Origin of the sequence: Streptomyces sp. NPDC018693, assembly GCF_044391385.1 — a bacterium.
In the GTDB taxonomy this organism is placed as follows: domain Bacteria; phylum Actinomycetota; class Actinomycetes; order Streptomycetales; family Streptomycetaceae; genus Streptomyces.
Genome location: NZ_JBIRZZ010000010.1, coordinates 219940 through 276588, shown reverse-complemented (window position 1 = coordinate 276588; position 56649 = coordinate 219940). Strand labels below are relative to the sequence as shown.

General features: G+C 71.2%; 50 protein-coding genes, 1 tRNA gene and 1 pseudogene (1 of these 52 only partly in view). 26 read left to right on the top strand and 26 right to left on the bottom strand.

From position 1 onward, the window contains the following. On the bottom strand, positions 1 to 2681 hold the 5' portion of the coding sequence (locus tag ACH5AC_RS26015; protein WP_398864581.1) for a S41 family peptidase. The gene continues 592 nt to the left of window position 1, outside the view; the window shows 2681 of its 3273 coding nt (coding positions 1-2681); its start codon is at positions 2679 to 2681; the stop codon falls past the left edge of the window. A 187-nt stretch (positions 2682 to 2868) separates the two neighbouring features. Here ACH5AC_RS26015 and ACH5AC_RS26010 point away from each other — a divergent pair, with 187 nt between their 5' ends. The 4 genes from ACH5AC_RS26010 (at position 2869) to ACH5AC_RS25995 (ending at position 7387) form a co-directional block, all read left to right on the top strand. Continuing rightward, positions 2869 to 3477 (top strand): TetR/AcrR family transcriptional regulator, encoded by a 609-nt coding sequence (locus tag ACH5AC_RS26010; RefSeq protein WP_398864580.1) that lies wholly within the window; start codon positions 2869 to 2871, stop codon positions 3475 to 3477. A gap of 114 nt (positions 3478 to 3591) precedes the next feature. Next, entirely contained in the window at positions 3592 to 5829 is a 2238-nt protein-coding gene (locus tag ACH5AC_RS26005; RefSeq protein ID WP_398864579.1) for an MMPL family transporter, read from the top strand. A gap of 224 nt (positions 5830 to 6053) precedes the next feature. After that, the gene (locus ACH5AC_RS26000; RefSeq protein WP_398864578.1) at positions 6054 to 6545 is read left to right on the top strand and encodes a YbaK/EbsC family protein; all 492 of its coding nucleotides are present in this window, start codon (positions 6054 to 6056) and stop codon (positions 6543 to 6545) included. Beyond that, complete coding sequence (locus tag ACH5AC_RS25995; RefSeq protein ID WP_398864577.1) at positions 6542 to 7387, top strand: EamA family transporter; 846 nt, start codon at positions 6542 to 6544, stop codon at positions 7385 to 7387. The genes ACH5AC_RS26000 and ACH5AC_RS25995 overlap by 4 nt, the downstream gene beginning before the upstream one ends. Here the strand turns inward: ACH5AC_RS25995 and ACH5AC_RS25990 are convergent, their stop codons facing one another. Both ACH5AC_RS25990 and ACH5AC_RS25985 read right to left on the bottom strand, forming a co-directional pair. Continuing rightward, positions 7388 to 8194: a TIGR03943 family putative permease subunit gene (locus ACH5AC_RS25990; protein WP_398864576.1), complete on the bottom strand. Its 807-nt coding sequence runs from the start codon at positions 8192 to 8194 to the stop codon at positions 7388 to 7390. It lies immediately after the preceding gene. Continuing rightward, the gene (locus tag ACH5AC_RS25985) at positions 8191 to 9198 is read right to left on the bottom strand and encodes a permease (protein WP_398864575.1); all 1008 of its coding nucleotides are present in this window, start codon (positions 9196 to 9198) and stop codon (positions 8191 to 8193) included. Before ACH5AC_RS25985 ends, ACH5AC_RS25990 begins: the two co-directional genes overlap by 4 nt. Positions 9199 to 9289: 91 nt before the next feature. Here ACH5AC_RS25985 and ACH5AC_RS25980 point away from each other — a divergent pair, with 91 nt between their 5' ends. Further along, complete coding sequence (locus ACH5AC_RS25980) at positions 9290 to 9565, top strand: DUF1876 domain-containing protein (protein WP_398864574.1); 276 nt, start codon at positions 9290 to 9292, stop codon at positions 9563 to 9565. 166 nt (positions 9566 to 9731) lie between these two features. On the opposite strand, the gene ACH5AC_RS25975 is transcribed toward ACH5AC_RS25980, so the two are convergent. The 4 genes from ACH5AC_RS25975 to ACH5AC_RS25960 all read right to left on the bottom strand — a co-directional run bounded on the left by ACH5AC_RS25975 (position 9732) and on the right by ACH5AC_RS25960 (position 13656). Beyond that, the gene (locus ACH5AC_RS25975; RefSeq protein WP_398864573.1) at positions 9732 to 10898 is read right to left on the bottom strand and encodes a serine hydrolase domain-containing protein; all 1167 of its coding nucleotides are present in this window, start codon (positions 10896 to 10898) and stop codon (positions 9732 to 9734) included. A gap of 112 nt (positions 10899 to 11010) precedes the next feature. Further along, positions 11011 to 11805 (bottom strand): energy-coupling factor ABC transporter ATP-binding protein, encoded by a 795-nt coding sequence (locus tag ACH5AC_RS25970; protein WP_398864572.1) that lies wholly within the window; start codon positions 11803 to 11805, stop codon positions 11011 to 11013. Further along, entirely contained in the window at positions 11805 to 12566 is a 762-nt protein-coding gene (gene cbiQ / locus ACH5AC_RS25965) for a cobalt ECF transporter T component CbiQ (protein ID WP_398864571.1), read from the bottom strand. The genes ACH5AC_RS25970 and cbiQ overlap by 1 nt, the downstream gene beginning before the upstream one ends. Position 12567: 1 nt before the next feature. After that, positions 12568 to 13656, bottom strand: coding sequence for an energy-coupling factor ABC transporter permease (locus ACH5AC_RS25960; protein ID WP_398864570.1), 1089 nt, complete (start codon positions 13654 to 13656; stop codon positions 12568 to 12570). A gap of 142 nt (positions 13657 to 13798) precedes the next feature. Here ACH5AC_RS25960 and ACH5AC_RS25955 point away from each other — a divergent pair, with 142 nt between their 5' ends. Continuing rightward, positions 13799 to 14149 carry an SsgA family sporulation/cell division regulator gene (locus ACH5AC_RS25955; RefSeq protein ID WP_398864569.1) on the top strand — a complete coding sequence of 117 codons (351 nt, stop codon included), beginning with the start codon at positions 13799 to 13801 and terminating at the stop codon, positions 14147 to 14149. A gap of 9 nt (positions 14150 to 14158) precedes the next feature. Here the strand turns inward: ACH5AC_RS25955 and ACH5AC_RS25950 are convergent, their stop codons facing one another. The 3 genes from ACH5AC_RS25950 to ACH5AC_RS25940 form a co-directional block, all read right to left on the bottom strand. Further along, entirely contained in the window at positions 14159 to 15832 is a 1674-nt protein-coding gene (locus ACH5AC_RS25950) for a penicillin-binding transpeptidase domain-containing protein (RefSeq protein ID WP_398864568.1), read from the bottom strand. A gap of 177 nt (positions 15833 to 16009) precedes the next feature. Continuing rightward, positions 16010 to 17644 (bottom strand): penicillin-binding transpeptidase domain-containing protein, encoded by a 1635-nt coding sequence (locus ACH5AC_RS25945; RefSeq protein ID WP_398864567.1) that lies wholly within the window; start codon positions 17642 to 17644, stop codon positions 16010 to 16012. 150 nt (positions 17645 to 17794) lie between these two features. After that, complete coding sequence (locus ACH5AC_RS25940; RefSeq protein ID WP_398864566.1) at positions 17795 to 19552, bottom strand: dolichyl-phosphate-mannose--protein mannosyltransferase; 1758 nt, start codon at positions 19550 to 19552, stop codon at positions 17795 to 17797. Between the two features lie 62 nt (positions 19553 to 19614). On the opposite strand from ACH5AC_RS25940, the gene rsmI reads away from it, so the two are divergent. The 11 genes from rsmI (at position 19615) to ACH5AC_RS25885 (ending at position 33645) form a co-directional block, all read left to right on the top strand. Then, positions 19615 to 20466, top strand: a complete 852-nt coding sequence (rsmI, locus tag ACH5AC_RS25935; protein ID WP_398864565.1) for a 16S rRNA (cytidine(1402)-2'-O)-methyltransferase — start codon at positions 19615 to 19617, stop codon at positions 20464 to 20466. 221 nt (positions 20467 to 20687) lie between these two features. Then, positions 20688 to 21092: a hypothetical protein gene (locus ACH5AC_RS25930; RefSeq protein WP_398864564.1), complete on the top strand. Its 405-nt coding sequence runs from the start codon at positions 20688 to 20690 to the stop codon at positions 21090 to 21092. A gap of 58 nt (positions 21093 to 21150) precedes the next feature. Beyond that, positions 21151 to 22029, top strand: coding sequence for a TatD family hydrolase (locus ACH5AC_RS25925; RefSeq protein ID WP_398864563.1), 879 nt, complete (start codon positions 21151 to 21153; stop codon positions 22027 to 22029). A gap of 131 nt (positions 22030 to 22160) precedes the next feature. After that, positions 22161 to 23576 (top strand): ubiquitin-like domain-containing protein, encoded by a 1416-nt coding sequence (locus tag ACH5AC_RS25920; protein ID WP_398864562.1) that lies wholly within the window; start codon positions 22161 to 22163, stop codon positions 23574 to 23576. Positions 23577 to 23684: 108 nt separating this feature from the next. Continuing rightward, the gene (gene rsmA / locus ACH5AC_RS25915) at positions 23685 to 24587 is read left to right on the top strand and encodes a 16S rRNA (adenine(1518)-N(6)/adenine(1519)-N(6))-dimethyltransferase RsmA (protein ID WP_398864561.1); all 903 of its coding nucleotides are present in this window, start codon (positions 23685 to 23687) and stop codon (positions 24585 to 24587) included. After that, positions 24584 to 25492: a 4-(cytidine 5'-diphospho)-2-C-methyl-D-erythritol kinase gene (locus ACH5AC_RS25910; RefSeq protein ID WP_398864560.1), complete on the top strand. Its 909-nt coding sequence runs from the start codon at positions 24584 to 24586 to the stop codon at positions 25490 to 25492. The genes rsmA and ACH5AC_RS25910 overlap by 4 nt, the downstream gene beginning before the upstream one ends. A 144-nt stretch (positions 25493 to 25636) precedes the next feature. Then, positions 25637 to 26782, top strand: a complete 1146-nt coding sequence (locus tag ACH5AC_RS25905; RefSeq protein ID WP_398864559.1) for a peptidoglycan recognition family protein — start codon at positions 25637 to 25639, stop codon at positions 26780 to 26782. A gap of 112 nt (positions 26783 to 26894) precedes the next feature. Then, complete coding sequence (locus tag ACH5AC_RS25900; protein ID WP_398864558.1) at positions 26895 to 28706, top strand: ABC-F family ATP-binding cassette domain-containing protein; 1812 nt, start codon at positions 26895 to 26897, stop codon at positions 28704 to 28706. 312 nt (positions 28707 to 29018) lie between these two features. Then, the gene (locus tag ACH5AC_RS25895; RefSeq protein WP_398864557.1) at positions 29019 to 30896 is read left to right on the top strand and encodes a PQQ-binding-like beta-propeller repeat protein; all 1878 of its coding nucleotides are present in this window, start codon (positions 29019 to 29021) and stop codon (positions 30894 to 30896) included. Positions 30897 to 30985: 89 nt separating this feature from the next. After that, positions 30986 to 32764 (top strand): PQQ-binding-like beta-propeller repeat protein, encoded by a 1779-nt coding sequence (locus tag ACH5AC_RS25890; protein WP_398864556.1) that lies wholly within the window; start codon positions 30986 to 30988, stop codon positions 32762 to 32764. A 191-nt stretch (positions 32765 to 32955) separates the two neighbouring features. Beyond that, positions 32956 to 33645 carry a LuxR C-terminal-related transcriptional regulator gene (locus tag ACH5AC_RS25885; RefSeq protein ID WP_398864555.1) on the top strand — a complete coding sequence of 230 codons (690 nt, stop codon included), beginning with the start codon at positions 32956 to 32958 and terminating at the stop codon, positions 33643 to 33645. 40 nt (positions 33646 to 33685) lie between these two features. On the opposite strand, the gene ACH5AC_RS25880 is transcribed toward ACH5AC_RS25885, so the two are convergent. Then, positions 33686 to 34015, bottom strand: coding sequence for a hypothetical protein (locus tag ACH5AC_RS25880; RefSeq protein ID WP_398864554.1), 330 nt, complete (start codon positions 34013 to 34015; stop codon positions 33686 to 33688). 96 nt (positions 34016 to 34111) lie between these two features. Further along, on the bottom strand, positions 34112 to 35767 hold the full coding sequence (locus ACH5AC_RS25875; RefSeq protein WP_398864553.1) for a sodium:solute symporter family protein: 1656 nt from the start codon (positions 35765 to 35767) through the stop codon (positions 34112 to 34114). A gap of 134 nt (positions 35768 to 35901) precedes the next feature. Here ACH5AC_RS25875 and galT point away from each other — a divergent pair, with 134 nt between their 5' ends. The 3 genes from galT to galK are packed head-to-tail and all read left to right on the top strand — an operon-like array spanning position 35902 to position 39076. Further along, positions 35902 to 36963, top strand: coding sequence for a galactose-1-phosphate uridylyltransferase (gene galT, locus ACH5AC_RS25870; protein ID WP_398864552.1), 1062 nt, complete (start codon positions 35902 to 35904; stop codon positions 36961 to 36963). Next, positions 36960 to 37922, top strand: a complete 963-nt coding sequence (galE, locus tag ACH5AC_RS25865) for a UDP-glucose 4-epimerase GalE (RefSeq protein ID WP_398864551.1) — start codon at positions 36960 to 36962, stop codon at positions 37920 to 37922. Before galT ends, galE begins: the two co-directional genes overlap by 4 nt. Next, a complete protein-coding gene (gene galK, locus ACH5AC_RS25860; RefSeq protein WP_398864550.1) occupies positions 37922 to 39076 on the top strand; it encodes a galactokinase in 1155 nt (384 codons plus the stop codon). The genes galE and galK overlap by 1 nt, the downstream gene beginning before the upstream one ends. Positions 39077 to 39091: 15 nt before the next feature. On the opposite strand, the gene ACH5AC_RS25855 is transcribed toward galK, so the two are convergent. After that, a complete protein-coding gene (locus ACH5AC_RS25855) occupies positions 39092 to 39535 on the bottom strand; it encodes a GNAT family N-acetyltransferase (protein WP_398864549.1) in 444 nt (147 codons plus the stop codon). Between the two features lie 277 nt (positions 39536 to 39812). On the opposite strand from ACH5AC_RS25855, the gene ACH5AC_RS25850 reads away from it, so the two are divergent. After that, positions 39813 to 40580, top strand: a complete 768-nt coding sequence (locus ACH5AC_RS25850) for a LuxR C-terminal-related transcriptional regulator (protein ID WP_398864548.1) — start codon at positions 39813 to 39815, stop codon at positions 40578 to 40580. Here ACH5AC_RS25850 and tamR read toward each other — a convergent pair. Then, the gene (tamR, locus tag ACH5AC_RS25845; RefSeq protein ID WP_398864547.1) at positions 40539 to 41036 is read right to left on the bottom strand and encodes a MarR family transcriptional regulator TamR; all 498 of its coding nucleotides are present in this window, start codon (positions 41034 to 41036) and stop codon (positions 40539 to 40541) included. The two genes, ACH5AC_RS25850 and tamR, sit on opposite strands and share 42 nt — an antisense overlap. A 102-nt stretch (positions 41037 to 41138) precedes the next feature. On the opposite strand from tamR, the gene ACH5AC_RS25840 reads away from it, so the two are divergent. The 3 genes from ACH5AC_RS25840 (at position 41139) to ACH5AC_RS25830 (ending at position 42550) form a co-directional block, all read left to right on the top strand. Next, entirely contained in the window at positions 41139 to 41939 is an 801-nt protein-coding gene (locus ACH5AC_RS25840) for a trans-aconitate 2-methyltransferase (RefSeq protein WP_398864546.1), read from the top strand. Positions 41940 to 41942: 3 nt separating this feature from the next. Beyond that, entirely contained in the window at positions 41943 to 42311 is a 369-nt protein-coding gene (locus ACH5AC_RS25835) for a glyoxalase (RefSeq protein WP_398864545.1), read from the top strand. A 65-nt stretch (positions 42312 to 42376) separates the two neighbouring features. Continuing rightward, a complete protein-coding gene (locus ACH5AC_RS25830; protein ID WP_398864544.1) occupies positions 42377 to 42550 on the top strand; it encodes a CsbD family protein in 174 nt (57 codons plus the stop codon). 19 nt (positions 42551 to 42569) lie between these two features. On the opposite strand, the gene ACH5AC_RS25825 is transcribed toward ACH5AC_RS25830, so the two are convergent. Next, a complete protein-coding gene (locus ACH5AC_RS25825; protein WP_398864543.1) occupies positions 42570 to 43244 on the bottom strand; it encodes a TetR family transcriptional regulator in 675 nt (224 codons plus the stop codon). Then, complete coding sequence (locus ACH5AC_RS25820) at positions 43241 to 44251, bottom strand: acyl-CoA desaturase (protein WP_398864542.1); 1011 nt, start codon at positions 44249 to 44251, stop codon at positions 43241 to 43243. Before ACH5AC_RS25820 ends, ACH5AC_RS25825 begins: the two co-directional genes overlap by 4 nt. Positions 44252 to 44537: 286 nt before the next feature. On the opposite strand from ACH5AC_RS25820, the gene ppc reads away from it, so the two are divergent. After that, positions 44538 to 47267: a phosphoenolpyruvate carboxylase gene (gene ppc, locus ACH5AC_RS25815; RefSeq protein WP_398864541.1), complete on the top strand. Its 2730-nt coding sequence runs from the start codon at positions 44538 to 44540 to the stop codon at positions 47265 to 47267. A gap of 84 nt (positions 47268 to 47351) precedes the next feature. Here the strand turns inward: ppc and ACH5AC_RS25810 are convergent, their stop codons facing one another. The 8 genes and pseudogenes from ACH5AC_RS25810 to ACH5AC_RS25775 all read right to left on the bottom strand — a co-directional run bounded on the left by ACH5AC_RS25810 (position 47352) and on the right by ACH5AC_RS25775 (position 53873). After that, complete coding sequence (locus ACH5AC_RS25810; protein ID WP_398864540.1) at positions 47352 to 48065, bottom strand: LPXTG cell wall anchor domain-containing protein; 714 nt, start codon at positions 48063 to 48065, stop codon at positions 47352 to 47354. A 169-nt stretch (positions 48066 to 48234) separates the two neighbouring features. Further along, complete coding sequence (locus tag ACH5AC_RS25805) at positions 48235 to 48753, bottom strand: hypothetical protein (protein WP_398864539.1); 519 nt, start codon at positions 48751 to 48753, stop codon at positions 48235 to 48237. 64 nt (positions 48754 to 48817) lie between these two features. Further along, positions 48818 to 49420 (bottom strand): aminoacyl-tRNA hydrolase, encoded by a 603-nt coding sequence (gene pth / locus ACH5AC_RS25800; RefSeq protein WP_398864538.1) that lies wholly within the window; start codon positions 49418 to 49420, stop codon positions 48818 to 48820. Positions 49421 to 49503: 83 nt separating this feature from the next. After that, positions 49504 to 50100 carry a 50S ribosomal protein L25/general stress protein Ctc gene (locus ACH5AC_RS25795; protein ID WP_398864537.1) on the bottom strand — a complete coding sequence of 199 codons (597 nt, stop codon included), beginning with the start codon at positions 50098 to 50100 and terminating at the stop codon, positions 49504 to 49506. 189 nt (positions 50101 to 50289) lie between these two features. Next, positions 50290 to 51270 carry a ribose-phosphate diphosphokinase gene (locus ACH5AC_RS25790; protein ID WP_398864536.1) on the bottom strand — a complete coding sequence of 327 codons (981 nt, stop codon included), beginning with the start codon at positions 51268 to 51270 and terminating at the stop codon, positions 50290 to 50292. A gap of 77 nt (positions 51271 to 51347) precedes the next feature. Continuing rightward, a complete protein-coding gene (glmU, locus tag ACH5AC_RS25785; protein WP_398864535.1) occupies positions 51348 to 52796 on the bottom strand; it encodes a bifunctional UDP-N-acetylglucosamine diphosphorylase/glucosamine-1-phosphate N-acetyltransferase GlmU in 1449 nt (482 codons plus the stop codon). Positions 52797 to 52926: 130 nt separating this feature from the next. Next, positions 52927 to 52999 (bottom strand) — tRNA-Gln (locus ACH5AC_RS25780). Between the two features lie 14 nt (positions 53000 to 53013). Further along, positions 53014 to 53873: pseudogene (locus ACH5AC_RS25775) on the bottom strand (hypothetical protein). 166 nt (positions 53874 to 54039) lie between these two features. Between ACH5AC_RS25775 and ACH5AC_RS25770 the strand changes: the two are divergent. After that, positions 54040 to 55365 (top strand): sensor histidine kinase, encoded by a 1326-nt coding sequence (locus ACH5AC_RS25770; RefSeq protein WP_398864534.1) that lies wholly within the window; start codon positions 54040 to 54042, stop codon positions 55363 to 55365. A gap of 12 nt (positions 55366 to 55377) precedes the next feature. Here the strand turns inward: ACH5AC_RS25770 and ACH5AC_RS25765 are convergent, their stop codons facing one another. Both ACH5AC_RS25765 and ACH5AC_RS25760 read right to left on the bottom strand, forming a co-directional pair. Continuing rightward, entirely contained in the window at positions 55378 to 55872 is a 495-nt protein-coding gene (locus ACH5AC_RS25765; RefSeq protein ID WP_398864533.1) for an SUKH-3 domain-containing protein, read from the bottom strand. Between the two features lie 65 nt (positions 55873 to 55937). Next, positions 55938 to 56576 (bottom strand): YwqJ-related putative deaminase, encoded by a 639-nt coding sequence (locus tag ACH5AC_RS25760; RefSeq protein WP_398864532.1) that lies wholly within the window; start codon positions 56574 to 56576, stop codon positions 55938 to 55940. Positions 56577 to 56649: the final 73 nt, after the last annotated feature.

Sequence of the window (56649 nt, the reverse complement as noted above, 5' to 3'; positions counted from 1 at the left end):
CACCCCGAGCCGCCCATGTCCGGGATGTGCAGGTAGCCGCACCGGCCGCCGCTCAACTCCCGTACCACTTCGCGGCGTTTGGCCACCCAGTCCTGGTAGCGCAGGGGGCGCTCGTCGATCAGCGGGACGACCGCGACCCGGCGGGACCTGTCGCCGCCGTCCGCCCCCGCGAACGTCAGCTCCACCGTCGTACCCCCCGATCCCGCCAGCAGCGGATACGGTCCGCTGAGCGGATCCACCGGCCGGCCGTCCACATGGGTCAGGACGGCGCCCTCGCGGATTCCGGTGCCCGCCAGCGGCGAGCGCGCCTTGGAGTCGGAGGAGTCGCCGGGCAGGATGCGTCTGATCAGCCAGCGGCCGTCGCGGCAGACGAAGTTGGCGCCGAGCAGGCCCTGCCAGCGCTGGTAGTGGGCCGGGCCCTCGTTGCGGCGCGCGGCGCTGACGTACGCGTGGGAGGTGCCCAGCTCGCCCAGCACCTCGCGGAGCAGATCGGCGAACTCGTCCGGCGAGGCGACCCGTTCGACCAGCGGCCGGTACTGCTCCAGCACCGCGTCCCAGTCGATGCCGCACATCCCCGGGTCCCAGAAGTACGCCCGGATCAGCCGCCCGGCCTCCGCGTACGCCTGGCGCCACTCCGCGCCCGGGTCCACCTCGTGCAGGATGCGCCGCAGGTCGATCCAGACGGTGCTGTCGCTGTCCCCGGCCTCCGTCGCCGGTACGGCGCGCAGCTCGCCCTCGTCGACGACGACCAGCCGGGTGCCGTCGCCGCTCACCCCGAACCAGTCCAGATCGCCCACCAGTTCGGACTTCTTCGCCTTGGTGAGGCTGAAGTGCTCCAGGGTGGGCTTCCCGCTGGTGTCGTCCGGGTTGGCGAAGGTCTCGCCGAGCGCGCCGGAGATCGGCCAGCGCAGCCACACCAGCCCGCCGCCGGCGACCGGGGACAGCGCGGAGTACTTGGAGGCGGCCACCGGGAAGGGCGTCACCCGGCTCTCCAGCCCCTCGACCTCGACGGTGACCGTGCCGTCCCCGCCCTCGCCCTCCTCCTCCACCGGATCCAGGCCCCCGGCGGCGGGCCGGCCCTCCGGGTTCAGCGCGAACGGGGAGGGCGTCGCGGACGACAGCGGCACCAGGTAGGGGCGGCAGCCGAGCGGGAAGGACAGATCGCCGGTGTGCACGTCGTACACCGGGTCGAATCCGCGCCAGGACAGGAACGCCAGATAGCGGCCGTCGCGGGTGAACACCGGGTTCTCGTCCTCGAAGCGGCCGTTGGTGACGTCGACGACGAACGGGCCGCCCCCCTCCGCCGTTCCGGCGATCCTCGCCATCTTGATCTGCCGCAGCGACCGCCCGATCCCCGGGTGCGACCATGTCAGCCACGCCCCGTCCGGCGAGAAGGCCAGGTCGCGCACGGGCCCGTTGACGGAGTGGATCAGCTCGGTGACCTCGCCGTCCGCCTCCTCGCCCACCTCGACGAGCAGCAGCCGCCCGTCGTGCGAGGCGATCGCCAGCCGCTCCCCGTCCGGATCGCACACCATCTCCAGCACCCGCCCCAGCTTCCCGGAGGCCAGCCGACGCGGCGCCCGGTCGCCGGTGGCGCGGGGCAGGTAGGAGATCTCGACGGCGTCCTCGCCCTCGGCGTCCGTGACGTAGGCGACCTGGCCGCCGGCGCCGAGCATCTCCGGGAGCCGCACCCGGATGCCGGGAGTGTCGGTGAGGGTGCGCGCCGGGCCGTCCCGGTGGGTCAGCCAGTACAGGCTGCCGCGCACGACGACGGCGCTGGCCCGCCCCGTCTCGTCCACCGACAGCCCGTCCACGTGCTGCGCGGCGGGGATCTGGTACGACCGCCGCCCCGCGCGCGGGCCGCTCAGCCGTACGTCGAGCCGGCGCGGCTTGGAGTCGGCGGCGAGGTCGTCGACGATCCACAGGTCGCCCGCGCACTGGTAGACCACCCGGGTGCCGTCGCCGGCCGCGTGCCGGGCGTAGAAGGCGTCGTGGTCGGTGTGACGGCGCAGGTCGGTGCCGTCGTAGGCGCAGGAGTAGAGGTTGCCGACGCCCTCGTGATCGGAGAGGAAGGCGATCCGGCCGCCGACGAACAGGGGCGAGTCGAGGTGTCCGTCGAGGTCCGGCAGGAGCCGTTGGCCGTGCAGCCAGAGCCGGCCGGTGGCGCCGCCGCGGTAGCGCTTCCAGGCGGCGGGTTCGTGCGGCGGGGTGCCGGTGAGCAGCAGGGTGCGGCGCTCATCCGCGAGATCGGCGACCTGGATGTCGGCGACCGGGCCCCAGGGCAGCTTGCGGCCCGGGTCGCCCTCGGTGCCCACCTTGTAGGCCCAGGTGAAGTGGGAGAAGGGCTCGCCGTGGGAGGCGACGGCGAGGATGTTGCTCTGCCCGTCCTCGTCGGGCGGGGTCCATCCGCACACGCGCGTGTCGGCGTTTCCCCAGTACGTCAGCCGCCGGGCCGGCCCGCCGTCCACCGGCACGACGTGGATCTCCGGGACGAGGCTGCGCCAGCTCGTGTACGCGATCGTGCGGCCGTCGGGCGAGAAGCGCGGGTGGCCGAGCTTGGTGCGGTCCACGGTGAGCCGCCAGGCGCGGCCGGGGCCGTCGAGCGGGGCCAGCCAGAGGTCGTCCTCGGTCACGAAGCACAGCAGGTCGCCGCTGAGGTGCGGCAGGCGCAGATAGCTCACCTCACCATGCTTTTCCGGCTGGGAGGGCCGGGCAACTCGTGGGCCCGTCCGGTGCGGCGTCCCGGACGCCTCTTATGCGGTCTTCACAGACGTGACCCACCACACGTACGAAACGGTTTCGTTTCGTTGGCGCGGGGGGTATCTTCATCTACGTACCAACCACCGGGAAGCGGAAGAGGGTGAGCGGATGGCCGAGGTCGTGACAGCGCGCCGCAGTCGGCTCACCCCCGAGCGTGAGGCCGAGCTGTACGAGGCCGTGCTCGACCTGCTCCGCGAGGTCGGCTACGACACCCTCACCATGGATGCCGTCGCCGCCCGCACCCGATCCAGCAAGGCCACGCTCTACCGCCAGTGGGGCGGCAAGGCCGAGCTGGTGGCCAAGGCCGTACGGCACGACAAGTCGAGCGGTATGGCTGCCGTCGACGAGGTCGACACCGGATCGCTCAGGGGCGACCTGCACGCCCTGACGCTGCGTTCGGACGACTGCGAGATGGAGCAGAACTTCGCGCTCATGCGAGGTCTGGCCATGGCGGTGCACGCCAACCCGGACCTCCAGCGGGCGTTCCAGGAGCATCTCATCGACCCGGAGTTCGCGGCCCTCCGCCGCGTGCTGCAACGGGCGGTCGACCGGGGCGAGGTCCGTGCGGACAACCCGGCGATCGAGTTCCTGATGCACATGATGATGGGCGGCTTCGTCGCCCGCGCCCTGATCGAGGAACAGCCGCCGACGCAGTCGTTCCTCCTCGCGTACATCGACGCCGTGGTTCTCCCCGCCCTCGGCGTCACCACCCCCTGAGCCGCACGGCTCACCGCACCTGACACGACCGCTCACGTCGTCGGGCCGATCATCCCTGCCCCGAGGGCCGATCACCCCTGCCCTGAAGAAAACACGACCTGACCGGGAGCCCTCGTGGCCACGTTTCTCTACAAACTCGGCAGACTCTCCTTCCGGCGACGACACTTCGTCGCCCTGATATGGATCGCGCTGCTCACGCTCGCAGGCGTCGGCGCGGCCAGCGCCCCCAGCGCGGGCTCCGGCTCCTTCTCCATCCCCGGCACCGAGGCCCAGAAGGCGTTCGACCTGCTGGACGAGCGCTTCCCCGGCCTGACCGCCGACGGAGGGACCGGGCGCGTCGTCTTCAAGGCGCCCGCCGGCGAGAAGATGACCGACGCCGACAACAAGGCGATCGTCGAGAAGACCGTGCAGGAGCTGAAGGGCGGCTCCGAGGTCGCCTCCGTCGCCGATCCGTACACGGCCAACGCCGTCAGCGCGGACGGCACGGTCGCGTACGCCTCCGTGTCGTACAAGCTCCCCGGCTACGAGCTGGAGGAGTCCACCAGGGACGCCCTGAAGGACGCCGCGCAGAACGCGCGGGACGCCGGGCTGACCGTCGAGGTCGGCGGTGACGCGCTGCAGGCCCCGGCCGAGAGCGCCGCCTCGGAGATCATCGGCTTCGCGGTCGCCGCGCTGGTCCTCGTCGTCACTCTCGGTTCGCTGCTCGCGGCGGGTCTGCCGCTGCTGACCGCGATCATCGGCGTGGGCATCGGCGTCTCGACGATCACCGCGCTCGCGAGCGCGCTCGACCTCGGCGACACGACGTCCACCCTGGCGCTGATGATCGGCCTGGCGGTCGGCATCGACTACGCGCTGTTCATCGTCTCCCGGTACCGCGGCGAGCTGGCCGAGGGCCGGGACCGCGAGGAGGCGGCGGGACGGGCCGTCGGCACGGCGGGCTCGGCGGTGGTCTTCGCCGGCCTCACGGTCGTCATCGCCCTGGCCGGTCTGTCGGTCGTCAACGTCCCGATGCTCACGAAGATGGGCATCGCGGCGGCGGGCACGGTCGCCATCGCCGTCCTGATCGCGCTGACCATGGTCCCGGCCCTGCTCGGCTACGCGGGCCGCAGGCTGCGCCCGGCGGGCGAGAAGAGCAAGCTGCTCGGCGGCGGCCGCGCGGCCAGGAAGGCGGCCGAGGAGCCGGACCGCCCGAACATGGGCACCCGCTGGGCGAACTTCGTCGTACGCCGTCCCGTGGCCGTCCTCCTGACGGGCGTGATCGGCCTGGGCGCCGCGGCCATCCCGGCGGCCTCGCTCGAACTGGGCCTGCCCGACGACGGCTCCCAGCCCACCTCAACGACCCAGCGCCGCGCCTACGACCTGCTCTCGGAGGGCTTCGGCCCCGGCTTCAACGGTCCCCTGATGATCGTGGTCGACGCCAAGAACAGCGACGACGCGCAGGCGGCCTTCACCGAGGTCGGCAACAGGATCAAGGGCCTGGACAACGTCGTCTCGGTGACTCCGGCAGCGCCCAACCAGGCCGGCGACACCGCGATGATCACCGTCATCCCCGACGCCAAGCCGGCCTCGACGACCACCGAGGACCTGGTGCACGGCATCCGCGACACGGGTGCGCAGGTCGCCGCCGACACCGACGCGACCGTCTACGTCACCGGTACGACCGCGATGAACATCGACATGTCGCAGAAGATGAACGACGCGCTTGTCCCGTACCTGATCCTGGTCGTGGGCCTGGCCTTCCTGCTCCTGATCGTGGTCTTCCGCTCGATCCTGGTGCCGCTGAAGGCGGCCCTGGGCTTCCTGCTGAGCGTGCTGGCGGCACTCGGCGCCGTGGTCGCGGTCTTCCAGTGGGGCTGGCTGGCTGGCCTGCTGGGCGTCGAGGAGACCGGTCCGGTCATGTCGATGATGCCGATCTTCATGGTGGGCATCGTCTTCGGACTGGCGATGGACTACGAGGTGTTCCTCGTGACCCGGATGCGCGAGGCGTACGTCCACGGCGAGCAGCCGACCCAGGCCGTCGTGACGGGCTTCAAGTACGGCGCGAGGGTCGTCACCGCGGCGGCGATCATCATGATGGCGGTCTTCGGCGGATTCATCGGCGCCAGCGAGTCGATGGTGAAGATGATCGGCTTCGGCCTCGCCATCGCCGTCTTCTTCGACGCGTTCATCGTCCGCATGGCCATCGTCCCGGCCGTCCTCGCGCTCCTCGGCAGGCGCGCCTGGTGGCTGCCCGAGTGGCTCGACCGGGCCCTGCCCAACGTCGACGTCGAGGGCGAGGGCCTGCGCACCGACACGGACCGCGCCCCGCACGACGCCGACAACGACGGGGACAAGGAGCTGGTACGCGCCTGACGCACCGCCTGTGAAGAACGGCCGGTGAGGGCTGCGTGGGGACGGGGCGCCCTCACCGGCTTCTTCGTGCCCGGCTCCGTCGGGAAGCCCTGGGAACGGGAAGCCCTGGGAACGGGAAGCCCTGGGAACGGCAAGCCCTGGGAACGGCAAGCCCTGGGAATGGGAAGCCTTGCGAAGGTGAAACCCGTTCGCTCGCCTCCCGCGCACCCCGCTAGCGTGCGGGCATGACGTCGACCGGAGCGCACCCTCGATTCGCCGAAGCCCTGCACGCGATGGAGCTGGGGGAGGTGGCGGCGCGGGTGCGCCGCTTCCCGGCCGCCAGCCGCACCGCCGCCGAGGCCGCCGCCGCGATCGGGTGCGAGCTGAGCCAGATCTGCAAGTCGCTGGTCTTCGCCGCCGACGGGGTGCCCGTGCTGGTCCTCATGGACGGCGCATCCCGCGTGGACGTCGAACTGGTCCGCAGGGAACTCGCCGCGGCCGCGGTCACCCGGGCCGACGCCGCCGTCGTACGGGAGACCACCGGGTACGCCATCGGCGGCGTACCGCCCTTCGGGCACCGCGCACGCACGCGCGTGCTCGCCGACCGCGGGCTGCTCGCCCACGACGTCGTGTGGGCCGCCGCCGGCGATCCGCACGCCGTCTTCCCCATGGCCCTCGCCGCGCTGGTCGAACACGCCGGCGCCACCGTGGTGGACGTCCGCGAGCACACCGCGTGACGCCGCTGGTCGTCTCGGCCGTCCTGCTCGCCGCCGTCGCCCACGCCAGCTGGAACGCGGTCGCCCACCGCATCGACGACAAGCTCGTCGGCTTCACCCTCATCGCCGGCGGCGGCATGCTCATCGGGCTCGCGCTGGCTCCGTTCGCGGCGTTCCCGGCGGCCGGCGCCTGGCCGTACCTGCTCGCCTCCGCCGCGATCCACATGGCGTACTACGCGCTGCTGATGCGCTCCTTCCGGCTCGGCGACTTCGGCCAGGCGTACCCCATCGCGCGCGGCTCCGCGCCCCTCGTCGTCACCGTCCTCGCCGCGCTCTTCGCCCACGAGGTCCCCGACGGCTGGGCCGCCGCCGGCGTCGCCCTGTCCTGCGCGGGGCTGACCGGCGTGGCGCTGTGGGGCCTGCGCGGGCGCCGGCCCGACTGGGCGGCGATCGGGGCCGCGCTCGCCACCGGCCTGACCATCGCCGCGTACACCGTCGTGGACGGCCTCGGCGTGCGCGCCTCCGGCTCCTCCCTCGGCTACATCGCCTGGCTGATGGCCGTCCAGGGCGGCCTCGTCCCGGCCTACGCCTGGTACCGCTGGCGGGGCGGGACGATCGCGCGGATCCGGCCGTTCGCCCGCCTCGGCCTGCTGGGCGCCGCGCTGTCCGTGGCCGCGTACGCGCTGGTGCTGTGGGCGCAGACCCGCGCCGAACTCGCGCCCGTCGCCGCCCTGCGGGAGTCCTCCATCCTGGTCGGCGCGGCGATCGGCGCGGTGTTCTTCAAGGAGCGGTTCGGGGCGCCGCGGATCGCCGCGGCGGGGCTGCTCGTCGTGGGCATCGGGCTGCTGCTGCACGGGGGTTGATCAGGGCGCCCGCAATGGTACGGCGTCCGTGTAGGCGTTGGCGGGCTTGTCGATCCCCTCGACGGTACGGGCGTCCAGCGCGACCTCCGCCGAGTCGGTGCCCAGCGTGCCCGCGGGGTGCCAGGTGCCCGTCACCGCCACCCAGGTGTCGGTCTTCGGCGCCGGGACGCCGTACACCCGCACCTTCACCGACTGGGCGTCCGCCGCACAGCAGTTGAGGAGCAGCCGGGTCAGGTACCAGCCCTCCTTGCCCTTGCCGGCCGGTGTGACGAACCCGGTCAGCAGGATCGTCCGCCCCTCGACGGCCCGCTCCTCGTCCTGCCGCACGCGGCGCGTGAAGTCGCCGAGGGTGAGGGGCAGGGGCGAGGTGGTGGGCAGCGGGTCGAACTCCTCCTGCGTGCCCAGCGGCTTCGGCGCCTCCCGGGCCGCGGTGTAGGCGCCGAGGGCGGGCGGGGCGTAGAGGAGAAGGCTGAGCGCGGGGAGGAAGAGGAGCCAGGCGGCGCGGGGCGGGCGGGAGTGGTCGTGGCTGTGGCCGGCCTCGGGGCCGTGGTCTTGGTCTTCGTCCTGGTCTTCGCCTTGGTCTTCGTTCTCGTCCTGGTCTTGCCCGTCGGTGTCGCTTGCCGCTTTCGCGCGGTACGACGACCAGCCCTCCGTCAGCCCCAGGAGCAGCAGCACGATCCCGGAGGCCACCAGCAGCGGGCGCATGCCCTCCTTGACGTACCGCAGGTACACGTCGGTGACCAGCGTCGCCCGCAGCAGTCCCAGGCCGCTGAGGACCAGCAACAGTGCCTGTACGGGACGTCTCACAGCAGGATCCCTCCCACGACCGCGCTGCACAGGACGGCCACGACGGCCGTCGCGGCGGAGAAGCGGACGGCGAACGCCCGCCCGAACGTGCCCGCCTGCAAGGCGATCAGCTTCAGATCGACCATCGGCCCGACCACCATGAACGTCAGCCGCGCGGTCGGCGAGAAACCGGACAGCGAGGCCGCGAGGAACGCGTCCGCCTCCGAGCACACCGCGAGCAGCACCGCCAGCGCGGCCAGGAACAGCACCGACAGCCAGGGCGAGTCGGCGAACGTGTCGAGGACCGAGCGCGGCACGGCCACGTTGAAGCTGGCCGCCGCCATCGCGCCGACCACCAGGAAGCCGCCCGCGTGCAGGAAGTCGTGCCGGAAGGCGTCGCGGAACTCCGCCCAGCGGCTGCCGCCCGGCCGGTGCCCGGTGTGCCGCACCGCCGGGCGCAGCCACTCCTCCCGGCCCCGCCACAGCCACAGCCAGCCCATGAGGGAGGCGGCGGCGAGGGAGGCGAGCAGCCGGGCCAGCACCATCTCGGGGCTGCCGGGGAAGGCGACCGCCGTGGCCGTGAGCACGATCGGGTTGACCGCGGGCGCCGACAGCAGGAAGGCGAACGCGGCGGCCGGGGTGACCCCGCGCCCGATCAGGCTGTTCGCCACCGGCACCGACGCGCACTCGCACCCCGGCAGCACCACCCCCGCCGCCCCGGCGACCGGCACGGCCAGCGCGGGCCGCTTCGGCAGCAGCCGGTTGAACACGGACGCCGGCACGAACGCGTTGATCGCGCCCGACAGGGCCGTGCCCAGGAGCAGGAACGGCAGCGCCTGCACGGTCACCGCGAGCGCCACCGTCTGCCACGCCCGCACCGCCGGCTCGTCCGTCCACCGCCCCGCCACGACCAGCAGGGCGCCGGGCAGGACGGCCGACGCCAGGAGCAGCAGGGGCCAGTGCCGGGGCCATGCGCGCGCCGAGGCGCCGCGCACGTCGTCTTGCGCCACCTCTGTCTCGTACATGGTCGGATCAACATATCGGTCATGACCTCTGTGTGTGCGTCCGCCCGTCGGGAGGAGCACCCTGGAAGCAGAGGTTCCGGAGGTGATCGTCATGTTGCACACAGCAGTGGGATGGCACGTCGAGCTGGAGTTCAAGGAGGACGACCAGCACACGAGCGCGGTGGCGCTGGTGCGGCTGCCCGATGGCACCGAGGTACGGGCCCGCGGACACGCCAGCCGCCACCACTCCGACGCGAATCAGCCGAGGGTCGGCGAGGAGATAGCGGGCGCCCGCGCGCTCAACGAACTCGCCATGCAGCTGCTGACGAAGGCGCACGGTGAGATCGACGCGGCGTCGGGCCGGACGTCGCATCCGATCAACGTGTGAGGCGCGCGCCGCGCGCCGCGCGGCAGGTTGGTGAGCGGCGCGCGCGTCTTCGGGTTGCGCGCGCCGTCCGCCAAGTCGTGCGCGCGGCGTGCGCGTTGTTCGGCAGGTCCTGCGCGCCGCTCATCGGGGTGCGTGCGCCCTCCGCCCAGCGCGTGGGCGCGTTCGGTCAGTTGGTGAGCGCCGTGCGCAGCGCGCGCAGCAGCGCCTGGGCTCGGGGGTCCGCCGTCACGCTCTTGCGGAAGCCGTTGGTGACGTAGCCGAAGGCGACCCCCGACTCGGGGTCGGCGAGGCCGAGCGCGCCACCGCGGCCCGGGTGGCCGAAGGAGGTGGGGAACAGCAGCGGGGATGCGGCACCGTGCAGCATGTAGCCGAGGCCGAAGCGCGTGTGGACGACGAGGACGCGGTCCGCGCCCGCCGACCGCTCGCCGCGTGCCAGCTCCACCGTCTCCGGAGTGAACAGCCGGGTGGTGCCGCCGTCGACGGGGCCGATCAGTGCGGCGTAGAAGCGGGCGAGTCCGTCCGCGGTGGCGATGCCGTTGGAGGCGGGCAGGACCGCTGCCCGGTAGGCGGGGTCGTTCTCGTCGGGCAGCGGGGTGATGGCGGCGAAGGCGCGGCGGGTGAGGGAGGCGGGGTCGGCGTAGGCGTCGGAGACGGACTGCTTGGGGCGGGTGCGCAGGGCGCCCGTCTGCGCCGGCGCGTCGATCTGGCCCACACGCCCGACTCGGTGTGCGTGCGCCGGCGGAAGGCCCAGCCACAGGTCGGCGCCGGCGGGCCCGGCGATCTCGTCGGCGATCCACGCGCCGATCGACCGCCCGGTGACCCGGCGCACCAGTTCGCCCGTGAGCCAGCTGTACGTCTGCGCGTGGTAGCCGTGCGCCGTCCCCGGTTCCCAGGCGGGCGCCTGTGCGGCGACCGCCGCCGCGCCGAGCTCCGGGTCGGCGGCCTCGGCGGGCGTGAGCGGACGGTCGAGCGCGGGCACGCCGGCCCGGTGTGCGAGCAGGTCCCGCACCGGCGTGCGCTCCTTGCCCGCCGTCTTGTACTCCGGCCAGTACGCCCCCACCGGCGCGTCGAGGTCCAGCTCCCCGCGCTGGTGCAGCAGCAGGAGTACGGCGGCGGCGACGCCCTTGGTCGCCGAGCGCACGATCTGCGCGGTGCCGGGCTCCCAGGGCGCCGTGCCGTCCACGTCCCTGGTGCCGCCCCACAGGTCGACGACCTTGTGCCCGTCCCGGTAGACGGTCACCGCCGCGCCCCGCTCCCCGAGCGTCTCGAAGTTCCGTACGAACGCTTCCCTGACCGGCTCGAAGCCCCCGGCCACCGCGCCGTGCACCTCCACGTCCGTCCGTCCTCTCGGCTCGCCTTCGCCCTTGGTCCCTGGTCCTTCGACCGTGGGGGTAACACCCTGGCCGAGCCTGCGATTCCTTCGTTCCGCCGACGGAGAAGGATCGTTACCTTGACGTGTCACCGCTCATGGTCGCGGAGCGCGGGTCGAAGCCGAACGGCAGCTCCAGGCGGTGCGCGCGCATCAGCTCGTCGTCGGCGAGGAGGTCGGCCGTGCGGCCGTCGGCCGCGATCACGCCGTCGCTCAGGATGAGGGAGCGCGGGCACAGCTCCAGGGCGTACGGCAGGTCGTGGGTCACCATGAGGACGGTGACGTCCAGGGCGCGCAGGATGTCGGCGAGTTCGCGGCGGGAGGCCGGGTCGAGGTTGGAGGACGGCTCGTCCAGGACGAGGATCTCCGGTTCCATCGCGAGGACGGTCGCCACGGCGACCCGGCGCCGCTGGCCGAACGACAGATGGTGCGGCGGGCGGTCCTTGAAGCCTTCCATTCCGACCTGGCCCAGCGCGCGGTCCACGCGCTCCTCCAGTTCGGCGCCCTTGATGCCGGCCGCCGCCGGACCGAACGCCACGTCCTCACGCACGGTCGGCATGAACAACTGGTCGTCGGGGTCCTGGAAGACGATGCCGACCTTGCGCCGGATCTCCGCCATGTGCCGCTTGCCGACGGGCAACCCGGCGACCGTCACCGTGCCGGTGCCGCCGGTGAGGATGCCGTTGAGGTGCAGCACCAGGGTGGTCTTGCCGGCGCCGTTCGGTCCGAGCAGCGCGACGCGCTCCCCGCGCGCCAGGGTGAAGTCCACACCGAACAGGGCCTGGTGGCCGTCCGGGTAGGCGAAGGCCAGCCCGGCCACGGCCAGCGAAGGGGCCTCGGCGGAGGGTGCCGCGGCGGTCACAGAGTCCATCACAGGGCCCATCCCAGCAGACAGACGACGAGAGCGGCGAACGGGAGGGTGAGGGCGTAGGACCACTGCGCCCGGGACGCGGTCACCTCGTCGATCACCGGCATGGATCCGGCGTACCCGCGGCTGATCATCGCGAGGTGCACACGCTCCCCGCGCTCGTAGGAGCGGATGAACAGGGCGCCCGCCGACTTCGCGAGCACCCCCCAGTGCCGCACGCCCCGCGCCTCGAAACCGCGCGACTCGCGGGCGATCCGCATGCGCCGCATCTCGTCGGTGATGACGTCGCCGTAGCGGATCATGAAGGACGCGATCTGCACCAGCAACGGCGGGAGCTTGAGGCGCTGCAGGCCGAGCAGCAGCTCACGCAGCTCCGTGGTGGCCGCCAGCAGCACCGAGGCGGCGACACCGAGGGTGCCCTTGGCGAGCACGTTCCACGCGCCCCACAGTCCGCCGGCGCTGAGCGACATCCCGAGGACGTCCACGCGCTCGCCCTCCGCCACGAAGGGCAGCAGCACGGCGAACGCGAGGAACGGCACCTCGATCAGCATGCGCCGGACCATGAACCCGGCCGGCACGCGCGCGTGGTACGCGACGAGCGCCAGCAGCGCGGCGTAGAGGCCGAACGCCCACATCGCCTCCCGCGGCGTCGACACCACGACCAGCACGAAGGCGAACATGGCGGCGAGCTTGGTGTGGGGCGGGAGCCGGTGCACGCGTGTGTGCCCGTGCCGGTAGAGCTTGTGCGCGTGCCCGGCGCCCATGTCAGACGTTCTCCGCCGGCGTGGAGGCGGGCGACACGTCGTCCTGCGCGCGGCGCCGGCGCACGGCCCAGAACACCGCGCTCCCCGCGACGACGGTCGCGCCCACACCGATGACGCCCGCCAGCCCCCCGGACAGGCGGGCGTCATCGACGTCCTTCACGCCGTAGTCGGCGAGCGGCGAGCCGGCGTACGCGTGCTCCTCCGCCTTCTGGTCGATGCCCTGCTCGGCGGCGACCTTCTCCAGGCCGTCGGGGCTGGACGAGGCGTAGAAGCTGACGAAACCGGCGAGGACGAGGGAGGTGACCAGACCGGTCACCCAGAGCGCGCGCCGGGAGGTGCGCGCCGCGACGGGCGCCGCGGGAGCCGCCTCGGGCGCCGTGCGCGCCCCCTCAGAGGCGGGCGCGTCCACGAGTACGCCGTTCACGCGCAGCTTCAGGCGCTGCTGCAGGCCGTGCGCGCCGTACACGAGATCCGGGCGCACGGCGATGACGGCGCCCACGGTCAGCGCGGTGATCGCCGCCTCGCCGATGCCGATCAGCACATGCACGCCGACCATCGCGGTGGCGACCTTGCCGATCGCGACGTCGGTGGTCCCGCCGACCGCGTAGAGGAAGGTGAAGGCGAGCGCCGCGGCCGGCACGGACAGCAGGGCGGCCGTGAAGGACGCCACGGTGACCGAGCGGCGGGTGCGCGGCAGCACCTTCACGAGGACGCGGAAGACGGCGTAGGCGACGACGGTCGTGACGACCGCCATGTCGGTGACGTTGACGCCGAGCGCGGTCATCCCGCCGTCGGCGAAGAAGACGCCCTGGATGAGCAGGACCACGGACACGCACAGGACCCCGGTGTAGGGGCCCACGAGTATCGCGGCGAGCGCCCCGCCGAGCAGATGTCCGCTGGTGCCCGCCGCGACGGGGAAGTTCAGCATCTGCACGGCGAAGATGAACGCGGCCACCAGGCCGGCCAGCGGCGCGGTCCGTTCGTCGAGCTCCCGGCGCGCACCGCGCAGGCTCACGGCGATGGCGCCTGCGGCGACGACTCCGGTCACGGCGGAGGTCGGGGCGTTGATGAATCCGTCGGGTACGTGCACCGTTCGATGATAGTGGCTTGTTGCAAACCTCTTGCAAGAGCGATCTGCTCGCCCGAAGGCATAATCTTGGAAATATGGGACATTTATTGGGGAGTGGACGCACAGCTTCCATATAGGTCACACAGCGTGAGAGGGCCGTCCGATGTCTGTAGTCGAGCAGTACGCGCGAGCCCACATAGTCACGGACGACGACCTGATCGAGGAGGAGCGGACGGCCGTCCCCGTCGTCCTCAGGTACGACCCGGACGACGACCCGCGCGCGGTGCGCGTCGGGCTCCCCGGCACCCATGAGTGGACGTTCTCCCGCACGCTCCTCGAACAGGGTCTGCGGGCCCCGGCCGGCACCGGACAGGTGCGCGTGTGGCCGTGCGGGCGCGTGCAGGCCGTGGTCGAGTTCCACTCCGCGCAGGGCGTGTCCGTCGTGCAGTTCGAGACGAAGACGCTCACCCGCTTCCTCCGCCGCACCTACACGGCGCAGCCCGTCGCCCACTAGGACGGGACGTCAGCCGCCCATCCGCAGCAGCGCCGCCACCATCGGCCCGGCCGTCTCGCCGCCATGGCCGGCCGCCTGGACCACTCCCGCGGCCGCCAGGTCGCCGCGGTAGGCCGTGAACCAGCCGTTGGGCTTCTCCTGCCCGTCGACCTCGGCCGAACCCGTCTTGGCGCCGTAGTTCGGCCCGAGCCCCGACATCGCCTGGGCCGCCGTACCGTAGGCGGCCGTGTAGTTCATCAGCTCCCGTAGCTGGGACAGCGTGGAGCCGGACATGCTGCGTGAGGCGGTGGCCAGCGCGCGGCCGTCGACCTCCGGGGAGACCAGGTACGGCTGGCGGAAGGTGCCCGACTTCACGGTCGCGGCGACCGACGCCATGTTCAGCGGGTTCATCCGCACCCCGCCCTGCCCGATCAGCGACGCCGCCATCGGGGCCGCCGACTGCACCGGCACCGACCCGTCGAACGTGGGCACGCCGACCGCCCAGTTGTTCATCCCCAGGCCGAACACCTGCTGCGCCTGCTTGGTCAGGCTGTCGTTGTCGAGCCTGGGCGCCTGGCTGATGAAGGCGGTGTTGCAGGAGCGCGCGAAACTCGCCTTGAAGGTGCCGCCGTTGATCTGGAACTCGTCGTCGTTCTGGAACTTCCAGCCGCCGTACGGGAAGTACTTCGGGCAGGGATGCACCTTGTCCGCCGACGCCAGGCCCTTCTCGATGAGCAGCGACGCCGTGACGATCTTCATCGTGGAGCCGGGTGCGAGGGAGCCCTGGAAGGCGACGTTGAACTTGCCGCTGTTGGCGACGGCGAGGATCTCGCCCGTCGACGCGCGCGTGACGACGACGGAAGCGCGCGGACGGCTCGCGACCTGCCGCTCGGCGGCGGCCTGGAGGGCCGGGCTGAGCGTCGTCTTCACGGTGCCCGGTGTGCCCTCGCTGAGCTCCAGGAGCGTCTTGTCGGAGGACTTCTTGGCCTTCGACTCCTCGCCGCGCACCACGCGCAGCTCCACGCCCGCCTTGCCGCCCGCCTTCGCGCCGTACTTCTCCCGCAGCCCGTCCAGGACCGTGTCCAGCGACGGGTACTTCGCGGTCGTCAGCTCGCCGCCCTCGCGGTCGACCGCCTTGACCGGCGGGGTGCCCGCCTCGCCGGTCACCAGGGTGTCGCCGTCGGCCAGGTCGGGGTGGACGACGGAGGCGTGCCAGTCGACCAGTGGCTTGCCGTCCTGCGCCCGTCGGACGACGGTCAGCGCGCTGTCGTAGGCCAGCGGCTTGCTGACGTCCTGGTAGGTGACCGTCGCCTTCACCGAGAAGGGGACCTTGTCGCCGGTGGGGGTGCCGGGGGTGAGGGTGACGTCGGTGACGTGGGCGTCCTTGGTGTAGCCGGTGAGCAGGGCGGTGGCGGCCGGAGCGTCGTCGGTCCCGGCGGCGGCCTGCGCGATCCGGCCCTGCTGCCAGGAGGTGAGGAACGTGGTGGCCGCGTCGGTGACCTCGGCGGCCGTCAGGGGCCCGGTGGGCACCTTCGGTGCCTGCCGGTCGGCGGCGGTGGTGGCCGTACGGTCCTCTGCCGCCGCGCCGCCGCCGTACAGCGCGTAGACGCCGAACGCGACCCCGCCGACGACCACGGTGATCACCCCGCCGACCACGGCGGGCCGCTTGCTCCGTCGCTCGGCGACGCGCCTTCTCTTGCCCACGTCCTACGACCTCCGCGATCCCCTGGGGCCCCCACGCCCCAATGCCCTCGTTGCCCTCACCGACCCCAACGACGGCGACCAGCCTAGGGTCCCGTAACGCCCGGGTGACGCCTCTGTGACCTCAGCCACCCCTCTGTAGCGGGGTTGTGACCGTCCAGGGGCCGCCGGAGCGGCGGTTCAGCCGCCCGCCCGCAGGACCGCCGCGACGATCGGGCCGGCCGCGTCGCTGCCGTGGCCGGCGTCCTGGACCATGGCGGCGGCCGCGATGTCGCCGCGGTAGCCGGTGAACCAGCTGTTGGGCTTGGCCTGACCGCCGACCTCGGCGGTGCCGGTCTTCGCGCCGACATGGGGGCCCAGCCCGGACATGACACCGGCCGCGGTGCCACTGGTCGCGGTGCGGTTCATCATGGCGCGCAGCTGCTGCACGGTGCTCGCCCTCAGCCCACGCGCGTGTGCCAGTTCGCGGCCGTCGAGGCTCTGCGGGACGATGACCGGCTGGCGGAACGTGCCCGTCATGGCGGTCGCCGTCACGGACGCCATGTTCAGCGGGTTCATCAGGAGCCGGCCCTGGCCGATGAGCGCGGCGGCCCGGTCGGGGCCGCTGACGGCCGGGACCGAGCCGTCGTGGGACACGATGCCCGTCTTCCAGTTGTCCCGCCCGAGCCCGAAGCGTTCCTCGGCCTCCCTGGTGAGCGAGTCGGTTTGCAACTCGTCGGTGTACTTGATGAAGGCCGTGTTGCAGGAGCGGGCGAAGCTCTCGGAGAGCGTCGCGTTCTCGTTGGTCATCTCCTTGTAGTTGCGGAAGGTCTGGCCCTCCCACATCGCGTCCGGCGAGCACGGCGCGGGCCCGTTGGCGGTGGTGATCCCGTTGTCGATGAGCGCGGCCGCGGTGATGATCTTCATCGTGGAGCCGGGGGCCACCTGTCCCTCGAACGCGGCGTTGAACGCGTCGGAGCGGTGGTTGGCGACGGCCAGCACATCGCCCGTGCTGGGCTGCACGGCCACTACCGACGACTGGCCGTACTGCTGCACCGCCTTCTCGGCGGCCGCCTGCACCTCGGCGCTCAGCGTGGTCCGCAGCTTGCCCGCCCTGCCCTCGGCGAGAGTGAGCAGCGGGGTGTCGCCGGCGCTCGCGTCGGCGTGACGGATCGCCAGTTCGACGCCGGGCTCGCCGCCCGCCGTGTCGCCGTACTTGGCGCGCAGTTGGTCCAGGATCGTCCCCAGAGAGGGGTACTTCTCCTTCGTGAGGACCTTGTTGTCGCGATCGACGGCCTCGATCGGCGGCGCGGAGGACTCACCGGTGACGAGGGTGTCGTCCATGCGCGTCAGCTGCGGGTGGACGACGGACGGCTGCCAGTCGACCAGCGCCTTCCCGGTGGTGACGCCGCGCACCACCGTCAACTCGCTCTCATAGGTGAGCGGTTTCGACTTCCCGTCGTAGGACACGGTCGCGTTCACCGCGAACGGCACGGTGGAGTCGGCCGCCGTGCCCGGGGTGATCTTCACGCCGCTGATGTGCGCTTGCCGGCTGTAGGAGGTGAGCAGGGGCTCGGCCATGGCCGCGTTGTTGGTCAACGACGCGGCGAGCACCGCCTGCCCCTGTTCCCAGGCCGCGAAGAACTGCGTGGCGGTGTCCTTCACCTCGTCGGCGCTCGGCGGTCCGGTCTTCACCGGTTCCGGTTTGCTCGTCCCGGAACCGCCGCCGCCGCTGCCGTTGAGCGCGGACACCACATTGAAGGTGCCGTATCCCGCGCCGCCGACCATGACGGCGAACACCGACCCGACGATGGCCGCCTTGACTCCCTTGCGCATCCCGTGGTCCTCCCCGTTGTCCCCGTGTCTCGCACTGTAGGGGGACCGGTGGGGTTCCTGAGGGGGGAGTTACCAGGAAGTTGTCATAACCGGGTAGTCGTACATAGGTATCCCCACGGAGGTACTCGTACCTGTTCGGTGCGGAGGTACTCACACCCAGGTATCCAGCCACATACGTGAGCGCCAGGAGTCGATGGGGATCGCCTGGCCCGTGTACAGCGGCCAGAAGTAGATGAAGTTCCACGCGATCAGCAGCACCAGGACGCCCGCGCCCGTCGCACCCACCACCCGCCGGGTGTCGTCGGATCCCGGTGGTCCGACGATCGCCCCGATCATCATCGCCACGGCCAGACACAGGAAGGGCACGAAGACCACCGCGTAGAACACGAAGATCGTGCGCTCCTGGTACATGAACCACGGCAGATAGCCCGCCGCGACGGCGCCGGCGATCGCGCCCGCGCGCCAGTCACGGCGGAACGCCCAGCGCCACAGGACGTACAGCACCGCGAAACAGGCCGCCCACCACAGCAGCGGCGTGCCGATCGCCAGCACCTCACGCGCGCACTTCTCGCCCGCGTCCGCCGGACAGCCGTCCTTGCCGGGGGCGGGCGACTCGTAGAAGTACGACACCGGGCGGCCCTGGACGATCCAGCTCCACGGGTTCGACTCGTACTTGTGCGGCGAGGTGAGGTGGGTGTGGAACTTGTACACCTCGCTCTCGTAGTGCCACAGGCTGCGCCACCAGTCCGGGAACAGCCAGGTCCAGCTGCCGCCCTTGCCGTCCGTCGCCGCCCAGTTGCGGTAGTAGCCGCCGGAGCCGTCGCTGGGGGAGAGGATCCAGCCCGTCCAGGAGGCGACGTACGTGACGAGCGCGACCGGCACGGTCGCCAGGAAGGCGAGGCCGAGGTCGTACTTGAGGACGGCGACGTACGGGTGCCGCGCGCCGGCCACCTTGCGTGAGCCGACGTCCCACACGAGTGCCATCACACAGAAGGCGGCCATGATGAACATGGCGTTCCACTTGGTGCCGATCGCCAGGCCGAACATCAGTCCCGCCGCCCAGCGCCAGGGGCGCCACCCCAGGCGCAGGGTGTCGCCGACGGCCGGGTCGGGGCGGTGGCGGCCGTCCGCGTCGGGCTTCAGCGCCGCGGCGAGCCTCACGCGCGCGTGGTCGCGATCGACGACCAGACAGCCGAACGCGGCGAGCACGAAGAACATCAGCACGCCGTCGAGCAGCGAGGTGCGGCTCATCACCAGGTGCAGCCCGTCGACCGCCAGCAGCGCACCGGCCAGACAGCCCAGGAAGGTCGAACGGAACAGCCGGCGCCCGATCCGGCACACCAGCAGCACCGACAGCGTGCCGAGCAGCGCCGTCATGAAACGCCAGCCGAACGGGTCGAACCCGAAGATCAGCTCACCCAGACCGATGACGTACTTGCCGACCGGCGGATGCACGACGTACGCCGCGTCCGACGGGATCGTGACGTGCCCGCCGCTGTTGATGATCAGGTCGTTGGCGTTCTTGTCCCAGTTGACCTCGAAACCGCGGTGGACGAGCGCCCAGGCGTCCTTGGCGTAGTACGTCTCGTCGAATATCACCTTCTTGGGGCTGCCCAGGTTCCAGAACCGCAGGACGCCCGCCAGCAGCGTGACCAGCAGCGGGCCGCCCCAGCCCGACCAGCGCGCGATCCGGTCCGCCACGGCGGGGGAGACCCCGAGGGCGTACCACAGCCGCGGACTGGGCTCGGCGTACGGCGGCACCAGCCGTTCCCGGACATCGGCCGCCGCCGGCTGCTGTGCCGGGTAGCCGAATCGGCGCAGGCGCTGCTGCCAGGTCGGCCGCCGGTCCTGCGGCGCCCGGCCCTGCCGGTGGTCCGTGGAGTCCATGGAGGACGCGGTACTGGTCACCGCGCCATCGTAGGGAACCCGTCTGTGCGAGTCCCGTCCGTCGCCCCTGCGAGGATGGAAACGTGACAGTTACGCCCGGAACCCTGGTCCTTGCCGGCACTCCCATCGGGGACGTGGCGGACGCCCCGCCCCGGCTCGCTCAGGAGCTGGCCGGCGCGGACGTCGTCGCCGCCGAGGACACGCGCCGTCTGCGCCGCCTCACCCAGGCCCTGGGCGTGACGCCCAAGGGGCGCGTCGTGTCCTACTTCGAGGGCAACGAGGCCGCCCGCACCCCCGAACTCGTCGAGGAACTCCTCGGCGGCGCGCGCGTGCTGCTCGTCACCGACGCCGGGATGCCGTCCGTGTCCGACCCCGGGTACCGGCTGGTCGCCGCGGCCGTCGAACAGGACGTCCGGGTCACCGCCGTGCCCGGCCCGTCCGCCGTCCTCACCGCGCTCGCCCTGTCCGGGCTGCCCGTCGACCGGTTCTGCTTCGAGGGCTTCCTGCCGCGCAAGGCCGGCGAGCGGCTCACACGGCTGCGGGAGGTCGCCGAGGAGCGCCGCACCCTCGTGTACTTCGAGGCCCCGCACCGCCTCGACGACACCCTCGCGGCCATGTCCGAGGTCTTCGGCGCCGACCGGAGGGCCGCCGTGTGCCGGGAACTCACCAAGACGTACGAGGAGGTACGGCGCGGCCCGCTCGGCGAGCTGGCTCAGTGGGCGGCGCAGGGGGTGCGCGGCGAGATCACCGTCGTCGTCTCCGGCGCCCCCGAGCGCGGCCCGGAGCACCTCGACGCCGAGGAGCTCGTGCGACGGGTGCGCGCGCGTGAGGAGGCCGGTGAGCGCCGCAAGGAGGCGATCGCGGCGGTGGCGGTGGCGGCGGGGGTGCCCAAGCGGGAGGTGTTCGACGCGGTCGTGGCGGCCAAGGGGCGCTGAGTCCCGGCGGCGCGCCGCCCTGCGCGCGCCCGCGCGCCCCATGGGCGGGCAAAGGGCCCCCGTGAAAGGCAAAGCTCAGCCCCGTCCGCCGGGCCGTTTCGGCAAGGGACCGCCAAATCGGCTCCAACAGTCGGCAGGACTGGTGCATTCGCTCCGGGAGAGGCGTCCACTGGAGGTCAGGGACGCATCCGTCCCTCGTCCAGCGGACAAGAGGAGCCGGCATGAGCGAGATCGCAGGGCAGCCAAGCCTCCGCAGCGGTGCGACGGCCGTCGTCCAGGAGTCGTACTCCTTCGCGTGCATGCGCTGCGGGCACGGCTGGGAGCAGTCGTACGAGATCGAGCACCACACGGACGCCGACGGCCACGAGTTCGTCGTGTACGTGGCGGACGGACGCGTCGTGCCGTCGCCGCTGAGCCGCCCGGTCTGCCAGAACTGCGACGGGCACGTCGTGCGCATCATGCGGGCGGGCCAGGTGTCGTCGGTGCTCGGCGCGGCGCGCAGGCCGCACCGCGTGCCCCCGGCCGGGCCGGTGGAGGTGCCCGAGGTGGCCGCGGCGGAGCCGAGGGAGCACCACCACTGGCATCTGTCCGATCTCCTGCACCCCTTCCAGCGCCGGGCGAGCTGAGCCGCCGCCCGGAAGGCCGCGGCCGGGGCGTGGTCGTGCCCTTCCGTAGGATCGGGACATGCCTTCGAACGCCGACAAGAACGCGGTGCCGCCGCTCCCGGAGCCCCTCCGGGTGCCGGTCGCCGACTCCCACACCCACCTCGACATGCAGTCCGGCACGGTGCAGGAGGCCCTGGCGAAGGCCGCGTCGGTCGGCGTGACGACCGTCGTGCAGGTGGGCTGCGACGTGCGCGGCTCGCGGTGGGCGGCCGAGACGGCGGCGGCGCACGACAGCGTCCACGCGGCCGTCGCCCTCCATCCCAACGAGGCCCCGCGCATCGTCCACGGCGATCCCGACGGCTGGTCCCGGCAGGGCGCGCGTGAACCGGGCGGCCAGGCGGCGCTCGACGAGGCGCTCGCCGAGATCGAGCGCCTGGCCGCGCTCCCCCACGTGAAGGGCGTCGGCGAGACCGGCCTTGATCACTTCCGCACCGGCCCCGAGGGCAAGGAGGCGCAGGAGGCGTCCTTCCGCGCCCACATCGAGATCGCCAAGCGGCACGGCAAGGCCCTCGTCATCCACGACCGCGACGCCCACGCGGACGTCCTGCGCATCCTCAAGGAGGAGGGTGCCCCCGAGCGCACCGTCTTCCACTGCTACTCCGGCGACGCCGAGATGGCGGAGATCTGCGCCCGCGCCGGATACTTCATGTCCTTCGCCGGCAACGTCACCTTCAAGAACGCCCAGAACCTCCGCGACGCCGTCGCCGTGGCCCCCCTGGAGCTGCTCCTGGTGGAGACCGACGCGCCGTTCCTCACACCCGTGCCGTACCGCGGACGGCCCAACGCCCCGTATCTCGTGCCGATCACGGTGCGCGCCATGGCCGCCGTGCGCGGCATCGACGAGGACACCCTGGCGACGGCCCTCGGCGCCAACACGGCCCGCGCCTTCGGCTACTGACGGCCCGCCGCCGATGACTGCACAACTGTCCGTAGTCGCGTCGCTTTGGAGAGTGACCGGCCAGCCGCTAGGTTCTGTGGGCCCGATCCGGACCGACCTCTGTTCCCACCGGACCCCTGGAGCGTGTCGGCGTGAGCAACCCTCCCTACGCGCGCAACGCGCACTACGCCCACCACCCGGAGTGCGAGCCCTGCGGCAGCCCCGGTCCGTACGCCCACCTGCACAGCGCGCAGATCATCGGGCAGGGGGTACAGGGCAGGCAGGGGTTTGACGGCGGCGGCGCGCCCCGCGTGTACGGCATGCCCGGGGTGTACCAGGACACCTACCAGCCCGCGTACGAGTCGTACGCGCCGCTCGAGCCCGAGCGTGCGCCGGGGGCGCCGGAGGCCGTTGTGCGCGCCGGAGTGGGACGGCGCGCCACGCACCGGCGCAAGGCGCGGTACGCCGAGCGCTCCGACTCCGCCATGCGCCGCCTGCTGCCGCAGGCGCTCGTCGTCGTCTTCCTCGCCGGCGGCACCACCGCCTTCGTCGCCAAGGACAAGGCGATCGAGTTGACCGTCGACGGCAAGCCGCGCACCCTGCACACCTTCGCGGACGACGTCACCGAACTGCTGGCGCAGGAGGGCGTGAAGGTGGGGGCGCACGACGTGGTGGCGCCCGCCCCCGGCGCGGGGCTCAGCAGCGGCGACGAGGTCGCCGTGCACTACGGGCGCCCCCTGCGGCTCACGCTGGACGGGCAGCGGCACGAGGTGTGGACGACGGCGCGCACCGTGGAGGCGGCGCTCGAACAACTCGGGGTGCGTGCGGAGGGCGCGTACCTGTCCACCTCGCGCTCCCGGCGCATCGGACGCGAGGGACTCACGCTGGACGTACGCACCGAGCGCTCCCTGACGATCATGGCGGACGGACGCGCCCGCACCGTCCGCACCAACGCGGCGACCGTGGGCGAGGCCGTGGAGGAGGCCGGGATCACCCTGCGTGGCGAGGACACCACCTCGGTGGCGCCCGGGAGCTTCCCGCGCGACGGCCAGACGGTCACCGTGCTGCGGATCACCCGCGGCAAGGAGGTGCACGAGGAGGCGATCCCGTTCGAGGTGCGGCGCGTCGGGGACCCCTCGCTGTTCAAGGGCACGGAGGTGGTGGAGCGGGCCGGACAGCCGGGGCTCAGGAGGATCACGTACCTGCTGCGCACCGTCAACGGCGTCAAGCAGAAGCCGCGGCGGGTGAGGACGGAGGTCGTGCGTGAGCCGCGCGCGCGGGTGGTGAAGGTGGGCACCAAGCCGATACCGGCGTCCGTGCGGGGCGTCGACGGCCTCGACTGGCAGGGGCTCGCGGCCTGCGAGTCGGGCGGGCGGCCCGACGCGGTCGACCCGTCGGGGACCTACGGCGGGCTGTACCAGTTCGACACGCGGACCTGGCAGAGCCTCGGCGGCAGCGGACGGCCGCAGGACGCCCCGGCGGCCGAGCAGACGTACCGCGCGAAGAAGCTCTATCTGCGGCGCGGCGCCAGCCCCTGGCCGCGCTGCGGGAAGCGGCTGCACGGCTGAGGCCCGGCGGACGGCGGTGGCGCCGTGCCCGATCCGGTGCCGCCCGGTGCGGTCCGGTGCGGTCCGGTGCGGTCCGGCGCTGTCGGTGGACCCCCGTAGTCTTGTCCCGTGAGCACCAGCCCCACCCCCGACGCCCTCCTGGGCCCCGCCGACGTCCGTGAACTGGCGGCGGCCCTCGGCGTGCGTCCCACCAAGCAGCGCGGCCAGAACTTCGTGATCGACGCGAACACGGTCCGCCGTATCGTCCGGACCGCGGAGGTCCGGCCCGACGACGTGGTCGTCGAGGTCGGGCCGGGGCTCGGCTCCCTCACCCTCGCATTGCTGGAGGTCGCCGACCGGGTCACCGCCGTCGAGATCGACGACGTCCTCGCCGCCGCGCTGCCCGCGACGATCGCCGCTCGCATGCCGCACAGGGCCGACCGTTTCGCGCTGGTGCACTCCGACGCGATGCACGTCGCCGAGCTGCCGGGCCCCGCCCCGACCGCCCTGGTGGCGAACCTGCCGTACAACGTGGCGGTGCCGGTCCTGCTGCACATGCTCGACACCTTCCCGAGCATCGAGCGCACCCTCGTGATGGTGCAGGCGGAGGTCGCCGACCGCCTCGCCGCCGCGCCCGGCTCGAAGGTGTACGGCGTCCCCTCGGTGAAGGCCAACTGGTACGCCGAGGTCAAACGGGCCGGCGCGATCGGCCGCAACGTCTTCTGGCCCGCGCCGAACGTCGACAGCGGGCTCGTCTCCCTGGTCCGCCGCAGCGAGCCGCTCAGGACGACGGCCTCCAAGGAGGAGGTGTTCGCCGTCATCGACGCGGCGTTCGCCCAGCGGCGCAAGACGCTGCGGGCCGCGCTCGCAGGGTGGGCGGGCTCCGCCGCGGCCGCCGAGGCCGCGCTGGTCGCCGCCGGGGTGTCCCCGCAGGCGCGCGGAGAGGCCCTCACCGTCGAGGAGTTCGCGCGCATCGCCGAAGCCGCGGCACTGCGGGGGACGACCCCCGCACCCCCGAGGGAGGCCGTGTGAGCGTCACCGTGCGCGTGCCCGCCAAGGTCAACGTCCAGCTCGCGGTGGGCGCCGCCCGCGCGGACGGCTTCCACGAGCTGGCGAACGTCTTCCTCGCGGTCGGCCTCTACGACGAGGTCACGGTCACCTGGGCCGACGAGCTGCGCGTCACCTGCGTGGGTCCGGACGCCCGCAAGGTCCCCCTGGACCGGACGAACCTCGCCGCGCGCGCGGCGGTCACGCTCGCCGAGCGTTACGGCCGTACGCCCAACGTGCACCTCCACATCGTCAAGGACATCCCCGTCGCCGGCGGCATGGCGGGCGGCAGCGCGGACGGCGCGGCCGCGCTGCTCGCCTGCGACACGCTGTGGGGTACGCGCACGCGCCGCGACGAACTGCTCGACATCTGTGCGGAACTGGGCAGCGACGTGCCGTTCAGCTTCGTCGGCGGGGCGGCCCTCGGCGTCGGGCGGGGCGAGGAGCTCACGCCTGTCCAGGTCGGCGGGACCTTCCACTGGGTGTTCGCGATGGCCTCGCGCGGGCTGTCCACACCGGCCGTCTTCCGCGAGTTCGACCGGCTCGGCGAGGGCACCGACATCCCGGAGCCCATCGCCTCCCAGGAACTGCTCGACGCGCTCGCCAAGGGCGACGCGGACGCCCTCGCGGCCACCGTGTCCAACGACCTCCAGCCGGCCGCGCTCTCCCTCTTCCCCGAACTCGCCGACACCCTCGACGCGGGGCGCGCGGCGGGGGCGCTCACGGCGCTCGTCTCGGGCTCGGGCCCCACCACGGCCTTCCTCGTGCGCGACCCCGAGTCGGCGGCGAAGGTGGCGCAGGCGCTGCGTGCGTCGGGCACGTGCCGGTCGGTGCGGACGGCCTCCGGACCGGCGCCGGGCGCCACCGTCGTCGAGGTCGATCAACGCTGAACGTTCTTCGCCATATCTCCACGGGAAGTACTGCGGTCGCAGTACGAAGGGAACGCCCTGACGACTAGGCTCACTTGACATTTCAAGCAGCCCGTCGATCCCCGGCGGGCGTCCGTCAAGTGACCGGCTGGAAGGTCGACTTCCGTGTCCCAACCCCCCGCACCCTCCCACCGCAGGAAGAAGCGCCTCTCCCGGCGCGGCCTGATCGGCACCGCCGGAGCCGTGGCCGCCGGAGGCGCCCTCACCCCGGTCGTCTTCGCGGCGACCGACGGCTCCGGGAACTCCGACAGCCCCGCCGACGCCGCCGCCCCCACGCCCGCAGGCACCACCCCCGAGACCTTCCCCGCCACCCGCACCGAGGCGGCCACCGGCACCGGCAGAGCCACCACCGCCTTCGCCGCCTCCTACGTCGGCGTCCGCTGGAGCGGCCCCCAGGACGCCGGGATCCCCCAGGACGCCGGGATCCGCTTCACCAACGGCACGGCCTCGCCCGGCACCTGGCAGGCGCTCGGCCGCGGCTGCGCCACCGTCGACGGCGGCGGTACGGCCCTCGTCGCGGCCGGGAACGCCACGGCGTACGAGGTGAGGACACCGGACAGCGCGACGGGCGTGCGCTCCCTGGCGATCGACTGCACCGACGGCCCCGGGCGCACCTTCCCCGTGCCGTCGGAGCCCACGCGCATGCGTGGCGTGCGCTACCAGTCCCGCCCGGCCTGGGGCGCCGACGAGTCCAAGCGGTACAAGGACGGGCAGGTCAACTCCCCCGAGCAGTACTACCCGCTCCAGACGATCACGGTCCACCACACCGACACGCCGAACGACGACCCCGACCCGGCCGCCACCGTCCGCGCGATCTACGAGTACCACGCGGTCACCCTCGACTGGGGCGACATCGGCTACCACTTCCTCATCGACGAGGCCGGCACCGTCTACGAGGGCCGCTACTCCGGCGACGACGGCATCCCCGCCTTCGACCCGGACGGCGACCTCGTCACCGCCTTCCACACCGGCGGCCACAACTCCGGCAACCTCGGCATCGCCCTGATCGGCACCCTCACCGACAGCGGCCCCACGGACGCCGCCAAGCAGTCCCTGACCCGGCTGATCCGGGTGATCGCCCGCTTCAAGGGCCTCGCCCCGCAGGCGACGATCACGTACACCAACCCGGTCAACGGCGTGACCAAGGAGGTGCCCACCGTCGGCGGGCACCGCGACTGGCTCGACACCGAGTGCCCGGGGCAGACCATGTACGACCTGCTCACCGAGGTCCGCGCCGCCGCATCCCGCTGACCGCAGCCCCTGTGACCTGCGGGGACGGGTCGGCCCTCGGCGCACATTACGCTGGGAGGCCGACCCACGCGGCGGAGCCGCAATCCGACACAGCCCCGTGCGCAGGAGTGAGATGGCCGTCAACCTGGTCAATGTCGAGAACGTCAGCAAGGTGTACGGCACCCGTGCACTCCTGGACGGCGTGTCGCTCGGCGTGTCCGAAGGCGATCGGATCGGTGTCGTCGGCCGCAACGGCGACGGCAAGACGACACTGATCCGGATGCTCGCCAAGCTGGAGGACGCCGACTCCGGGCGGGTCACGCACTCCGGCGGGCTGCGCATGGGCGTGCTCACCCAGCACGACTCCCTCGACCCGGCGGCGACCGTACGGCACGAGGTCATCCGGGACCTGGCCGACCACGAGTGGGCGGGCAACGCCAAGATCCGGGACGTGCTGACCGGGCTGTTCGGCGGGCTCGACCTGCCCGGCTTCCCCAAGGGGCTGGACACCGTCATCGGACCGCTGTCCGGCGGCGAGCGGCGCCGGATCGCGCTCGCCAAGCTGCTCATCGAGGAGCAGGACCTGATCGTCCTCGACGAGCCGACCAACCACCTCGACGTCGAGGGCATCGCCTGGCTCGCCCGGCATCTGCAGACCCGCCGCTCGGCCCTGGTGTGCGTCACGCACGACCGGTGGTTCCTCGACCAGGTCTGCACACGCATGTGGGACGTCCAGCGCGGCGACGTCCATGAGTACGAGGGCGGCTACTCCGACTACGTCTTCGCGCGCGCCGAGCGTGAGCGGATCGCGGCGACCGAGGAGGCCAAGCGGCAGAACCTGGTCCGCAAGGAGCTGGCCTGGCTGCGGCGCGGCGCGCCCGCGCGGACGTCCAAGCCGCGCTTCCGGGTGGAGGCCGCCAACGAGCTCATCGCGGACGTGCCGCCGCCCCGGGACAGCAGCGAGCTGATGAAGTTCGCGTCCTCGCGGCTCGGCAGGACCGTGTTCGACCTTGAGGACATCACCGTCCAGGCCGGGCCCAAGGTCCTGCTCAAGCACGTGACCTGGCAGCTCGGCCCCGGTGACCGCATCGGTCTCGTCGGCGTCAACGGCGCCGGCAAGACCTCCCTGCTGCGCGCCATGGCCGAGGCCGCGCGCACCGAGGGCGAGGCACAGCCCGCCGGCGGGCGCATCGCGGTCGGCAGGACCGTGAAACTCGCCTACCTCTCCCAGGAGGTCGCCGAACTCGACCCGAACTGGCGGGTCCTGGAGGCCGTGCAGCGGGTGCGGGAGCGCGTCGACCTCGGCAAGGGCCGAGAGATGACCGCCGGTCAGCTGTGCGAGACGTTCGGCTTCGGCAAGGAGAAGCAGTGGACGCCGGTCGGGGACCTCTCCGGCGGTGAGCGCCGACGGCTCCAACTGCTGCGCCTGCTCATGGACGAGCCCAACGTCCTCTTCCTCGACGAGCCCACCAACGACCTCGACATCGAGACACTCACACAGCTCGAGGACGTCCTCGACGGCTGGCCCGGCTCGATGATCGTCATCTCGCACGACCGGTTCTTCGTCGAGCGCACCACCGACCGCGTGTACGCCCTCCTCGGCGACGGCACGCTGCGGATGCTGCCGCGCGGCATCGACGAGTACCTGGAGCGCCGGCAGCGCATGGAGGAGGCCGCGGCCGCCGCCGCCCCGGCCGCCGCCAGGCCCGCCGCCGAGCGGACCGAGAAGAGCGCCGCCGACCAGCGCGCAGCCAAGAAGGAACTCCAGAAGATCGAGCGGCAGTTGGACCGCATCTCCGACAAGGAGTCCAGGCTGCACGACCAGATCGCCGAGAACGCCACCGACTTCGAGAAGGTCGCGAAACTGGACGCGGAGCTGCGTGAGTTGGCGGGGGAGCGCGAGGAACTCGAGATGCGCTGGCTTGAACTGGCCGAGGAGGCGTAGCGCCCCACGAGGGGGCCGGTTCCGGCCGTTGGCTGTCTGCGGGCCGTCGTGGGCTTGTCGCGCAGTTCCCCGTGCCCCTTTCACGCCCCGCGCGCGACGGAGGCGCGTGGGCCGTGTGAAGGGGGCGTGGAGGCGCGTAACGAGGGCATCACGGGCCGGTTCTCCCTTGGGTACAGGGGTGGATGCGGTCCGGTGCCGGGTCGGGCCCGGGTGATAGAAAGAGCCGTCTGAGAACTGTATGAAGACGCCTCTGGGATCCCACGCGAACCTCAGGGTGTGGCTAAAAATCAGTGAACGAGGGGGAAGACGCTGATGGCTCAGCCGCCCGACCAGCCGCCGCATCAGGGTGGTTTCGGAGCACCACAGGACCAACCACCCCAGGCCCCACCGGCCCCGCAGACCCCCGGTTTCGGCGCCCCGGAGATGCCGGCCCAGCCCGCTCAGGCACCGCAGCCCCCGCACACCCAGCCCGCCCCCGGCTACGGCTACCCGCAGCAGCCCGGCGCGCCCGCGCCCGGCGCGCCCGCCGGCCCGTACGGCACCGCGCCCGCGCCCGGCCCCTACAACGCGCCCCCCGCGCCCGGCCCGTACGGTCAGGCCCCGCAACAGCCCGGCCCCTACGGCCAACCGCAGCAGCCGGGACCGTACGGCCAGCAGCCCGGCTACGGTTACCCGGCGGCGGCCCAGTACCCCTCAGGCCCGGGGGCGCCCGGCGTCCCCGGTGCGCCGGGGAGCGCGCCCGGCGGCTCACGCAACCCCTTCAAGGGCCGCCCCGCGCTGGTCATCGCGGCCGCCGTGGCGGGACTGCTCGTGGTCGGCGGCACGGTGTTCGCGGTGACGAGCGGCGGCGACGACGACAACGAGAAGAAGCCGGTCGCCGAGAAGAGCGACGACGGCAAGCCGTCCGCCTCCGACAGCCCGGTCAACCCCGGTGACGGCAGCGGCGACGGCGGCGAGGACCCGGAGAACTTCAACGAGGGCCGCAAGCCCGGCGAGGCGGAGGTGCTCTGGTACAAGGAGGCGCCCGACGCGCCCGGTTCCGGCGCCGAGGCCCCCGGCATGTGGATCACGGACAAGACCGCGGTGAAGGCGGCCTACAAGGAGCTGGTCGGCTACAACGTCGGTGACGGCAGGCCGACCTGGGAGACCCTCACCTTCCCGCAGCAGATCTGCGCGGTCACCCGGGACGCGACGGCCGACGGCAAGGTCGTCATCGCGTACAAGAACGGCACCAAGAGCGGGGCCGAGTGCAACCAGCTCCAGCAGGTCGACCTCAACACCGGCGCCAAGGGCTGGACCGCCGAGGTCGAGGACGGCGCGCTGTTCGACAGCACGAGCAGCATCAGCCTCTCCCTGACCGGCAACACGCTGATGGTGGGCCGCTCGCAGTCCGGGACCGCGTACGACGTGCGCACCGGCAAGAAGCTGTACGACAAGAAGAGGTACGGCTCCGCGTGCTTCCCGAGCGGGTTCGCGGGGGGCAGTCGGCTGATCATGGCCGCGTCCTGTGACGCGAGCAAGGCCACCGAGCACGACGAGCTGCATGAGCTCGACCCGGCGACCGGCAACGTCAAGTGGACCTGGAAGATCGACAAGGGGTGGGAGGTCCGGAACACGCTCTCCGTCGACCCGCTGGTCGTCTTCAGCACCAACGACGACAAGAACACCTGGAACATCTCCGCCCTCAACGCCAACGGCACGATCCGCTCCCAGGTCGGCGTCGACGAGAAGTTCGCCCCCGAGTGCGGCGGCCTGTTCTCCGTCTTCGGAAGCAATCTCGCGAGCTGTTCGGGCGTGGTGGCCGACGCGAACACCCTCTACCTGCCGACCGCCCGGACCACCGGCCCCAACGAGATCGTCGCGATCGACCTCGCAGGCGGCAAGGAGAAGTGGCGGGCCGAGTCCCCGGGCAACGCGTCGATGCTGCCGCTGAAGATCGAGGGCGGCAACCTGGTGGCGTACGTCGAGGCGACGTACAGCGCACCCGGTCAGGTGGTGTCGATCCCGATCGGTGGGACCGCGCACACGCCGGTCAAGCTGCTGCAGCTGCCGGAGAGCACCAGCGAGATCGAGAGCGGCTTCTTCCGCCGTGACATCGACTGGGTCGACGGACGGTTCTACATCTCCAGCACCTCGCTGGACGGCGGCGACGACGAGAAGGAGAAGCTGATGCTCGCCTACGGCAAGTGAGGCGGGCGAGCCACGGCCCGCCCGACACCAGCCCCGCCGCCCCGTCCTCCCGAGCATCCGGCTCAGTACGTTCCCGAGGTACCCACACCATGACCACCCCGCCGCCCCACCAGCCCCCGCAGGGCCCCGGCACACCCCCGGACCAGCCGCCCGCGTTCGGCGCGCCTCAGCCGCCGCAGGCCCCGCAACCGGGCTACGGCTACCCCCAGGCCCCCCAAGCACCCCAGGCCCCCCAAGCACCCCAGCCCGGCTACGGCTACCCCGCCCAGCCGCCCCAGCCCACCCCCCAGGGCTACGGCTACCCGGGCCAGCCCGCCCAGCCCACCCCGCCCCAGCCCGGCTACGGCTACCCCGGTCAGCACAGCCAGCCCACCATGCCCTTCCAGACCCAGCCCGTCCCGCCCGCCGGCGGCGGCGGTAACTCCAAGGCGCCGCTGGTCATCATCGTCGCGGCGGTCGTCGCGATCGCGCTGATCGTCGGCGGCGGCATCTGGTACGCCTCCTCCGAGGGCGACGACGGCAAGAAGAACGACACCGCCACGTCCGGCGGCACCGGCGGCGACAACGGCAAGGGCGACACGGGCGGCGGCACCGCCTCCGGCTCCGAGAAGGTGCCGTCCGACCCGGCGACGAAGGTCCTCTTCCAGGTGCCCATGCCGCCCGTCGGCAAGGACGACACGATCGCCGTGGACGGCTCGTGGCTGACCGACACGGCGTATGTGAAGAGCGGTGTCGCCGAGGTCGTCGGCTACAACCGGGACACCGGCGCGAAGCTGTGGACGATCAAACTGCCCGGCCCGGTGTGCGAGGCCACCCCGCACCTCACCAAGGACTTCAAGACGGCGATCGTCCACGAGCCGGCGATGCCCACCAAGGAGAGGCGCTCGTCCGGCTGCAGCGAGGTCGCGGCGCTCGACCTCGCCGCGGGCAAGAAGCTCTGGACGAAGACGGTCAACGCGGGTGACTACCCGATCAGATTCGACAATGTCACGGTCAGCGCGACCACCGTCGCCGTGGGCAGCAACGACGGCGGCGCGGCCTTCGACATCGCCTCCGGCAAGCTGCTGTGGCAGCCGAAGACGTCCGACACCTGCCACGACGCCGGGTACGGCGGCGGCGCCAAGCTGGTCGCGGTGCGCAAGTGCGGCAGCTACGACGCGCCCCAGCTGCACATCCAGACCATCGACCCGGTCTCCGGCCAGGTGCAGTCCGAGTACAAGATGACGCAGGACATCGAGTACGCCAGCGTCGTCTCGACCGACCCGCTGGTCGTGGCCGCCGACGTCGGCGACAGCGCCGGGGACGGCAGCGGTATCTCGGACTTCTTCTCCATCGACAACAGGACCGGCCAGCTGCGCACCCGTATCTCCGCCCCGGGCGACGACTTCGCGGCGGACTGCGACAGCATCAACCGGGTCGAGGACTGCACCGGCATCGCCGTGGGCAACGACCGGCTGTACCTGCCGACGGAGGAGCACGACTCCTCCGGCGACAACGGCCGCAGCAACGAGGTCGTCGCCTTCGACCTGGCCACCGGCAAGCAGACCGGTCAGCGCGCCGACTCGGGCGACGGCTGGACGATCACGCCGCTGCGGATGGACGGCGGCAATGTGCTCGCCTACCTGGAGCCGCCGTACGGCAAGGGCGGAAAGGTCGTCAGCATCGACGGCGCCACGTTCAAGATGACCACGCTGACCCAGAACCCGGGCACCGAGGCCGTACGGGAGATCGAGTCGGAGTTCTCGGTCGAGTACTCCGAGGTCCTGTACGCCGACGGACGCCTCTACATGGCCGAGGTGTACGCCGACGCGCCCCGGCGCGAGGGCGAGACCGAGTACCTGGCGGTCGCGTTCGGCAGGGCCGGCTGAACCAACCCAGCTCATGGGAATACCAAAAAGTCCATTCGATCCGGGGCACTTCTCACCAGTAGGGGAAGCGCAACGTCGAACAAGCGTGTAGCTTCCGGGGGCAGACAAGGGCGGGGTGCCTGGGGGGCAGCCCGCGCCCTTGTGTGTCCGTGTCCGTAGTGGGCATCCATGGGGGGACTGGGGGGTTGCTCGTGGGAGTGCGGCTCATGGTGGTCGACGACCACCGACTGCTCGCCGAGGCGCTGGCCTCGGCACTGAAGCTGAGGGGGCACCGGGTGCTCGCCGCGGCGGCGCCCGCCGCGGGCGCGGCGGACCTGGTGATCGCCCGGGCGCCGGAGGTGTGCCTGCTGGGGACGGCGACACCGGCCGAGCCGGGGATCTTCGATCCGGTGGTACGGATCAAACGGGAGCGGCCACAGGTCGCGGTGCTGGTCCTGGGCCCGGTTCCCAACCCGCGCGGCATAGCCGCCGCGTTCGCCGCGGGTGCCTCCGGTTACGTACGGCATGACGAGCGCATCGAGGGCGTCGAGCGGGCGATCATGAAGGCGAGGGCGGGTGAGGCGGCGGTGGCGCCGCAGTTGCTCCAGGGCGCCTTCAGCGAGTTGCTGAACCCGGCCGCCCAGCCCGACGACGAGGGCCAGCGGCTGCTGCAGATGCTCACCCCGCGGGAGGTCGAGGTCCTGGTCCGGGTGGCCGACGGCGAGGACACCCGGCTGATCGCGGCGGGGATGGGCATCGCACCCTCCACGGCCCGCACCCATGTGCAGCGCGTTCTGATGAAACTCGGCGTCGGCTCCCGGCTGGAGGCGGCGGCCCTGGCGGCGCGCACGGGCCTCCTCGACCGCGCGGGCCCCTACACCCTGCAGCAGACCGACCCCTGAGCCGGGAGGGGGCCGTGGGCACCGGCCCCCCGCGGGACACCTACGGCTGCTTCTCGGAGGACGGCGGAGTCGGCGGAGTCGGCGGTGCCATCGGCCGCAGCCTCAGCCACACCAGGAAGAAGACACCGAGCGCCAGCATGCCCAGGCCGGTCCACAGGTTGATGTGCACGCCCTCGGCCTTGTCGATGGCCGCGTCGTCGTCCGTCAGGCCGGTGACCGTGACGATGACGCCGTAGACGACGAACAGGCCGCCGATGATGCGCCGCAGGTCGAAGATGCGTGCGGCGGTCGCCGACTTGCCCTCCAGGTCGGTGACTTCGCGCTGGACGTCCTCTTCCGAGTAGTGATGGTCGTCGGAGTGCTCGGCCATGTCGGTCTCCTCGCCAACGAGATCTGCAGAGATCAGAACGGGGTCAGAACGGGATCGGAACGGGATCGGAAGGGGATCAGAAGGGACCGGTGGAGATCAGAACGAGAACGGGATGTAGCAGGCGGCCGCCAGGATCACCGCGCCCCAGCCCAGCAGCGCCGGCCTGCGGTACCAGGCGTCGTCGCCCTCGGCCGGCGGCTCGGCCATCCCCGGGGAGCGGGTGCCGTAGACCAGCCCCTGGAGCTCGTGGTCCGGCTTCGGCGCGGTGAACAGCGACACCGCCACCATGACGACCGCGCCCGCCACGAAGCCCGCGATCGCCGACACGAAGTTGGCGCCCTGGTCGGAGGGGATGGAGATGACGTCCTGCTTGTAGAGGACGAAGTAGTTCACCATCGCCGCGGTGGTGCCGGCCAGCAGCCCCCAGAAGCCGGACTTCATCGACGCCCGCTTCCAGAACATGCCGATGATGAAGACGACGAACATCGGCACGTTGAAGAAGCTGAACAGCGTCTGCAGGTAGCTCATGATGTTCGAGAACGAGGACGCCAGGAACGCCGTGCCGATGGACGCGAGGACACCCAGCGCGGTGATCAGGCGGCCGAAGCCCACGTAGTACGAGTCCTCGCGGCCCCGCACCACATAGCGCGCCCACACGTCGTTGGTGAACACCGTGTTGAAGGACGACACGTTGGCCGCCATGCCCGCCATGAAGGCGGCCAGCAGACCGGTCACCGCGACGCCGAGCACACCGTTGGGCAGCAGCTGTTCCATCAGGTACGGGATGGCGTCGTTGTACTGGTAGCCCGAGCCGGCGGCCCCGAAGCCCGGGACGAGGGCCGCGGCCGCCAGCCCCGGGATCATGACCAGGAACACGATGAAGATCTTCGGGAAGGCGGCGATGAGCGGGGTGCGCCGGGCCGCCGAGAGGTTCTTCGCGGACAGGGCGCGCTGCACCTCGGCGAAGTTCGTCGTCCAGTAGCCGAAGGACAGCACGAAGCCCAGGCCCAGCACGATGGTCAGCCAGTTCGCGCCGAGCGGGTTGTCGCTGCCGATGCCGGTACCGCCCCAGGCCGAGACGAAGTCGTCGCCGTGCCGGGCGGTGAGGGTGTCGCTCAGGCCGCCCCAGCCGCCCGCCTTCTTCAGGCTGAGGACGACGATCGGGATCAGCGCCGCGAGGATCACGAAGAACTGCAGCACCTCGTTGTAGATCGCCGAGGACAGACCGCCGAGCGTGATGTACGCGAGCACGAAGAAGCCCGCGACCACGATGGCCACCCACTGCGGCCAGCCCAGCAGCGCCTCGACGACGATCGCCAGGGCGTACAGGTTCACCCCGGCGATGAGGATCGCGGCGAACGCGAAGAGCAGCGCGCTCAGCAGATGCGCGCCCCGGTCGAAGCGCAGCAGCAGGAACTCCGGCACCGAGCGGACCTTGCTGCCGTAGTAGAAGGGCATCATCACCAGGCCGAGGAAGACCATGGCCGGGATGGCGCCGATCCAGTACCAGTGCACGGTGTACGCGCCGTACTGGGCGCTGTTGGCCGCCATGCCGAGGATCTCGGTGGCGGCCAGATTGGCCGAGATGAAGGCGAGACCGGTGATCCACGCGGGCAGGGAGCGCCCGGAGAGGAAGAAGTCGAGGCTGGTCTTCACCGATCTGCGGGCGGCGAAGCCGATGCCGAGGACGACGACGAAGTAGATGCCGAGGATCGTGTAGTCGAGCGCGTTCACGGGGAGACGCAGCTGCATCCGGACCTCACCCAGCTTTCTTACGGTGCCTGGTGTTCTTTGTGCGGTTGTGATGGTGACCGACGTGGGGATTTGTGATTTGATGTGTTCGGTTCTGTTTGAAGCATTGCCTGGTGTACGGATGGAGAGCCGCGGTGAAGAAGACCTCGACCCGCTTGGCCGACGATCGTGAGCTCATCTACTACGACCTGCGGGACGATGCGGTGCGCGACGCGGCCGACCGGCGCCCCCTGGAGCGCACGGTCACCACGTCGGAGGTGCGCCGTGACCCGCTGCTCGGCGACTCGGTGGCCATCGCCTCGCACCGGCAGGGCCGCACCTACCACCCGCCGGCCGACGAGTGCCCCCTGTGCCCGTCGCAGGGTGACCGCCTGAGCGAGATCCCCGACTCCTCGTACGACGTCGTCGTCTTCGAGAACCGCTTCCCCTCCCTCGCCGGCGACTCCGGCCGCTGCGAGGTGGTCTGCTTCACCTCCGACCATCACGCGTCCTTCGCCGACCTCGGCGAGGAGCAGGCGCGGCTGGTGCTGGACGCGTGGACCGACCGCACCTCCGAGCTGTCGCATCTGCCCTCCGTTGAACAGGTGTTCTGCTTCGAGAACCGCGGCGCCGAGATCGGCGTCACCCTGGGCCACCCGCACGGGCAGATCTACGCGTACCCCTTCACCACCCCCCGCACCGCCCTGATGCTGCGCCAACTGGCCGCCCACAAGGACGCGACGGGCGGGGAGAACCTCTTCGACGCCGTCCTGGAGCGTGAACTCGCCGACGAACGCGTCGTCCTGGAGGGTGACCACTGGGTGGCCTTCGTGCCGTACGCCGCGCACTGGCCGTACGAGGTGCACCTGTACCCCAAGCGGCGCGTGCCCGACCTGCTGGGGCTCGACGAGGCGGCGCGCACCGAGTTCCCCAAGGTCTACCTGGAGCTGCTCAGGCGCTTCGACCGGATCTTCGGCGACGACGAGCCTCCCACGCCGTACATCGCCGCCTGGCACCAGGCGCCGTTCGGCCAGCTGGAGGAGTTCGACGGCGTCAACCGCGACGACTTCGCGCTCCACCTCGAGCTTTTCACCATCCGCCGCACTTCCGGCAAGCTGAAGTTCCTCGCGGGTTCCGAATCCGGCATGAGCGTGTTCATCAACGACATCCGGCCGGAGGCCGCGGCCGAGCGACTGCGAGAGGTAGCGAGTTCATGAAGTACCTGGTGACGGGTGGCGCCGGCTATGTCGGCAGCGTCGTGGCCCAGCATCTGCTGGAGGCGGGCCACGAGGTCGTCGTCCTGGACAACCTCTCCACCGGCTTCCGCGCGGGTGTCCCCGCCGGTGCCGCCTTCATCGAGGGCGACATCCGCGACGCCGCCAAGTGGCTCGACCCCTCCTTCGACGCCGTCCTGCACTTCGCCGCGTTCTCCCAGGTCGGCGAGTCGGTCGTCAAGCCGGAGAAGTACTGGGACAACAACGTCGGCGGCACCATGGCCCTGCTCGCCGCGATGCGCGACGCGGGCGTACGCAAGCTCGTCTTCTCCTCCACGGCGGCCACGTACGGCGAGCCGGAGGAGGTCCCGATCGTCGAGACCGCGCCCACGCGGCCGACCAACCCGTACGGCGCCTCCAAGCTCGCCGTCGACCACATGATCACCGGCGAGGCGAAGGCCCACGGCCTGGGCGCGGTCTCCTTGCGTTACTTCAACGTCGCCGGCGCCTACGGGGCCCACGGCGAGCGCCACAGCCCCGAGTCGCACCTCATCCCGCTGGTCCTCCAGGTCGCGCAGGGCCGCCGCGACGCCATCTCCGTCTACGGCGACGACTACCCGACCCCCGACGGCACCTGCGTCCGCGACTACATCCACGTCGCCGACCTGGCCGAGGCCCACCTGCTGGCCGTCGCGGCCGCGCAGCCGGGCGAGCACCTCATCTGCAACCTCGGCAACGGCAACGGCTTCTCGGTCCGCGAGGTCATCGAGACCGTCCGCGCGGTGACCGGGCACCCGATCCCCGAGGTCGTGGCCCCCCGCCGCGGCGGCGACCCCGCGGTGCTGGTCGCGTCCGCCGAGGCCGCCCGCGAGAAGCTGGGCTGGAACCCGTCCCGCGCGGACCTCGCGGGTATCGTCGCGGACGCCTGGGAGTTCGCGCAGCACATCGCAAGGGAGCAGTAGTGGGGGCACAGCAGGTACGGGACACCTTTGTCGAGCTCTACGGAGCCGAGCCCGAGGGCGTCTGGGCGGCGCCCGGACGCGTCAACCTCATCGGTGAACACACCGACTACAACGACGGCTTCGTGATGCCGTTCGCGCTGCCGCACACCGCGACCGCGGCCGTCGCACGGCGCACGGACGGCGTGCTGCGCCTGCACTCCTCGGACGTCGAGGGCGGCGTCGTCGAACTGGGCCTGGACGAGCTGGCCCCCGAGTCCGACAAGAGGTGGACCGCGTACCCGGCGGGCGTGGTCTGGGCGCTGCGGGAGGCCGGGCACCCGGTGACCGGCGCCGACATCCACCTCTCCTCGACGGTTCCGACGGGCGCCGGCCTGTCGTCGTCCGCCGCGCTGGAGGTCGTCGTCGCCCTGGCCCTGGGTGACCTGTTCGAACTCGGCCTGCAGCGCTGGCAACTGGCCCGCCTGTGCCAGCGCGCCGAGAACGTCTACGTCGGCGCCCCGACCGGCATCATGGACCAGACGGCCTCGGCCTGCTGCGAGGAGGGCCACGCGCTCTTCCTCGACACCCGCGACCTGTCCCAGAGGCAGATCCCCTTCGACCTCGCCGCCGAGGGCCTGCGCCTGCTGGTCGTCGACACCCAGGTCAAGCACTCCCACAGCGAGGGCGAGTACGGCAAGCGGCGCGCGGGCTGCGAGAAGGGCGCCGCCCTGCTCGGCGTCGACGCCCTGCGGGACATCCCGTACGGCGACCTGGAGCCGGCCCTGACCCGCCTGGGCGAGGAGGAGGAGGTCCGCCGCCTGGTGCGCCACATCGTCACCGAGAACGAGCGCGTCGAGCGCATCGTCTCGCTCCTGGAATCCGGCGAGACCCGCGCCATCGGTCCGGTCCTCGTCGAGGGCCACGCCTCCCTGCGCGACGACTTCCGCATCTCCTGCCCGGAGCTGGACCTGGTCGTCGACACGGCCCTGTCCGCCGGCGCCCTCGGCGCCCGCATGACCGGCGGCGGCTTCGGCGGCTCGGCGATCGTCCTCGCGGAGGCCGGCGACGTCGGCACCCTCACCAAGGCGGTCGAGGAGTCCTTCGCCTCCGCCGGCTTCACCGCGCCGCGCGTCTTCGAGGCGGTGCCGGCGCCGGGGGCGCGCCGGCTGGCCTGACGGCCGCGCCGGGCATCACCCCAGCCGCTTCGTCAGGGTGTACTCGGTGATGCCCGGCGGATAGTCCTCGATCACGCACACCACGTCGTAGCCCAGCCGCTGGTAGAAGTCCGGCGCCTGGAAGTCCCACGTCTCCAGGCGCACCCGGCGGCAGCCGCGGTCCTCGGCGGCGATGCGTTCGCCCTCGGTGAGCAGCCGGGTGCCGAGGCCCTGGCCGCGGTGGCGCTCGTCGACCCAGAGGTAGGTGACGTGCAGCCAGGTCGTCCAGGTGTGGCCGACCAGGCCGCCGGCCAGGTCGCCCGTCTCGTCCAGGGCCCACACGTGCAGGGGCCGCTCACGTTCGGCGGGGGTGCCGCGCAGGGCGCGCAGGATCGGGGAGGCCGCCGTGTTGGTGTCGCGGAGCCGGGAGCGGAGCAGATCGCGTCTGGCTCTGTCGACTTCTGCCTCAAGACGAAACATGCGGCTCACCATAAACGCGCAGGACGGCCAGTTCTGCAAATACCCTTCCCCGTCCCGGCCGCGGCCCTACGCTGTGAACAGCGCCGGTGGGGGCCGGCGCTGATTCAGGGGGCGAGACAGTCGGGTACGGCGCCCGCGGTGGGGGTAGCGATTGCGGTACGGCGGCGGCCGTGCGGCTCATGCCATCCCCGGGCGCCGTATCCGCGCCCGTCGTCGTCTCGTTCTCCGGACCTAGGGGTGTCCCCTGCTCCGTGAAGGAGCTCGGGAAGGGGGTTTCGTGGTTCGCATCCGAGTCCTGGTCGTCGACGACCATCGCATCTTCGCCGAGTCGCTCGCCGCCGCACTGGCCGCCGAGCCCGACGTCGAGGTGTCCGCCGCCGGCAGCGGCCCGGCCGCGCTGCGCAGCCTGGAGCGCGCGGCCGCCGAGGCGCGCCGGTTCGACGTGTTGCTCGTCGACGCCGACCTGGGCGGCCAGGTCCCGGGCCCGCGGCCCGCCGTGCCGGTGCGGGAGGCCGGCGAGGACGGGCTGGTCGACGGGATCTCCCTGGTCGCCGGGGTCCGCTCCGCGCAGCCGCACGTGCGGATCGTCGTGCTCGCCGAGAAGGACGACCCGCGGCGCGCCGCGCTCGCCCTGCAGGCCGGCGCCTCCGGCTGGGTGGCCAAGGACTGCTCGCTGTCCCGGCTGCTCACGGTCATACGAGGCGTGCTGCGCGACGAGACACATCTGCCGCCCGCCCTGCTCACCGGCGTGCTGCGGGAGCTGACGGCCGCCCGCAAGCACCGCACCGAGAGCGAACGGCTCGTGGAGTCCCTCACCCCGCGTGAGCGTGAGGTGCTGCGCTGCATGGTCGCCGGCCTCGGCCGCAAGGCCGTCGCCGAACGCCTGTTCCTCTCCCCGCACACCGTCCGCACCCATATGCAGAACGTCCTCGGCAAACTGGGCGTGCACTCCACCCTCGCCGCCGTCGCCCTGGCCCGCCGGGCAGGGGTGGGGCCGGTGGATCTAGCCGGGGATGTTGTCGAACGGGGCGGTCAGCTGGCGTAGCAGGGCGGCCAGGTCGGCGCGCTGGGCGTGGGACAGCTCGGCCAGGATGGCGCGCTCCTGGTCGAGCAGGCCCGCCAGGGCCTGGTCCGCGCGGTCACGGCCCTCCGGTGTGAGCCGGACCAGCACCCCCCGCCGGTCGCTCGGGTCCGGCAACCGCTCCACCAGGCCCTTCTTCGCGAGCCGGTCGATCCGGTTCGTCATGGTGCCCGACGTCACCAGGGTCTGTGTCAGCAGCTGGCCCGGCGAGAGCTGGTACGGCGCGCCGGCCCGCCGCAGCGCGGTCAGGACGTCGAACTCCCACGGCTCCAGCTGGTGTTCGGAGAACGCCAGACGGCGTGCGCGGTCCAGGTGCCGGGCCAGCCGGCTCACCCGGCTGAGCACCTCCAGCGGTTCCACGTCGAGGTCCGGGCGCTCTCGGCGCCACGCCGCGACCAGCCGATCGACCTCGTCCTCCATGCGATCAGTGTAGTGGTTGTGTCGATGTGAAGTCTCTTGACATCAAGCATCTTGATGCAAACTCTCTTGACGTCAAGCTAAATCGCTTGGGAGCCTGGTCCCATGACCACACCCGCCTGGGATCCGGCCCAGTACCTGCGCCACGCCGGTCACCGCGCCCGCCCCTTCACCGACCTCCTCGCCCGCGTCCCCGCCCTCCCCACAGACCCGCCCCGCGTCGCCGACCTCGGCTGCGGCCCCGGCAACGTCACCGCCCTCCTCGCCGACCGCTGGCCCACCGCGCACATCACCGGCTACGACAACTCCGCCGAGATGCTCGACAAGGCCCACGTCGACCACGCCGGACCCACCCCGGGCGGCGGCCGCCTGGAGTTCGCCCACGCCGACGTACGCACCTGGGCGCCCACGGTGTCGTACGACCTGATCATCAGCAACGCCACCCTCCAGTGGGTGCCCGGGCACACCGAACGCTTCGCCGCCTGGATCGACGGGCTCGCCCCCGGCGGGACCCTCGCCTTCCAGGTGCCCGGCAACTTCGACGCCCCCAGCCACCGCCTGATGCGCGACCTCGCCCACCGGTACGGCCTCGCAGACGTCCTGCGCCACGACGACGCCGTCCTCGGCCCCGAGACCTACCTGGCCCGGCTCACCGACCTGGGCTGCGCGGCCGACGTGTGGGAGACGACGTACCTCCATCTCCTCACCGGCGCGGACCCGGTGCTGGACTGGGTGAAGGGCACCGGACTGCGCCCCGTCCTCACCGCCCTCGCCGACGACCCCGGCACCCGCGACGCCTTCCTCGCCGACTACCGCACCGCCCTGCGCGCGGCCTACCCGGCCGGCGCCCACGGCACGCCCTTCCCGTTCCGCCGAGTCTTCGCCGTCGCCCACAAGGAGGCATGAACCGTGATCGTCGCCGTCGACCATGTCCAGCTGGCCGCCCCACCCGGCTCCGAGGACCGCCTGCGCGCCTACTACGTCACCGTCCTCGGCATGACCGAGATCCCCAAGCCGCCCGTCCTGGCCGCGCGCGGCGGCTGCTGGTTCCAGGCGGGCTTCGTCCAGCTGCACGTGGGCACGGAGCAGGACTTCCGGCCCGCCCGCAAGGCCCACCCCGGGCTGCGGGTCACCGGCATCGAGCGGTACGGGGTCCGACTGGCCGCCCACGGGGCGCCCGTCGAGTGGGACGAGAACCTGCCGGGACACAAACGGTTCTACTCCCACGACCCCGTGGGCAACCGCCTGGAGTTCCTAGAGCCCGTGACCGCCGTTTGAGCCTCCCGGCGAAGGGTCACTCGCTGTGCTGACACCGATGCCGAATCTCGCCGGGAGTGAGGAACATGGCGAAGGATCACAAGGCCAGGGCCAAGAAGGAGCAGATGAAGGGCAAGGCCAAGGAAACGACCGGCCGTGTCCTCGGCAACGAACGCATGACCGCCGAAGGCAAGGCCGAACAGATCAAGGGGGACGCGACACAGGCGAAGGAGAAGACCAAGGACACCTTCAAGCACTGACCGCGCCACCGGCGACGCGTCAGCTCTTGCGGTGCCCGATCAGCCGCGGCCTCGGCTCCAGGCCGTCCAGCCCGTGCCAGGCCAGGTTCACCAGGTGGGCCGCCACCTCCGCCTTCTTCGGACGGCGGACGTCCAGCCACCACTGGCCGGTCAGCGCCACCATGCCGACCAGCGCCTGCGCGTACAGCGGGGCCAGCTTCGGGTCGAAGCCGCGGCTCTTGAACTCCTTGCCGAGGATGTCCTCCACCTGGGTGGCGATGTCCGAGATCAGAGAGGCGAAGGAACCCGTCGACTGCGGGATGGGCGAGTCACGGACCAGGATGCGGAAACCGTCCGTGTACTCCTCGATGTAGTCCAGCAGCGCGAACGCCGCCTGTTCGAGCAGCTCACGGGGATGGCCGGCGGTCAGCGAGCCCGTCACCATGTCCAGCAGCCGCCGCATCTCACGGTCCACCACCACCGCGTACAGGCCCTCCTTGCCGCCGAAGTGCTCGTACACCACCGGCTTGGACACCCCGGCCTTCGCCGCGATCTCCTCCACCGAGGTGCCCTCGAAGCCCTTCGCCGCGAAGAGGGTGCGACCGATCTCCAGCAGCTGCTGCCGCCGCTCCGCACCGGTCATACGGGTACGGCGCGCACGCCGAGGCTTGTCGTTGCTGGATGTGCTGGGATCGATCGCCACGGCGTCCATCATGCCGCGTCGGCGCTCGCCTTCCGGTGCCGAGAGCCGTCATCGGAGCCGTTACGGCGCGAATCGATACGCGAGCGTGACGGCCAGCGCACGTCGTACGCCCAGCCGAACTGTTCGAACCAGCGGATCAGCCGCGCCGACGAGTCCAGCTGGCCCCGCTCCACACCGTGACGCGCGGACGTCGGGTCGGCGTGGTGCAGGTTGTGCCAGGACTCACCGCAGGACAGCACCGCCAGCCACCACACGTTGCCCGAGCGGTCCCGCGACTTGAACGGCCGCTTGCCGACCGCGTGGCAGATCGAGTTGATCGACCAGGTCACATGGTGCAGCAGCGCCACCCGGACCAGCGATCCCCAGAAGAACGCCGTGAACGCGCCCCACCAGGACATCGTCACCAGACCGCCGATCAGCGCGGGCAGCAGCAGCGACACCATCGTCCACAGCACGAACTGCCGGGAGATCGCCCGGATCGCGCCGTCCTTGATCAGATCCGGCGCGTACTTGTCCTGCGGCGTCTGCTCCTCGTCGAACATCCAGCCGATGTGCGCCCACCACAGCCCCTTCAGCAGGGCCGGGACCGTCTCGCCGTACTTCCACGGCGAATGCGGGTCGCCCTCCGCGTCGGAGAACTTGTGGTGCTTGCGGTGGTCGGCCACCCAGCGCACCAACGGACCCTCCACCGCCAGCGACCCCATGATCGCCAGCGCGATCCGCAGCGGCCGCTTCGCCTTGAAGGAACCGTGCGTGAAATAGCGGTGGAAACCGATCGTGATGCCGTGACAGCCGAGGTAGTAGAAGAAGACCAGCAGACCGAGGTCCAGCCAGCTCACCCCCCACCCCCACGCCAGCGGCACGGCCGCCAGCAGCGCGAGGAACGGGACGGTGATGAAGAGCAGAAGGGTGATCTGCTCGATCGAACGCTTCTGCTCGCCGCCGAGCGTCGCGGAGGGCACCGCGGCGCCGTCGCCCGCCTCCGGGGCGTCTTCGATCACATCGGAGCTCGTGGTCATGGGCGTCCCCTGTGGGGTTTCGAGGGTAGAGACAGATACCGGGCCGGAACCGCCCGTGTTTCCTACGGTTCCGTAACCTACGGCATCGTAAGTATGGCAGTGCGCCGCCCCGCGGCAAGAGCCCGTCAGTCTGCGCGTCCGCCCCGCCACCTATCCTTGATGTCGGTCGGACAGCGCGGTCCGCTGAAGTTTTCTTCCCGGATGCCCGGCCCCTATGCGGCAGCGCCGCAGGCCACCGTCCGGGTCCCCTCCCAGACGAGCTTCAACACTGCAAGGAGCCGCACCTGTGAGCAGTGCCGACGAGACCACGACGACCAGCAGCGAGCTGCGCGCCGACATCCGCCGACTGGGTGACCTCCTGGGGGAGACCCTTGTCCGGCAGGAGGGCCCCGAACTCCTCGAACTGGTCGAGAAGGTCCGCCGCCTCACCCGCGAGGACGGCGAGGCCGCCGCCGAACTCCTGCGCGGCACCGAACTGGACACCGCCGCCAAGCTGGTCCGCGCCTTCTCCACCTACTTCCACCTCGCCAACGTGACCGAGCAGGTGCACCGCGGCCGCGAACTGCGCGCCCGCCGCGCCGCCGAGGGCGGCCTCCTCGCCCGCACCGCCGACCGGCTCAAGGACGCCGACGCCGAACACGTCCGCGAGACCGTCCGCCACCTCAATGTGCGCCCCGTCTTCACCGCCCACCCCACCGAGGCAGCCCGCCGCTCGGTCCTCAACAAGCTCCGGCGCATCGCCGCGCTCCTGGAGACCCCGGTCATCGACTCCGACCGCCGCCGCCACGACACCCGACTGGCCGAGAACATCGACCTCGTCTGGCAGACCGACGAACTGCGCGTCGTACGCCCCGAACCGGCCGACGAGGCCCGCAACGCCATCTACTACCTCGACGAACTCCACGCGAACGCCGTCGGCGACGTCCTGGAGGACCTCACCGCCGAACTGGAACGCGTCGGCGTCCACCTGCCGGAGACCACCCGCCCGCTCACCTTCGGCACCTGGATCGGCGGCGACCGCGACGGCAACCCCAACGTCACCCCCCAGGTCACCTGGGACGTCCTCATCCTCCAGCACGAACACGGCATCAACGACGCCCTGGAGATGATCGACGAACTCCGCGGCTTCCTGTCGAACTCCATCCGCTACACCGGCGCCACCGAGGAACTCCTCGCCTCCCTCCAGGCCGACCTGGAGAACCTCCCCGAGATCAGCCCCCGCTACAAGCGCCTCAACGCCGAGGAGCCCTACCGGCTCAAGGCCACCTGCATCCGCCAGAAGCTGGAGAACACCAAGCAGCGCCTCGCCAAGGGCACCCCGCACGAGCCCGGCCGCGACTACCTCGGCACCACCGAGCTGCTCCACGACCTGACCCTCATCCAGACCTCCCTGCGCGAACACCGCGGCGGCCTCATCGCCGACGGCCGGATGAACCGCACCATCCGCACCCTGTCCGCCTTCGGCCTCCAGCTGGCCACCATGGACGTCCGCGAACACGCCGACGCCCACCACCACGCCCTCGGCCAGCTCTTCGACCGCCTCGGCGAGGAGTCCTGGCGCTACGCCGACATGCCCCGCGACTACCGCGCCAAGCTCCTCGCCAAGGAACTGCGCTCCCGCCGGCCGCTGGCCCCCACGCCCGCCCCGGTCGACGCGGCCGGCGAGAAGACCCTCGGCGTCTTCCAGACCGTCAAGCGGGCCCTGGAGGTCTTCGGACCCGAGGTCATCGAGTCGTACATCATTTCGATGTGCCAGGGTGCGGACGACGTGTTCGCCGCGGCCGTGCTGGCACGCGAGGCCGGCCTGATCGACCTCCACGCCGGCTGGGCCAAGATCGGCATCGTCCCCCTGCTGGAGACCACCGACGAACTCAAGGCCGCCGACACCATCCTGGAGGACATGCTCTCCGACCCGTCGTACCGCCGCCTCGTGGCACTGCGCGGCGACGTCCAGGAAGTCATGCTCGGCTACTCCGACTCCTCCAAGTTCGGCGGCATCACCACCAGCCAGTGGGAGATCCACCGCGCCCAGCGCCGCCTCCGCGACGTCGCCCACCGCTACGGCGTCCGGCTGCGCCTCTTCCACGGCCGCGGCGGCACCGTCGGCCGCGGCGGCGGCCCCTCCCACGACGCCATCCTCGCCCAGCCCTGGGGCACCCTGGAGGGCGAGATCAAGGTCACCGAACAGGGCGAGGTCATCTCCGACAAGTACCTCATCCCCTCCCTCGCCCGGGAGAACCTGGAACTGACCGTCGCCGCCACCCTCCAGGCATCCGCCCTGCACACCGCCCCCCGCCAGTCCGACGAGGCCCTCGCCCGCTGGGACGCCGCCATGGACGTCGTCTCCGACGCCGCCCACGCCGCCTACCGCCGCCTCGTCGAGGACCCCGACCTGCCCGCCTACTTCTTCGCCGCCACGCCCGTCGACCAGCTCGCCGACCTGCACCTCGGCTCCCGGCCCTCCCGCCGCCCCGACTCCGGCGCCGGCCTCGACGGACTGCGCGCCATCCCGTGGGTGTTCGGCTGGACCCAGTCCCGCCAGATCGTCCCCGGCTGGTTCGGCGTCGGCTCCGGCCTCAAGGCCCTGCGCGAGGCCGGACTGGACACCGTCCTGGAAGAGATGCACGGACAGTGGCACTTCTTCCGCAACTTCATCTCCAACGTCGAGATGACCCTCGCCAAGACCGACCTGCGGATCGCCCAGCACTACGTCGACACCCTCGTCCCCGACGACCTCAAGCACGTCTTCGACACCATCAAGGCCGAGCACGCCCTCACCGTCGCCGAGGTCCTCAAGATCACCGGCGAGAAGGAACTCCTCGACGCCCAGCCCGTGCTGAAGCAGACCTTCACCATCCGCGACGCCTACCTCGACCCCATCTCCTACCTCCAGGTCACCCTGCTCAAGCGCCAGCGCGACGCCGCGGCCGCCGGCGCCGAACCCGACCCGCTGCTCTCCCGCGCCCTGCTCCTCACCGTCAACGGCGTGGCGGCGGGCCTGCGCAACACCGGCTGACAGCCACCCGCACACCAAAAGGGGGTGCCCCCGAGCCCGTACGGACTCGGGGGCACCCCCTCTTCGGCGTGTGCGGCGCCCGCGTCAGCCCTGCTGGGCCTTGCGGCGACGCAGCAGCAGGAAGCCGCCCGCGCCGACCAGCGCGGCCGCGACGGCCGACAGGACGGCCACCGGGGCGCCGTTACCCGTCTCGGCCAGGTCACCGCTGGTGCCCTGCGCGGAGGGCGCGGACGTCGGAGCGGCGGCCGCGGACTCGGACGCGCTCGGGGACACCGCGTCGTCGTCGCCCGGCGTGGAGCCGTCGGTCGGCTTGGAATCGTCGGTCGGCGTGGAGCCGTCCGTCGGCGTCGAGGTGTCGTCGTCGCCCGGGGTCTTGTCGTCCGTCGCCGGGCAGGTGTGGGACAGGTTGAACAGGTACTCCTCCGACACACCGCCCGTGACCTCGGCGACGGCGGAGGTCAGCTCGGCGCCCGGCTCGGAGGCCACGTACGCGTGCTTGCCGGCCGCGCCCGCGAAGCCGCTGAAGTCGGTGACGACCTGCTCCCCGCCCGGCGCGAAGGTCACCGTCAGCTTGACGAAGTCGGGCTTGGTCTTCCCGTCGGCCGGCAGCACGAAGTGCCAGCCGTCCATGTCCTCGGCGATGCCGGGGCACGTGCCGTGCTCGAAGCCTTCGGCGGTGAGCGGCAGCTCCTGACGCAGCTGCACGGTGGTGGTGTCCGTGGCGTGAGCCACGGGAGCCAGCAGCAGTGCTGCCGAGGACGCGGCGACGGCGACGCCGACGCGGGTGAGGGTACGCATGTGGCAATCCATCTTCGGAGTGACGAAAGGGAAGATGTGGGGGAGGCAGCTCAGCATCCTGCCATGTCTGAAAGTCGGTCAATCACAAACAGGCAACACTGTGGGAATTCACAGCGTGTGCGAGAGACGAAAACGACCGGCCTGTCCCCGAATCGCCGGATACGCGCCCTCAGATAGTGAGAAACGCCCCCGTCAACAGCGCAATCCCCGCCCCCGCCATCACCCACGCCACCCGCGTCCGCCGCAACCCACCCGCGATCACCACCGACGCCAACAACAATGCCCCGCCCAGCGGAACCCATGCATACAAAATCCCCGCCGGCCCCGACCGCACCACCTCGTCGCTGCCCGGCTTCACCATCACCGTGTACGTCTGCCCCTCGCGCACAGCCACCGAGTTCTCGATCTCCACGCGCGCGCGTGCCGTCGACCCCTCGGACAGCGGCGCGTACGGACCCGTACAGACGCCCTCCCCGCACCGCGTCACCGCGACCGTGCCCCGCTCCCGCCCCTTCGTCAGCATCACGTGCTGCGCCGTACCCCACGACGCCCACACCCCGGCGATCAGGATCACCACCGCGACCGCACCCATCGCGGCCAGCCGCCCGAGCCGCAGCGCGACGAGTGAGACCTGACGGGAGGACGCCCGACGGTGGGACACGGCGGTAGCAGGCATGGCCGGGATCATTGGCCATGCCCCCGCAAGAGGTCAACCCGAACGGGTGACAGTCGGGAGGCGAACCCGTGACACGTCAGGAGTTGTACGACCCCTGCGCCCGCTCCAACCCCTCGATCACCAGACACTCCACCGCATCCGCCGCCCGGTCCACGAAGTAGTCCAACTCCTTGCGCTCCGCCGACGAGAAGTCCCTCAGCACGAAATCCGCCACCGGCATACGACCCGGAGGACGCCCGATCCCGAACCGCACCCGGTGATAGTCCGCCCCCATCGCCTTCGTCATCGACTTCAGCCCGTTGTGACCGTTGTCACCACCACCCAGCTTCAGCCGCAACGTCCCGTAGTCGATGTCCAACTCGTCATGCACCGCCACGATGTTCGCCACCGGCACCTTGTAGAAGTCCCGCAGCGCGTTCACCGGCCCGCCCGACAGATTCATGTACGACATCGGCTTCGCCAGGATCACCCGACGGCTCCCCGGCCCCGGCGGCCCGATCCGCCCCTCCACGACCTGCGCCTGCGCCTTGCTCGCCCGCTTGAACCGGCCCCCGATCCGCTCCGCCAGCAGATCGGCCACCATAAAACCGACATTGTGTCGATTACCGGCATACTCCGGCCCGGGATTACCCAACCCGACAACAAGCCAGGGGGCATTGGCAGGGGTGGTCACGTCCATCTCTCCTTATGCGAAAGCCGCTGCTCCGGGAGAGGAGCAGCGGCTACCACGAATACTGCTGTACGACAGCGTCAGGCCCGGACTCAGACCTCGGCGCCCTCTTCACCCGCGGCCTCGGCACCCTCGGCGGCCTCCTCGGCCTGCGCCGCCAGCACCTGCAGCACCACCGCGTCCTCCTCGACGGCCAGCGAGACACCGTTCGGCAGCTTGATGTCCTTCGCCAGGACGGAGTCACCGGCCGCCAGACCCTCCACGGACACCGTCAGCGCCTCGGGAATGTGCGTCGCCTCCGCCTCGACCGGCAGCGCGTTCAGCACGTGCTCCAGCAGGTTGCCACCCGCCGCCAGCTCACCCTCGGCCTGCACCGGAACCTCGACGTTGACCTTCTCGCCTCGCTTGACCAGCAGCAGGTCGACGTGCTCCAGGAAGCCCTTCAGCGGGTCACGCTGCACGGCCTTCGGGATCGCCAGCTCGCTGCCCTTGCCCTCGATGTCCAGCGAGATCAGAACATTCGGCGTACGCAGCGCCAGCAGCAGGTCATGACCCGGGAACGTCAGGTGCAGCGGCTCGGAGCCGTGACCGTACAGAACACCCGGAACCTTGTTGTCACGACGGATACGACGCGCGGCACCCTTACCGAACTCGGTGCGCGTCTCGGCGGTGAGCTTCACCTCGGACATATGAATCACTCCTCGTAGGAAGCGGAAACGGACGGGGTCACCCGGCCACGAACGGCCTGCTACGAAGAGCGCGTCGATAACGGACCGCCGTACCTCTTCACGAGGACGGCCTCCCTCGCCGAGCAACCTGAGCAGTCTACTCGGCGCGGGAGGCCGCAGAAAAATCGATCATGCAGAAGCGCTGACGGCCTACTGCTCGTCGAACAGGCTGGTCACCGACCCGTCCTCGAACACCTCACGCACCGCGCTCGCAATCGTCGGAGCGATCGACAACACCGTGATCTTGTCCAGATCGTCACTCAGCTCCGTCGGCGTCGGCAGCGTATTCGTGAACACGAACTCACTCACCCGCGAGTTCTTCAACCGGTCCGCCGCCGGACCCGACAACACACCATGCGTCGCCGTCACGATGACATCCTCCGCACCATGCGCGAACAACGCGTCCGCCGCCGCACAGATCGTGCCACCCGTGTCGATCATGTCGTCGACCAGGACGCACACCCGACCCTTGACCTCGCCCACCACCTCATGGACGGTCACCTGATTCGCCACGTCCTTGTCACGCCGCTTGTGCACGATCGCCAGCGGCGCGCCCAGACGGTCACACCACCGGTCCGCCACCCGCACCCGGCCGGCGTCCGGCGACACCACCGTCAGCTTGTCCCGGTCGACCTTCTTGCCCACATAGTCCGCCAGCAGCGGCAGCGCGAACAGATGGTCCACCGGACCGTCGAAGAAACCCTGGATCTGGTCGGTGTGCAGATCCACGGTGAGAATCCGGTCCGCGCCGGCCGTCTTCATCAGATCGGCGATCAGCCGCGCCGAGATCGGCTCACGACCACGATGCTTCTTGTCCTGCCGCGCATACCCGTAGAACGGCACGATCACCGTGATCGAACGCGCCGAAGCACGCTTCAACGCATCGATCATGATCAACTGCTCCATGACCCACTGGTTGATCGGAGCCGTGTGGCTCTGGATCACAAAGCAGTCCGCACCACGCGCCGACTCCTCGTAACGGACGTAGATCTCCCCGTTCGCGAAGTCGAAGGCCCTCGTCGGGACAACCCCGACACCCAGCTGGTGGGCGACCTCCTCGGCAAGCTCGGGGTGGGCGCGGCCGGAGAAGAACATCAACTTCTTCTCGCCGGTCGTCTTGATCCCGGTCACAGCACTGTCTCCTCAGAGGTGTCGCAGCTGGGTGTGCACCTATCACGGTACGCCGTGTTCGACGTACCCGTTTCCGGTCAGCCTTCGCTTCCGCTTCCACCGGAGGCCGCCTCGGCCGCCCTCGCCGCCGCACTGCCCGGACGCTTACGAGCCACCCAACCCTCGATATTCCGCTGCTGGCCACGGGCCACGGCCAGCGAACCGGGCGGCACATCCTTCGTGATCACGGACCCCGCAGCGGTGTACGCACCGTCCCCGACCGTGACAGGAGCCACAAACATGTTGTCCGAACCGGTCCGGCAGTGCGACCCCACCGTCGTGTGATGCTTCTCCTGACCGTCGTAGTTCACGAACACGCTCGCCGCACCGATGTTCGTGTACTCACCGATCGTCGCGTCCCCGACATACGACAGATGCGGCACCTTCGTACCCTCACCGATCGTCGCGTTCTTCGTCTCGACGTACGTACCGATCTTCGACTTCACACCCAGCCGCGTCCCCGGCCGCAGATACGCGAACGGCCCCACACTCGCCTGCGGACCGATCTCCGCCCCGTCCGACACCGTGTTGTCCACCCGCGCCCCCGCACCGACCCGCGTGTCCCTCAGCCGCGTGTTCGGCCCGACCTCCGCGCCCTCACCCAGGTGAGTCGCCCCGTGCAACTGCGTGCCCGGGTGGACGACCGCGTCCTGCTCGAACGTCACGGTCACATCGACCCACGTGGTGGCGGGGTCGACGACGGTGACCCCGGACAACATGGCGGCGGTGAGAAGCCGGTCGTTGAGAATCCCGCGGGCCTCCGCCAACTGCACCCGGTTGTTGATCCCGGCGATCTCACGGTGATCGGCGGCCACCGACGCCCCCACCCGATGACCGGCCTCCCGCAGAATCCCCAGCACATCGGTGAGGTACTCCTCACCCTGGCTGTTGTCCGTCCGCACCTGCTTCAGCGCCTTCGCCAGCAGCTGCCCGTCGAACGCGAACACACCCGAGTTGATCTCCCGGATCGCCCGCTGCTCCTCCGTCGCGTCCTTGTGCTCCACGATCGCGGTGACCGCACCGCTCGCCTCGTCCCGCACGATCCGGCCGTACCCCGTCGCGTCCGGCACCTCCGCCGTCAGCACCGTCACCGCGTTGCCGTCCGAGTGGTGGGTCGCGGCCAGAGCGGCGAGAGTCGAGCCGGTGAGCAGGGGCGTGTCCCCGCACACCACGACGACCGTCCCGTCGATCGTCCCGCCGAGCTGCTCCAGCCCCATCCGTACGGCGTGACCCGTGCCGTTCTGCTCCTCCTGCACGGCGGTCCGTACGGCGGGGTCGATCCCGGCGAGATGCGCGGCGACCTTCTCCCGCGCGTGCCCGACGACCACGACCAGGTTCTCCGGGTCCAACTCACGGGCGGCGGCGAGAACATGACCGACGAGGCTGCGACCACAGATCTCGTGCAGGACCTTGGGTGTGGCCGACTTCATACGGGTGCCCTCACCCGCTGCAAGAACGACGACGGCTGCCGGGCGAATGGCGCTCACGGGGTTGCCCTTCGGCTGTGTGGGGTGGGGGTGGACAACCGCAGGATACCGGGGCGTTTCTTGGGGGACATGCGTGCGGGCCCTGACCCGTGTAGGTAAGGGCCCGAACTCAGGTCGTGTGCGCTGTGAGCTCCCCCGCAAGGATTCGAACCTTGTCCTGCTGGTACCAAAAACCAGTGTGCTGCCAGTTACACCACGGGGGACAGCGCTTCAGACCTTACCGGAGACGTTCCTCGGCCTGGGCCACGATTCCGTTCCACCAGCCCTCGATGCGGTTGTACAGGTGGGCGCTTCTCGCTACCCCGATGACCAAGCAGCCACGGTAGTCGTCGCCGGTGTTCTTGCGGACGGTCTTCGGGTTGTGCCTCTTGAGTGTCGGCTTGGCGAAGACCGACACGTCGACGTCGGCCACCTCCGCCCAGAACCGGTGAGCCGCGTCCACGTCCGCGGACTCATGGATGAGCAGCCGGAAGCGCAGGCGCTCCCGGGCCACGTTCAGGAGATCGAGCCAGGCCAGGTAGACCCGGATCACGCCCGGGTCGCTGTTGACGAAGATCGCGCGCTCGCGTCGATCGTAGGGTTTGCTCTTCGAACCCTCGGCCCAGTACAGGGCCACCCCCGCCATGAACAGTTCGCGGTCGGTCAGCGCTCCGACGTCCTCGTGCGCGGCGAGTTTTGTTTTCCTGCGCTCCTCGTTGTCCGCGGCACGGCGTTTTGCGAGTCCTTCCCGCATGAGCGCCCGCTGTTCTTCAGGTGTGTAGCGCGGTTTGGGACGGGGCAGATCCCGCACCCACAGGGAGACAGAGCTTCTGGAGCAGCCCAGCTCCGCCTCGATCTGGTCGTACGTCCAGCCCTGCAGTCGTAGCTCCCGTGCCTTCTGCCTGAGGTCGTCCTTCGCGTTCGGACGCTTCGTCCACGCCGGTGGCGGTTCCCCCTTTACAAGCTGGTTGAGGATGTCGTTGTTGAAGACCTTCAGCTCGTCACGGATCTGCCGAAGGCTGTACCCCGGCGCCGCAGCGCCACCGCCTGTTCTCTGAGGTTCTCGAAGTCCGCGTACTTGCCTGTTGCATGTGCCATGCGCATACCGTCCGGGTGGAATGTCGGCTTCCGGGTTCGAACGGGGGTGGTTCAGCAGTTCGAGTGATACCGGCAGGTTTTGCGGTGATTCGATTACGGAGTGTGGTGCGGGCCGGTCGGGGAAACTCGCCGGAAAAGCCGCGGTGGACGCCCGTAGGCTGGAGGCATGACCACGACGGGGGAAGACCAGGGGGCGGCCCGGCCGGGGCCGTGGTGGTGGGCCAGGTGGCGTGGCGCGCTGTTGGACTGGAGTCTGGCGGTGGCGTCGGCGACGGAGTGTGCGTTGGAGGGGGAGGCGTTCGCTCGGGACGCGGGGATTCCGGATGCCGCGGGGGTGGCGTTCGGGTTGCTCGCCGGTTCCATGCTGCTCGTTCGGCGTCAGTGGCCGATTGCGGTGGTGCTGGTGGCGATCGCGGTCACGCCGGCGCAGATGGGCTTTCTGATGGGCATCGTGGGTCTGTACACCCTGGCCGCGTCGGAGCTGCCGCGCCGGATCATCGCGTCGTTGGCGGGGATGTCGTTGGTGGGTTCGCTGATCGTGATGGCGGTGCGGATGCGGCCGCCGGAGACGCGCGGGGACGACGACCTGATGTTGGGGGACTGGTTCGTTCCGTTCGTGTCGATCACGGGCGCGCTCGGGCTGACCGCGCCTCCGGTGCTGCTCGGTCTGTATGTGGGTGCGCGGCGTCGGTTGATGGAGAGTCTGCGGGAGCGGGCGGACAGTCTTGAGCGGGAGCTGCAGTTGCTCGCGGAGCGGGCGGAGGAGCGGGCGGAGTGGGCGCGTAACGAGGAGCGGACGCGGATCGCGCGGGAGATGCATGACGTGGTGGCGCATCGGGTGAGTCTGATGGTGGTGCATGCGGCGGCGTTGCAGGCGGTGGCGCGCAAGGATCCGGAGAAGGCGGTGAAGAACGCGGCGTTGGTGGGGGACATGGGGCGGCAGGCGTTGACGGAGTTGCGGGAGATGCTGGGCGTGTTGCGCAGTGGGGAGGGTGAGCGGCGGGTGGGGTCGGTGTCGTCGGTGCCGTTGGCGGCGGTGGGTGTGGCGGCGGCTGCGGCGGCGTCGCGAGCGGTGGTGGAGGAGGGTGGGGCTGAGGGGCCCTGTCTGTCGGATGTGGATGAGTTGGTGGGGCAGTCGGCTGCGGCGGGGATGGTGGTGGATCTGTCGGTGGAGGGTGAGGTGCGGTCGTATGCGCGGGAGGTCGAGCAGACGGCGTATCGGGTGGTGCAGGAGGCGTTGACGAATGTGCACAAGCATGCGGCGGGGGCGAAGACGTATGTGCGGTTGGCGCATCGGGTGACGGAGATCGCGATGCAGGTGGAGAACGGTCCGCCGCCGGAGGTGGGGTCGGCGTCGTCGGCGCGGTTGCCGTCGGGGGGTAATGGTCTGGTGGGGATGAAGGAGCGGGTGGCGGCGTTGGGTGGGGTGTTTGTGTCGGGGCCGACGGATGCTGGTGGGTTTCGGGTGTCGGCGGTGATTCCGGCGTCGTAGGCGCCTGGTGTTTCAGGCTGTGGTGAGGCGGGTGGGTTCGGTGCCGGCGATGAGGGCGCCGAGGGCGTGGTCGATGTCGGGGCCGAGGTACCAGTCGCCGGTGTGGTCGAGGGTGTAGACGCGGCCTTCGGTGTCGATGGCGAGGAGTGCCTGGGTGTCGGTCTCGGTGCCGAGGGGGCTTATCTCGGTGTCGAGGGCGCGGCCGAGGTCGCCGAGGGTGCGGGCGAGGTGGAGGCCGTGGAGGGGGTCGAGGTGGAGGGTGGCGGGGGCGACTTGGCGGCCGGGGCCGGTGGGGGTGATGTGGAGTCCGCCGAATTCGGCCCAGGCTTCTACGGCGGCGGGGAAGACGGCGTGGCGATGGCCGGCGGGTGAGGTGTGTTCGCGTAGGGCGTCGGCCCAGATTTCGGCTTGTTTGATGTCCCAGCGTCCGGGTTGCCAGCCGGCGGCGCGCAGGGCGGCGTCGACGGGGACGGGGAAGCGGGTGGTGGAGGTGCGGTCGGTGTGCATCTGCCTTTGTTCGTTCTGGGTGGTTCGTCGCGGCTTTCCTGCTGCGGGAGGGGGCCGGGGTGTGGTCAGCCTTCGGTTGCGGCGGGGTCGACGATGCGGACGCCGAAGTGGGCGCTGAGGGCGGCGCAGGCGCGGCAGGGGGTGGCGAAGCTGCCGTGGAGGGGGTCGCCGTCTTCGCGGATGCGGCGGGCGGTGAGTTTGGCCTGTTTGAGGGCTTTGCGGGCTTCGCCGTTGGTCATGGGTTTGCGGGCGGCGCGTTTGCTGCGGGTGGCGTCGGCGGCGGCGAGGTGGCGGGAGATGAGGATGGTTTCGGCGCAGCGGCCGGTGAAGCGGTCGCGTTGGGTGCTGGTGAGGGTGTCGAGGAAGTCCTGGACGAGGGGGTGCAGGGGTGGGGGTTGGTCGCCGCGGGCGGCGGTGCCGGTGAGGGTGGCGCCGCGTACGGAGAGGGCGGCGGCGACGGTGGGGAGGATGCCGTCGCGGCGGTGGCGGAGGGTGGGTGCGTGGGGGGTGTCGGTGGTGCTCCAGCCGATGCGGGGGTCGCCGGAGGGGGTGGCGGCGGTGTGTGCGGCGCTGTCGGTGCCCGTGGTGGGGCTGGTGTTCGGGCCGGTGCGGGCTGTGGCGTGTGGGGCGTTGTGGGGCCCGGTACGCGGTCCGGTATGCGGTCCCGTCTGTGGTCCTGTCTGTGTCGCGCTCATGATCGTCATCCCCTCCTGAGCATCCCCCCGGTTGCCCCAGGGTGCCAAATCGCGTGCCTGGTGCGGAAGCTGGGGCGGTGCG

Bases quoted from the DNA above. Each gene is read 5' to 3' on its own strand.
- ACH5AC_RS26010 (WP_398864580.1), top strand. From the start codon at position 2,869: ATGGCCGAGGTCGTGACAGCGCGCCGCAGTCGGCTCACCCCCGAGCGT.
- ACH5AC_RS26000 (WP_398864578.1), top strand. From the start codon at position 6,054: ATGACGTCGACCGGAGCGCACCCTCGATTCGCCGAAGCCCTGCACGCG.
- ACH5AC_RS25985 (WP_398864575.1), bottom strand. From the start codon at position 9,198: ATGTACGAGACAGAGGTGGCGCAAGACGACGTGCGCGGCGCCTCGGCG.
- ACH5AC_RS25980 (WP_398864574.1), top strand. From the start codon at position 9,290: ATGTTGCACACAGCAGTGGGATGGCACGTCGAGCTGGAGTTCAAGGAG.
- ACH5AC_RS25970 (WP_398864572.1), bottom strand. From the start codon at position 11,805: ATGGACTCTGTGACCGCCGCGGCACCCTCCGCCGAGGCCCCTTCGCTG.
- cbiQ (WP_398864571.1), bottom strand. From the start codon at position 12,566: ATGGGCGCCGGGCACGCGCACAAGCTCTACCGGCACGGGCACACACGC.
- ACH5AC_RS25955 (WP_398864569.1), top strand. From the start codon at position 13,799: ATGTCTGTAGTCGAGCAGTACGCGCGAGCCCACATAGTCACGGACGAC.
- ACH5AC_RS25945 (WP_398864567.1), bottom strand. From the start codon at position 17,644: ATGCGCAAGGGAGTCAAGGCGGCCATCGTCGGGTCGGTGTTCGCCGTC.
- ACH5AC_RS25930 (WP_398864564.1), top strand. From the start codon at position 20,688: ATGAGCGAGATCGCAGGGCAGCCAAGCCTCCGCAGCGGTGCGACGGCC.
- ACH5AC_RS25925 (WP_398864563.1), top strand. From the start codon at position 21,151: ATGCCTTCGAACGCCGACAAGAACGCGGTGCCGCCGCTCCCGGAGCCC.
- ACH5AC_RS25900 (WP_398864558.1), top strand. From the start codon at position 26,895: ATGGCCGTCAACCTGGTCAATGTCGAGAACGTCAGCAAGGTGTACGGC.
- ACH5AC_RS25895 (WP_398864557.1), top strand. From the start codon at position 29,019: ATGGCTCAGCCGCCCGACCAGCCGCCGCATCAGGGTGGTTTCGGAGCA.
- ACH5AC_RS25890 (WP_398864556.1), top strand. From the start codon at position 30,986: ATGACCACCCCGCCGCCCCACCAGCCCCCGCAGGGCCCCGGCACACCC.
- ACH5AC_RS25880 (WP_398864554.1), bottom strand. From the start codon at position 34,015: ATGGCCGAGCACTCCGACGACCATCACTACTCGGAAGAGGACGTCCAG.
- ACH5AC_RS25875 (WP_398864553.1), bottom strand. From the start codon at position 35,767: ATGCAGCTGCGTCTCCCCGTGAACGCGCTCGACTACACGATCCTCGGC.
- galE (WP_398864551.1), top strand. From the start codon at position 36,960: ATGAAGTACCTGGTGACGGGTGGCGCCGGCTATGTCGGCAGCGTCGTG.
- ACH5AC_RS25855 (WP_398864549.1), bottom strand. From the start codon at position 39,535: ATGTTTCGTCTTGAGGCAGAAGTCGACAGAGCCAGACGCGATCTGCTC.
- tamR (WP_398864547.1), bottom strand. From the start codon at position 41,036: ATGGAGGACGAGGTCGATCGGCTGGTCGCGGCGTGGCGCCGAGAGCGC.
- ACH5AC_RS25840 (WP_398864546.1), top strand. From the start codon at position 41,139: ATGACCACACCCGCCTGGGATCCGGCCCAGTACCTGCGCCACGCCGGT.
- ACH5AC_RS25830 (WP_398864544.1), top strand. From the start codon at position 42,377: ATGGCGAAGGATCACAAGGCCAGGGCCAAGAAGGAGCAGATGAAGGGC.
- ACH5AC_RS25825 (WP_398864543.1), bottom strand. From the start codon at position 43,244: ATGATGGACGCCGTGGCGATCGATCCCAGCACATCCAGCAACGACAAG.
- ACH5AC_RS25820 (WP_398864542.1), bottom strand. From the start codon at position 44,251: ATGACCACGAGCTCCGATGTGATCGAAGACGCCCCGGAGGCGGGCGAC.
- ACH5AC_RS25810 (WP_398864540.1), bottom strand. From the start codon at position 48,065: ATGCGTACCCTCACCCGCGTCGGCGTCGCCGTCGCCGCGTCCTCGGCA.
- ACH5AC_RS25805 (WP_398864539.1), bottom strand. From the start codon at position 48,753: ATGATCCCGGCCATGCCTGCTACCGCCGTGTCCCACCGTCGGGCGTCC.
- pth (WP_398864538.1), bottom strand. From the start codon at position 49,420: ATGGACGTGACCACCCCTGCCAATGCCCCCTGGCTTGTTGTCGGGTTG.
- ACH5AC_RS25795 (WP_398864537.1), bottom strand. From the start codon at position 50,100: ATGTCCGAGGTGAAGCTCACCGCCGAGACGCGCACCGAGTTCGGTAAG.
- ACH5AC_RS25770 (WP_398864534.1), top strand. From the start codon at position 54,040: ATGACCACGACGGGGGAAGACCAGGGGGCGGCCCGGCCGGGGCCGTGG.
- ACH5AC_RS25765 (WP_398864533.1), bottom strand. From the start codon at position 55,872: ATGCACACCGACCGCACCTCCACCACCCGCTTCCCCGTCCCCGTCGAC.
- ACH5AC_RS25760 (WP_398864532.1), bottom strand. From the start codon at position 56,576: ATGACGATCATGAGCGCGACACAGACAGGACCACAGACGGGACCGCAT.